The 57,671-nt window shown below is 62.7% G+C and carries 39 protein-coding genes and 13 pseudogenes; 30 read left to right on the top strand and 22 right to left on the bottom strand.

The features are described 5' to 3' along the window. Positions 1-60 precede the first annotated feature (60 nt). The 3 genes from ACO07W_RS06345 to ACO07W_RS06355 all read right to left on the bottom strand — a co-directional run bounded on the left by ACO07W_RS06345 (position 61) and on the right by ACO07W_RS06355 (position 2,378). Positions 61-444: a hypothetical protein gene (locus tag ACO07W_RS06345; RefSeq protein ID WP_421841728.1), complete on the bottom strand. Its 384-nt coding sequence runs from the start codon at positions 442-444 to the stop codon at positions 61-63. Positions 445-523: 79 nt separating this feature from the next. Beyond that, complete coding sequence (gene lat, locus ACO07W_RS06350) at positions 524-1,873, bottom strand: L-lysine 6-transaminase (RefSeq protein ID WP_421841730.1); 1,350 nt, start codon at positions 1,871-1,873, stop codon at positions 524-526. A 52-nt stretch (positions 1,874-1,925) separates the two neighbouring features. Then, positions 1,926-2,378: an Lrp/AsnC family transcriptional regulator gene (locus ACO07W_RS06355; protein ID WP_421841732.1), complete on the bottom strand. Its 453-nt coding sequence runs from the start codon at positions 2,376-2,378 to the stop codon at positions 1,926-1,928. A 30-nt stretch (positions 2,379-2,408) separates the two neighbouring features. On the opposite strand from ACO07W_RS06355, the gene ACO07W_RS06360 reads away from it, so the two are divergent. The 7 genes and pseudogenes from ACO07W_RS06360 (at position 2,409) to nei2 (ending at position 13,343) form a co-directional block, all read left to right on the top strand. After that, a complete protein-coding gene (locus ACO07W_RS06360) occupies positions 2,409-3,698 on the top strand; it encodes a 2-oxoadipate dioxygenase/decarboxylase family protein (RefSeq protein WP_421841734.1) in 1,290 nt (429 codons plus the stop codon). A gap of 59 nt (positions 3,699-3,757) precedes the next feature. Then, positions 3,758-5,260: an aldehyde dehydrogenase family protein gene (locus ACO07W_RS06365; protein ID WP_421845836.1), complete on the top strand. Its 1,503-nt coding sequence runs from the start codon at positions 3,758-3,760 to the stop codon at positions 5,258-5,260. 148 nt (positions 5,261-5,408) lie between these two features. Next, a pseudogene (locus tag ACO07W_RS06370) lies at positions 5,409-6,152 on the top strand (DEAD/DEAH box helicase); the annotation flags it as partial. A 95-nt stretch (positions 6,153-6,247) separates the two neighbouring features. Continuing rightward, complete coding sequence (locus ACO07W_RS06375) at positions 6,248-7,585, top strand: IS256 family transposase (RefSeq protein WP_421840121.1); 1,338 nt, start codon at positions 6,248-6,250, stop codon at positions 7,583-7,585. Positions 7,586-7,634: 49 nt separating this feature from the next. After that, positions 7,635-8,441, top strand: a complete 807-nt coding sequence (locus ACO07W_RS06380; RefSeq protein WP_421839996.1) for an SDR family NAD(P)-dependent oxidoreductase — start codon at positions 7,635-7,637, stop codon at positions 8,439-8,441. Between the two features lie 147 nt (positions 8,442-8,588). After that, positions 8,589-12,584, top strand: a pseudogene (locus tag ACO07W_RS06385) (Lhr family ATP-dependent helicase); the annotation flags it as partial. Between the two features lie 3 nt (positions 12,585-12,587). After that, on the top strand, positions 12,588-13,343 hold the full coding sequence (gene nei2 / locus ACO07W_RS06390) for an endonuclease VIII Nei2 (protein WP_421841736.1): 756 nt from the start codon (positions 12,588-12,590) through the stop codon (positions 13,341-13,343). Between the two features lie 66 nt (positions 13,344-13,409). Here the strand turns inward: nei2 and ACO07W_RS06395 are convergent, their stop codons facing one another. Continuing rightward, on the bottom strand, positions 13,410-14,537 hold the full coding sequence (locus tag ACO07W_RS06395) for a PPE family protein (protein ID WP_421841738.1): 1,128 nt from the start codon (positions 14,535-14,537) through the stop codon (positions 13,410-13,412). An 889-nt stretch (positions 14,538-15,426) separates the two neighbouring features. On the opposite strand from ACO07W_RS06395, the gene ACO07W_RS06400 reads away from it, so the two are divergent. Then, positions 15,427-15,777, top strand: a complete 351-nt coding sequence (locus ACO07W_RS06400; protein ID WP_421841740.1) for a DUF732 domain-containing protein — start codon at positions 15,427-15,429, stop codon at positions 15,775-15,777. A 92-nt stretch (positions 15,778-15,869) separates the two neighbouring features. Here ACO07W_RS06400 and pstS read toward each other — a convergent pair whose 3' ends face one another. Then, positions 15,870-16,976: a phosphate ABC transporter substrate-binding protein PstS gene (gene pstS / locus ACO07W_RS06405; RefSeq protein ID WP_421845837.1), complete on the bottom strand. Its 1,107-nt coding sequence runs from the start codon at positions 16,974-16,976 to the stop codon at positions 15,870-15,872. 406 nt (positions 16,977-17,382) lie between these two features. Between pstS and ACO07W_RS06410 the strand changes: the two are divergent. After that, positions 17,383-17,784 (top strand): annotated as a pseudogene (locus ACO07W_RS06410) (DUF732 domain-containing protein); the annotation flags it as partial. Positions 17,785-17,933: 149 nt separating this feature from the next. On the opposite strand, the gene ACO07W_RS06415 reads toward ACO07W_RS06410, so the two are convergent. The 3 genes from ACO07W_RS06415 to ACO07W_RS06425 all read right to left on the bottom strand — a co-directional run bounded on the left by ACO07W_RS06415 (position 17,934) and on the right by ACO07W_RS06425 (position 22,081). Beyond that, positions 17,934-18,797 (bottom strand): pseudouridine synthase, encoded by an 864-nt coding sequence (locus tag ACO07W_RS06415; RefSeq protein ID WP_421841742.1) that lies wholly within the window; start codon positions 18,795-18,797, stop codon positions 17,934-17,936. 8 nt (positions 18,798-18,805) lie between these two features. Next, on the bottom strand, positions 18,806-20,563 hold the full coding sequence (locus ACO07W_RS06420) for a glycerol-3-phosphate dehydrogenase/oxidase (protein ID WP_421841744.1): 1,758 nt from the start codon (positions 20,561-20,563) through the stop codon (positions 18,806-18,808). Positions 20,564-20,668: 105 nt separating this feature from the next. Beyond that, positions 20,669-22,081 carry an NAD(P)H-quinone dehydrogenase gene (locus ACO07W_RS06425; RefSeq protein WP_421841746.1) on the bottom strand — a complete coding sequence of 471 codons (1,413 nt, stop codon included), beginning with the start codon at positions 22,079-22,081 and terminating at the stop codon, positions 20,669-20,671. A gap of 345 nt (positions 22,082-22,426) precedes the next feature. Here ACO07W_RS06425 and ACO07W_RS06430 point away from each other — a divergent pair, with 345 nt between their 5' ends. Further along, positions 22,427-22,906: a gamma-glutamylcyclotransferase gene (locus tag ACO07W_RS06430; protein ID WP_421841748.1), complete on the top strand. Its 480-nt coding sequence runs from the start codon at positions 22,427-22,429 to the stop codon at positions 22,904-22,906. A gap of 45 nt (positions 22,907-22,951) precedes the next feature. Here ACO07W_RS06430 and ACO07W_RS06435 read toward each other — a convergent pair whose 3' ends face one another. Then, positions 22,952-24,121: a M20 family metallopeptidase gene (locus ACO07W_RS06435; RefSeq protein WP_421841750.1), complete on the bottom strand. Its 1,170-nt coding sequence runs from the start codon at positions 24,119-24,121 to the stop codon at positions 22,952-22,954. Next, positions 24,118-25,311: an amidohydrolase gene (locus ACO07W_RS06440; RefSeq protein WP_421841752.1), complete on the bottom strand. Its 1,194-nt coding sequence runs from the start codon at positions 25,309-25,311 to the stop codon at positions 24,118-24,120. Before ACO07W_RS06440 ends, ACO07W_RS06435 begins: the two co-directional genes overlap by 4 nt. Before the next feature lie 173 nt (positions 25,312-25,484). Here ACO07W_RS06440 and ACO07W_RS06445 point away from each other — a divergent pair, with 173 nt between their 5' ends. Beyond that, complete coding sequence (locus tag ACO07W_RS06445; protein WP_421841754.1) at positions 25,485-26,303, top strand: purine-nucleoside phosphorylase; 819 nt, start codon at positions 25,485-25,487, stop codon at positions 26,301-26,303. Positions 26,304-26,313: 10 nt separating this feature from the next. Beyond that, complete coding sequence (locus ACO07W_RS06450; protein ID WP_421841756.1) at positions 26,314-27,924, top strand: phospho-sugar mutase; 1,611 nt, start codon at positions 26,314-26,316, stop codon at positions 27,922-27,924. A gap of 6 nt (positions 27,925-27,930) precedes the next feature. Here ACO07W_RS06450 and upp read toward each other — a convergent pair. Beyond that, positions 27,931-28,548: pseudogene (upp, locus tag ACO07W_RS06455) on the bottom strand (uracil phosphoribosyltransferase); the annotation flags it as partial. 93 nt (positions 28,549-28,641) lie between these two features. Here upp and ACO07W_RS06460 point away from each other — a divergent pair. Beyond that, on the top strand, positions 28,642-29,571 hold the full coding sequence (locus ACO07W_RS06460; protein ID WP_421841758.1) for an alkaline phosphatase family protein: 930 nt from the start codon (positions 28,642-28,644) through the stop codon (positions 29,569-29,571). A 60-nt stretch (positions 29,572-29,631) separates the two neighbouring features. Continuing rightward, positions 29,632-30,939, top strand: a complete 1,308-nt coding sequence (locus ACO07W_RS06465; RefSeq protein WP_421841760.1) for a primosomal protein — start codon at positions 29,632-29,634, stop codon at positions 30,937-30,939. A gap of 64 nt (positions 30,940-31,003) precedes the next feature. On the opposite strand, the pseudogene ACO07W_RS06470 reads toward ACO07W_RS06465, so the two are convergent. From ACO07W_RS06470 to ACO07W_RS06495, 6 genes and pseudogenes are all read right to left on the bottom strand, one after another. Next, positions 31,004-31,237: pseudogene (locus ACO07W_RS06470) on the bottom strand (alpha/beta fold hydrolase); the annotation flags it as partial. A 21-nt stretch (positions 31,238-31,258) separates the two neighbouring features. Further along, positions 31,259-32,485 (bottom strand): IS110 family transposase, encoded by a 1,227-nt coding sequence (locus ACO07W_RS06475; protein WP_421845748.1) that lies wholly within the window; start codon positions 32,483-32,485, stop codon positions 31,259-31,261. Between the two features lie 367 nt (positions 32,486-32,852). Then, positions 32,853-33,533 (bottom strand): annotated as a pseudogene (locus ACO07W_RS06480) (alpha/beta fold hydrolase); the annotation flags it as partial. 172 nt (positions 33,534-33,705) lie between these two features. Further along, a complete protein-coding gene (locus tag ACO07W_RS06485; protein WP_421841762.1) occupies positions 33,706-34,788 on the bottom strand; it encodes an adenosine deaminase in 1,083 nt (360 codons plus the stop codon). A 19-nt stretch (positions 34,789-34,807) separates the two neighbouring features. Beyond that, the gene (locus ACO07W_RS06490; protein WP_421845838.1) at positions 34,808-36,109 is read right to left on the bottom strand and encodes a thymidine phosphorylase; all 1,302 of its coding nucleotides are present in this window, start codon (positions 36,107-36,109) and stop codon (positions 34,808-34,810) included. A 76-nt stretch (positions 36,110-36,185) separates the two neighbouring features. After that, a complete protein-coding gene (locus ACO07W_RS06495; RefSeq protein WP_421841764.1) occupies positions 36,186-36,620 on the bottom strand; it encodes a cytidine deaminase in 435 nt (144 codons plus the stop codon). Positions 36,621-36,890: 270 nt separating this feature from the next. Here ACO07W_RS06495 and sdhC point away from each other — a divergent pair, with 270 nt between their 5' ends. The 15 genes and pseudogenes from sdhC (at position 36,891) to nagA (ending at position 51,930) form a co-directional block, all read left to right on the top strand. Then, the gene (sdhC, locus tag ACO07W_RS06500; RefSeq protein ID WP_421841766.1) at positions 36,891-37,229 is read left to right on the top strand and encodes a succinate dehydrogenase, cytochrome b556 subunit; all 339 of its coding nucleotides are present in this window, start codon (positions 36,891-36,893) and stop codon (positions 37,227-37,229) included. Beyond that, a complete protein-coding gene (locus ACO07W_RS06505) occupies positions 37,226-37,717 on the top strand; it encodes a succinate dehydrogenase hydrophobic membrane anchor subunit (protein ID WP_421841768.1) in 492 nt (163 codons plus the stop codon). Before sdhC ends, ACO07W_RS06505 begins: the two co-directional genes overlap by 4 nt. 86 nt (positions 37,718-37,803) lie before the next feature. After that, entirely contained in the window at positions 37,804-39,558 is a 1,755-nt protein-coding gene (gene sdhA, locus ACO07W_RS06510; protein ID WP_421841770.1) for a succinate dehydrogenase flavoprotein subunit, read from the top strand. Between the two features lie 40 nt (positions 39,559-39,598). Continuing rightward, entirely contained in the window at positions 39,599-40,351 is a 753-nt protein-coding gene (locus tag ACO07W_RS06515; protein ID WP_421845839.1) for a succinate dehydrogenase iron-sulfur subunit, read from the top strand. Positions 40,352-40,641: 290 nt separating this feature from the next. Next, positions 40,642-40,807: pseudogene (locus ACO07W_RS06520) on the top strand (integrase core domain-containing protein); the annotation flags it as partial. A 95-nt stretch (positions 40,808-40,902) separates the two neighbouring features. Continuing rightward, positions 40,903-41,853: an NAD-dependent epimerase/dehydratase family protein gene (locus tag ACO07W_RS06525; protein WP_421841772.1), complete on the top strand. Its 951-nt coding sequence runs from the start codon at positions 40,903-40,905 to the stop codon at positions 41,851-41,853. A 177-nt stretch (positions 41,854-42,030) separates the two neighbouring features. Beyond that, positions 42,031-43,028: pseudogene (locus tag ACO07W_RS06530) on the top strand (IS1634 family transposase); the annotation flags it as partial. Between the two features lie 125 nt (positions 43,029-43,153). Continuing rightward, positions 43,154-44,428, top strand: a pseudogene (locus tag ACO07W_RS06535) (IS256 family transposase). Between the two features lie 97 nt (positions 44,429-44,525). After that, positions 44,526-45,128, top strand: a pseudogene (locus ACO07W_RS06540) (IS1634 family transposase); the annotation flags it as partial. A 40-nt stretch (positions 45,129-45,168) separates the two neighbouring features. Next, positions 45,169-45,300 (top strand): annotated as a pseudogene (locus ACO07W_RS06545) (LLM class flavin-dependent oxidoreductase); the annotation flags it as partial. Positions 45,301-45,718: 418 nt separating this feature from the next. Further along, the gene (locus ACO07W_RS06550; RefSeq protein ID WP_421845840.1) at positions 45,719-46,360 is read left to right on the top strand and encodes an O-methyltransferase; all 642 of its coding nucleotides are present in this window, start codon (positions 45,719-45,721) and stop codon (positions 46,358-46,360) included. A gap of 242 nt (positions 46,361-46,602) precedes the next feature. Beyond that, positions 46,603-47,991, top strand: a complete 1,389-nt coding sequence (locus ACO07W_RS06555) for an aspartate aminotransferase family protein (RefSeq protein WP_421841774.1) — start codon at positions 46,603-46,605, stop codon at positions 47,989-47,991. A gap of 75 nt (positions 47,992-48,066) precedes the next feature. Next, entirely contained in the window at positions 48,067-49,326 is a 1,260-nt protein-coding gene (locus ACO07W_RS06560) for a D-alanyl-D-alanine carboxypeptidase family protein (protein ID WP_421841775.1), read from the top strand. A 25-nt stretch (positions 49,327-49,351) separates the two neighbouring features. Then, positions 49,352-50,764 carry a sugar porter family MFS transporter gene (locus ACO07W_RS06565; protein WP_421841777.1) on the top strand — a complete coding sequence of 471 codons (1,413 nt, stop codon included), beginning with the start codon at positions 49,352-49,354 and terminating at the stop codon, positions 50,762-50,764. Further along, the gene (gene nagA / locus ACO07W_RS06570; protein ID WP_421841779.1) at positions 50,755-51,930 is read left to right on the top strand and encodes an N-acetylglucosamine-6-phosphate deacetylase; all 1,176 of its coding nucleotides are present in this window, start codon (positions 50,755-50,757) and stop codon (positions 51,928-51,930) included. The genes ACO07W_RS06565 and nagA overlap by 10 nt, the downstream gene beginning before the upstream one ends. Here the strand turns inward: nagA and ACO07W_RS06575 are convergent. The 4 genes and pseudogenes from ACO07W_RS06575 to trpS all read right to left on the bottom strand — a co-directional run. Then, a pseudogene (locus ACO07W_RS06575) lies at positions 51,927-52,460 on the bottom strand (YhjD/YihY/BrkB family envelope integrity protein); the annotation flags it as partial. The gene nagA and the pseudogene ACO07W_RS06575 overlap by 4 nt on opposite strands. Before the next feature lie 37 nt (positions 52,461-52,497). Next, a protein-coding gene (locus ACO07W_RS06580) for an IS3 family transposase (protein WP_421840068.1) occupies positions 52,498-53,726 on the bottom strand; the annotation gives its coding sequence in 2 pieces (ribosomal slippage) (positions 52,498-53,411 and positions 53,411-53,726; 1,230 coding nt in all). A gap of 66 nt (positions 53,727-53,792) precedes the next feature. After that, a pseudogene (locus ACO07W_RS06585) lies at positions 53,793-54,305 on the bottom strand (YhjD/YihY/BrkB family envelope integrity protein); the annotation flags it as partial. A gap of 27 nt (positions 54,306-54,332) precedes the next feature. Further along, positions 54,333-55,352 (bottom strand): tryptophan--tRNA ligase, encoded by a 1,020-nt coding sequence (trpS, locus tag ACO07W_RS06590; protein ID WP_421841780.1) that lies wholly within the window; start codon positions 55,350-55,352, stop codon positions 54,333-54,335. Between the two features lie 241 nt (positions 55,353-55,593). On the opposite strand from trpS, the gene ACO07W_RS06595 reads away from it, so the two are divergent. Next, complete coding sequence (locus ACO07W_RS06595; RefSeq protein ID WP_421841782.1) at positions 55,594-56,388, top strand: alpha/beta fold hydrolase; 795 nt, start codon at positions 55,594-55,596, stop codon at positions 56,386-56,388. Positions 56,389-56,410: 22 nt separating this feature from the next. On the opposite strand, the gene ACO07W_RS06600 is transcribed toward ACO07W_RS06595, so the two are convergent. After that, the gene (locus ACO07W_RS06600) at positions 56,411-57,637 is read right to left on the bottom strand and encodes an NADP-dependent isocitrate dehydrogenase (protein WP_421841784.1); all 1,227 of its coding nucleotides are present in this window, start codon (positions 57,635-57,637) and stop codon (positions 56,411-56,413) included. Between the last annotated feature and the right edge of the window lie 34 nt (positions 57,638-57,671).

Genomic DNA, 57,671 nt, shown 5'->3' on the forward strand with positions numbered 1-57,671 from the left:
AGACGCGATTATCTGCCACCACACCGTGGCCCGGACAACTTAATGACTGTTGAAACCAATTCAACCGGCCAACACCGGACCCAGAATCGGGGGGAACCCCATCGCGAGCGTCAGCATCATCACCGTGAACAAAAACCAACCGGCGCCATGCCAAGCCCACCAGATCCCCTGGTCCCGCCACACGCGGTACGTGCGCACGAAGGCCCAGAGCCCGGCGACAAACAAGATAAGTGGCGCCCCGATCGCCAGCAGGGTCCGTTCGGGTGGGCCGCAAGCGGCCGTGTCGAGGTCTGTTCCGCTGCATGTGCTCACCCACAATGCCGCCATGACGAGGTAACCGACACCACATACCGCAGCCACAACGGCAAACCGAACGGCGGCGCGAACTTCGCGGCCATCCTGACCCAGTCGATCACTATGTGATCGCTCACGCGAGTCGTGCATTGTGCACCTCGTGTCCGGTTTTCGCCCGCTGCTCACTCCATTCTGGGCCAACTAACGCGCATCGGCCACTACGTGCGCCTTACTTCACAGCGCTCAACGCGCTTCGAATGCCGGCCATGGCCGCGTCGATTTCGGCGCGCGAAACCGTCAGCGCGGGGCGAAACCGCACGCCGTCTTCGCCCGTGGGTAACACGATTATCGCCTGTTGCCACAGCTGGTGGATTAACTTGTCACGGTCAGCGGCCGACTGCATGCTGAACGCACACATCAGGCCACGACCACGTGGGTCGAGAACAACGGCTGGAAAGTCACCGGCAAGCTCGTCGAGCTGGGCACGCAGATAGCGGCCTTGCGCAGCGGCACGTTCGAAGAGGCCTTCGGCTTCGATTATCTCTAGGATTCTGCGAGCGCGGACCATGTCGACAAGACTGCCGCCCCATGTCGAGTTGAGCCGCGACTTGACCGCGAACACATTGTCACCGATCTCGTCGACCCGGCGACCTGCCATCACTCCGCAGACCTGCGTCTTCTTACCGAATGCCACGGCATCAGGTTCAGCGCCCAACTGCTGGTAAGCCCAAGGGGTTCCGGTCAGCCCGCAGCCAGTCTGCACCTCATCAAAAATCAGCAGCACGTCGTATTCATCGCACAACCGTCGCATCGCGGCGAAAAACTGTGGCCTGAAGTGACGGTCGCCGCCTTCGCCTTGGATCGGTTCGGCGAGAAAACACGCGATATCGTGCGGGAAAGCCTCGAATGCAGCGCGGGCCTGACGCAACGACTCGGTTTCTAGCTCTTCCATAGCCAACTCGGGCAGATTGGCCCGAATGTGCGGCGCGTCAATACGCGGCCAGTCGAATCGCGGGAAGCGGGCCACATGGACCGGCTTTGTGTTAGTCAGCGACAGGGCGTAGCCGCTGCGGCCATGAAACGCTCCCCGCAGATGCAGGACCCGAGTGCCAAGCGCCGGGTCGATGCCATGCGCCTCGTTGTGGCGGCTCTTCCAGTCGAAGGCAACTTTGAGCGCGTTCTCCACCGCCAATGCGCCGCCTTCGACGAAGAACAAATGCGGCAGCGCAGGATCACCCAGGACGCGGACGAACGTCTCGACGAAACGGGCCATCGCTACCGAGTAGACATCGGAGTTGCTGGGCTTGTTGAGTGCAGCCTCGGTGAGCTCAGCACGAAATTGGTGATCGTCGGCCAGCGCCGGGTGATTCATGCCCAGCGCCGACGAGGCGACGAACGTGAACATGTCAAGGTAGCGACGACCAGTGCGAGCGTCGACGAGATACGAACCGCTCGACCGGGTTAGGTCAAGCACCAAGTCGAATCCGTCAACCAGAATGTTGCGTCCCAGCACCTCGGCGACCTGTTCAGGTGCTGTCTTCGCGCCGGTTTGCCCTACGGATTTCAGTGCAGCCGTCATACCGTCATGCTAGCCCGCTTTTTCCGGTTCCACGTTAGATAGGCCGTAACAATTATGGTATGGACTGCCTATCGCTGTAAAAAGTGCTCAGAATGATCGTGCTGCGCGTCTGGACGTTCGCGGTGGTCCGGATCCGACGCAGCAGATCCTCAAGCGCTGGTGCCGACTCGACACGCACCAGCAGGACATAACTCTCTTCGCCGGCGACGGAGTGACACGACTCGATCTGCTCAATGTGTTCCAGTCGGGCAGGTGCATCATCGGGTTGGGACGGATCAAGAGGGGTGATCGCAACGAACGCCGACAGTAGGTGCCCGACAGCCGCCGGGTTGATCCGCGCCGAATACCCGTCCACAACTCCACGCGACTCCAGCCGGCGCACCCGCGACTGGACTGCCGACACCGATAAGCCCGCGCTTGCGGCCAGCTCGGACAACGTTGCGCGTCCGTTGGCAATCAGCTCGCGCACCAGAATCCGGTCGATATCGTCGAGAGCGTCACCCATGGGCGGAGACTATCGTAGCTACGGCACACCATGAGTTCTTCGAAGAAGCTACAGACCTGGCAGCTGCGCGCGAACTTCGCCGCAGGACTGTCGGCCATGTATGCCAGGGAGGTGCCCGCGTATCACACGCTCGTCGAAGTGACCGAGCGGGTCAACCAGGACTACGTGAAAACACATCCAGATGCCCAGCATCTCGGCTCGCTGCAGCGCGTCACCGCGGAACGGCATGGCGCCATCCGAGTCGGCGACCCAGCCGAACTCGCCGCTGTCGCAGACCTGTTCGCCGCTTTCGGCATGTTGCCGGTCGGATTCTACGACTTGCGTTCAGCCGCGTCGCCTATTCCAGTGGTCTCCACCGCATTCCGACCGATCGAAGTAAGTGAACTCGCACACAATCCATTTCGAGTCTTCACGTCAATGCTGGCGACCGAGGACCCCTGCTATTTCGATCGAGACCTGCGCACGCGCGTCCATGCTTTCCTCGCACGCCGCCAGTTATTCGACCCCGCATTGCTCACGCAGGCGCGAACGATCGCCGTCGACGGCGGCTGCGACGCCGACGAAGCACCAGCGTTCATCGCAAAGGCGGTGGCTGCCTTCACGCTGTCGCGCAAACCCATCGAGAAATCCTGGTACGACGAGCTGTCCAAAGTGTCCGCAGTGGCCGCCGATATCGCTGGGGTCAATTCGACCCACATCAACCACCTGACGCCTCGTGTGCTCGACATTGATGAGCTCTACCGCCGGATGACCGAGCGCGGCATTGCCATGATCGACACCATTCAGGGCCCTCCTCGCACCGATGGACCCGACGTTCTGTTGCGCCAGACCTCTTTTCGCGCCCTCGCCGAACCGTGCCGATTCCGAGTCGACAGGGCGGGGCGCAGCGCTATCATCCGCGGCAGCCTTCGAGTTCGATTCGGCGAAGTGGAGGCACGCGGGGTCGCGCTGACCCCCAAAGGCCGACGACGCTACGACGCAGCCATGGCCCAGCAGGCCCAAGCATCCGATCCTGCCTCGACGTGGGACCGTTTCTTCCCGTCGACCAATGCGCAAATGGCCGCCGAAGGCCTGGCGTACTACCGGCGCAACGATCCAACGGCACCTATCGTCTACGAAGACTTCCTGCCCGCCTCAGCGGCGGGCATCTTTGCCTCCAACCTGGACCACGATTCACCAGCCACCGACAAAGCTGGCACTCAGGTTCGGATCGGCGAGGATTCTGGATACACCGCCGGGCGGTTGGCCGGCGCGATCGGCCGCCACATTTACGATCCTTACGCCCTCTACCAGGCCCACTCCCAGGAGGCACCTACGTGAGCACCAACCCTTTACCCACGTCCGACGAACTACGTACCCGGGTGCGCTCAGCCGTAGAGATGATCACTGGAAAGAGCGCGGCCAGCGCCGGCCTGGGCGCGCCGGGCGGTGCCGGCCTGGCTGCGAGCACGCCTATCACCGGGGAGGTCTTGTTCACCATTGCCGAAACCACACCAGAGCAAGCAGACCGCACGATCGCCGACGCGTGCAAGGCATTCTCCCAGTGGCGCATTGCGCCGGCACCGGTCCGCGGGGAGCTGGTCAACCGGCTCGGCGAGTTGCTCACCACGTACAAGAATGAACTCGCGACACTGGTAAGTGTCGAAGTAGGCAAGATCACCTCCGAAGCGCTCGGCGAAGTACAAGAGATGATCGACGTTTGTCAATTCGCCGTCGGCTTGTCGCGCCAGCTCTACGGTCGCACAATCGCATCGGAGCGCCCTGAGCATCGGCTTCTAGAGACCTGGCACCCCTTGGGGGTGGCGGGCGTCATCACCGCGTTCAACTTCCCCGTGGCCGTCTGGGCGTGGAATACCGCAATAGCGCTGGTTTGTGGCGACACAGTGGTGTGGAAGCCCTCAGAGCTCACCCCGCTGACCGGCCTAGCCTGCCAGGCATTGCTCGCCCGAGCTGCTGTCGAGGTGGGTGCACCGCCCGCAGTGGGCGCCCTGTTGCTGGGCGGCCGCGGCCTGGGCGAGCAGCTCGTCGACGACCCGCGAATCGCGTTGGTGTCGGCAACCGGTTCGGTGCGGATGGGCGAGCAGGTCGGCCCGCGCGTGGCCAAACGCTTTGGGCGCTCGCTGCTGGAGTTGGGTGGCAACAATGCGGCGATCGTGACGCCGTCGGCTGACCTGGAGTTGGCGGTGCGCGCCATCGTGTTCGCCACCGCGGGCACCGCCGGCCAGCGCTGCACCAGCTTGCGGCGTCTGATCGTGCACCGCTCGGTGGTCGACGATGTGCTGGAGCGTGTCGTGGCCGCCTGCCGACAGCTACCTATTGGTGACCCATCGGCGCCCGGCACACTGGTCGGACCACTGATTCACGAGACCGCCTACCGCGAGATGATCGGAGCGCTGGAACAGGCAGCCGGCGACGGCGGCGAGGTCGTCGGCGGTGAGCGTCAGCAAAGTGACCACCCAAACGCGTACTACGTCGCACCAGCTGTGGTCCGGATGCCGTCGCAGACCGCCATCGTGGCGACCGAAACGTTCGCCCCAGTCCTCTATGCGCAATCCTACGACAGCTTAGACACCGCAATTGAGCTAAATAATGCTGTGCCACAAGGCCTTTCGTCGTCTATTTTCACAACAGACCTACGCGAAGCGCAACGTTTCCTGGACGGATCCGACTGCGGTATAGCCAATGTCAACATCGGCACCTCAGGCGCTGAGATCGGTGGCGCTTTCGGCGGCGAGAAACAAACCGGCGGCGGCCGCGAATCCGGTTCAGACGCGTGGAAAGCCTATATGCGCCGCGCGACCAACACCATCAACTACTCCAACGAGCTGCCGCTAGCCCAAGGCGTCCAATTCGGTGTAAACAGGATCGTGTCCGAGGCATAGGCCTGCGTGCCCAATATCCAGCCAGATCCGTTCCTACCCCGGTCGGACACGAGATACGGGACGGGCAATCTGGATACAAAAGCGCGTGGTTGCACCCCTGGCGAGGATTAGTCTCGGATTTGTCACAGCTAATTGGCACGATGGTTGGATGAGCACGCCCGGCCCTGACCACATCTCCCCTGATGGCCCGGCCGCTGAATCTCTGGGCCGATTCAGCGCGACCACGCGCGACTGGTTTTCCAGCACCTTCGCGGCGCCAACCACAGCCCAGGCTCTCGCCTGGGCCGCCATCGCCAATGGCGACGACACCTTGGTCATCGCGCCGACGGGTTCGGGTAAGACGCTAGCCGCGTTCCTCTGGGCCCTGGACAGCCTCGCTAACCTGGCCGACCACCCCAGCCCCCCGATTTTGCCGGATAGCAAGACGGGCACTCGGGTACTCTACGTGTCCCCGCTCAAAGCCCTGGCAGTCGACATCGAGCGCAACCTGCGCACCCCGCTGGCCGGGCTGACCCGCATCGCCGAAAGCCGGGGGCAGCCCGCGCCGGGCATCACCGTGGGAGTCCGATCGGGTGACACTCCACCTGCGGTGCGCCGCCAACTCATCGCGGCACCCCCCGACGTGCTGATCACCACCCCGGAGTCGCTGTTCTTGATGCTGACTTCGGCCGCACGCCAGACCCTGGCCGGTGTGCGGACGATCATCGTCGACGAAATTCACGCCATCGCCGCTACCAAACGCGGCGCACACCTGGCGCTGTCGTTGGAACGGCTCGACGACCTGTCGCGCGGGCTGAGGGCACAGCGCATCGGGTTGTCGGCGACTGTACGTCCACCCGAGGAACTAGCCCGGTTCTTGTCCGGACAGTCCCCGACGACAATTGTGGCGCCCGCACCGCGGTCGTGTCCGGGATCCGGTGTAAATAGGGAGCACGCGCGTAGGTTCCGCTTCACGACCTGCAAGTCTGCGAAGAAGGAGTCACGCCCGTGCCTGTCCGCGTATCAGCGACCGACCGTATCCGCACCAAAATCGACGCCCTGTTCGCCGAGGATCGGGAACTGCCTGAAATCCTTGAAGAAATCGCCCGCCTCGGCGCCCAGCTACTGATGCAGGCGGCCCTGGAGGCTGAGGTCACCGAGTTCCTCGGTCGTGAACGCTACCAACGTACCGCCGCCTGTGCCGACGCTAACGGCGGTTCGCGCAACGGATATCGGCCGGTGACCATCAAGACCACCACAGGTGCGGTCACCTTGGAGCGGCCGAAACTGCGTGGCACCATGCAAGCGTTCGCCTCTCGGCTGTTCGGTAAGCATGTGACGAAAACCAACGCCCTGGAAACGCTGGTGATCGCCTCGTTCATCCGCGGCCTGTCCGTCCGGGATGTCAAGGCCACCCTCGCTGAAGCGCTCGGCGATCAGGCGGCGATCTCCAAGTCCGCGGTTTCGGAAGTCTGTAAGGCGATCCGGGCCGAATACCAGGCGTGGGCTCGTCGCCCACTCGGTGAGATCGCTCTGGACTACCTGTTTTTGGACGCCAGTTTCTTTCGGATGCATCCCGGGTCGCCGGCCGAGCCTGTGCTCGCCGCCTGGGGCGTCACCACCGAGGGCAAACCCGTGTTCGTCGGATTGTCACCCGGGACCGGAGAGTCCACCGACGCGTGGTCCGACTTCCTGACCGACCTGCGCGAACGCGGTCTTGCCACTCCGCTGCTGATCGTCTCTGACGGCGCCAAGGGACTGATCGCAGCCATCGAACAAATCTACCCAAAAGCGTTGCGCCAGAGATGTCTTATTCATCGCCTTCGCAACGTGCTTGCGAAGATCCCCACCGGGATGCAAGTCGAGGTCCGTGACGGATACTGGGCGATTTTTGATACCACCGGCCTGGGTATCGAGCCGGGACCGCAGCTGGTTGAGATCGTCGACAAGCGGATCGAGGCGTTCGCCGCTAAATACTCCGACCTCTACCCGGCGGCTATGCGGATCCTGCTCACCGACAAAGCAGGGCTGACCGCCTATCTGCGGTTTCCGGTTGAACACCATGGCCGCGTTCGGCACTCAAATTTCATTGAGCGCTCCTTTGGAGAAACTAAGCGACGGACCAAGGTCATTGGCCGATTCCCCGGCGAGACCAGCGCCATCAGCCTGGTGTGGGCCGTGCTCGACCGCGCCTCGGCCGGTTGGCGCGGCCTCACCATGACACCGGTCGGCACCCGACTGCTGCAAGACCTACGCCGATCCCTGCTCGACTCACCCCGCCAACTGCGACCGCCTCAAAGTCAAGCACCTACCGGCCAGGCAGATCCCGTCTCCGCCACGGCGTAGCGAGGCGCACGCACGCGTGACGACGCCCACCCGGTCCCAGTAAGGGGAGGTGAGGGAAACCGTTTGCCACGGCGGCGTGGCCGTGGTCGATAGCCTGCACAATGTGGATCTGAATGGGATGACAGCGGTGGTGACCGGCGCAGCTAGTGGCATCGGGCGCGCGTTGGCGCATGCACTGGCCGACCGTGGAGCCAACCTCGTGCTCGCCGACATCGACACCGTCACATTGAGCGAAGTTTCGCAGTCACTGGGGGCACAAGCGGTTCCCACTGACGTTGCCATGCCGGATGCGGTCGAATCGCTCGCTGAAGCCGCCGGCGACGCCCGGGTCGTGTGCCTGAACGCCGGAATCACCGGTAGGAGCTTTGGTGCTCCGTGGGAAGTGGCCGCTCCTGACTGGAACAGGGTGTTCGCGGTCAACGTCGGTGGCGTTGTCAACGGCTTGCGTGCGTTCGTACCCAGACTGCTGGCCGCGAACCAGCCCGCGCACATCCTGATCACCGGCTCATTGGCTGGGGTGCTGACCTTTCCCAGCGGCGGCGCTTACGGACCCTCCAAGCACGCCGTCGTGGCCGTGGCCGAACACACCGCGCTGGCACTGGCCGACACGCCGATCGGCGTGAGCATGATCTGCCCCGCCCTGGTCTCGACAGGCATGTCCACCGACGGCATCGACCCCGCCGAGGTCGCTGCACAGGCGCTGGCCACTATCGACCGCGGAATCTTCGCTGCGGTCCCACCCGACTGGCAGCGCACCCTCATCACCGCGGCATCGCGTCGCGCCACTGGTCAGCGTCCCGAATCGCCTGCGGTCGCCACCTCGACCACGCAGAAACAACCACCAGCGCCCTCATAGCCCAAACATCGCCGGCGCACGAACCACGACCGGCCCGTACAACCCCCAACCCGCGAATCGACCTGCCGCCGAACCAGACGCCCGTATGCTAACAGCGGAGCGAAACTGGCCCTGCCTTTTACACCGGCATCTGGACGCAGCCCCGCACCGCGCAAAACGCTGGAGCTCAGCGTGCAGGTGCCTGTGCCCGACATGGCGAACTTGACGAACAACACCATCTGGCCCGACGTTGAGTCTCGGCTCGTCGACCTGATTGAATCACACAATTCGACCATCGTATTCGCCAATTCACGACGGCTGGCCGAACGACTTACCGCACGGATTAACGAAATCCACGCCGAGCGGTCCAACGTCGCACTGTCAGAGCCTTCCATGAGCCCTAATCCGCACGTCGCCGGTGGCGCTCCAGCACATGTCATGGCCAGCGGTCAGACTTTCGGCGCACCAACGATATTGGCGCGTGCTCATCATGGCTCTGTCAGCAAGGAACAGCGCGCTCTCGTCGAAGACGATCTCAAACGCGGGCAACTCAAGGCGGTAGTGGCCACCTCCAGCCTTGAGCTTGGCATCGACATGGGGGCGGTCGATCTGGTAATCCAGGTCGAGGCGCCACCATCGGTGGCTAGCGGCATGCAGCGTATCGGTCGAGCCGGCCATCACGTCGGTGAGATTTCGCGGGGGGTGTTGTTTCCCAAGCATCGCACTGATCTCATTGGCTGCGCGGTCGGTGTGCAACGCATGCTCGCCGGTGAAATCGAGACAATGCGCGTGCCAGCCAATCCGCTTGACATCCTGGCCCAGCACACGGTGGCAGCCGCAGCCCTGGAGCCGCTGGACGCCGACCGGTGGTTCGACACCGTTCGCCGCAGCGCTCCCTTTGCGACGCTGCCGCGCAGCGCATTTGAGGCCACCCTGGACCTGTTGTCGGGCAAGTACCCGTCCACCGAGTTTGCCGAGCTGCGGCCGCGACTCGTCTACGACCGCAACGCTGACCTCGGGGGAACGCTGACCGCGCGGCCCGGCGCACAACGGCTGGCCGTCACGTCCGGAGGCGCTATCCCCGACCGCGGTCTGTTCACTGTCTATCTGGCTTCTAGTCTTGACTCTGATAAACCTTCGCGGGTAGGCGAACTCGACGAGGAGATGGTCTATGAATCCCGACCCGGCGATGTCATCTCGCTGGGGGCGACCAGCTGGCGAATAACCGACATCACCCACGACCGGGTGTTGGTTATTCCAGCCCCAGGCCAGCCAGCCCGATTGCCATTCTGGCGCGGCGACGATGTCGGCCGGCCCGCCGAACTCGGAGCCGCAATGGGCGCGTTCACCAGCGAGCTAGCCCGTCTCCACCGCGATGAATTCGGAAAACGTTGCACCACGCTAGGTTTCAACGACTACGCGACTGACAATTTGTGGACGCTGCTGCAGGACCAGCGGGAAGCCACCGGCGTCGTGCCCACCGACACCACCTTGCTCGTCGAGCGGTTTCGCGACGAGCTCGGTGATTGGCGGGTAATTCTCCATTCGCCGTACGGGCTGCGGGTGCACGGCCCACTTGCGCTTGCTGTCGGCCGACGTCTACGCGAACGCTACGGAATCGACGAGAAGCCAACCGCGTCCGACGACGGCATTGTGGTGCGCTTCCCGGACACCTGCTCGGACATGGGATCGGATACTGCAGCGGACACGCCGCCTGGCGCCGAGTTGTTCGTCTTCGACGCCGAAGAAATCGACTCAATTGTCACCGCCGAAGTTGGCGAATCGGCACTCTTCGCATCGCGATTCCGTGAATCAGCGGCGCGCGCTCTGCTGCTGCCACGCCGATACCCCGGCCGCCGCTCGCCGTTGTGGCAACAGCGACAACGCGCCGCCCAGTTACTGGAGGTAGCACGCAAATACTCGGATTTCCCGATCGTGCTGGAAACCATCCGTGAGTGCTTGCAGGACGTCTACGACGTCCCCACCCTGGTCGCGTTGATGAGTAAAATCGCGCAGCGCCGAGTACGGGTGGCCGAAACCGAGACCGCGAAGCCGTCGCCCTTTGCCGCGTCACTGTTGTTCGGTTACGTTGGCGCGTTCATCTATGAGGGCGATATTCCGCTGGCCGAGCGCCGTGCGGCTGCGCTTTCGTTGGACAGCACGCTGCTGGCCGAGCTACTCGGTCGTATCGAGCTTCGCGAGCTGCTCGATCCAGACGTCGTCGCCACGACGGGCCTCCAGCTGCAACACTTGTCAGCCGACCGGGCCGCCCGCGACGCTGAGGCGGTCGCGGATCTGCTTCGATTGCTGGGCCCGCTCGCTGAAGACGAGGTCGCTGCACGGGCTGGTCGGCCCGATGTCGGCGGCTGGCTGGAAGGTTTGCGCGCCGCCAGGCGCGCACTTACGGTGTCGTTTGCCGGACGAACATGGTGGGTCGCCGTCGAGGACATCGGCCGGCTGCGAGACGGCGTCGGCGCGGCGGTTCCCGTTGGCCTGCCCACCAGCTTCACCCAAGCGGTCGCCGACCCCCTGGCCGACCTGCTCGGCCGCTACGCGCGCACTCATACACCGTTCACCACCGCCGCCGCGGCCGCCAGGTTCGGCCTGGGCCTGCGAGTGACTGCTGACGTACTGGGCCGACTGGCCAGTGGCGGCCGACTGATGCGCGGCGACTTCGTGACCGCCGATCCGGCTGACATATCCCAGATCACCGCCGGAGCCGGAGCCGGAGCCGGAGCCGAACAATGGTGCGACACAGATGTATTGCGCATTCTGCGGCGCCGTTCCCTGGCGGCTCTGCGGGCGCAGGTCGAGCCGGTCAGCACCGCCGCCTATGGGCGGTTTCTACCGGCTTGGCACCAGGTAAGTACTGCCAACGATTCAGGTTCGTCAGGCTACACCGGTAATTGGGGACATTCAGGTCTCGACGGACTTGTGTCCGTCGTCGAACAACTCGCGGGTGCGCGGATACCGGCCTCGGCGCTAGAACCGCTCGTCCTCGCCGCGCGAGTGCGTGACTACGCTCCGACGATGCTCGACGAGCTGTTGGCGACGGGTGAGGTCACCTGGTCGGGTGTCGGGTCAATCTCGGGTCGTGACGGCTGGATAGCGCTACACCCGGCCGATTCCGCACCCCTAACTCTGACCGCACCGGCCGAGATCGAATTCTCTGATAGTCACCGCGTCATCCTAGAGACGCTCGCCGGCGGCGGGGCGTACTTCTTCCGCCAGATGGTGCAGCAACTGCCCGCCCAGGCGGAGCTGAAAGCCGCTCTGTGGGAGCTGGTCTGGGCCGGCTGGATCACCGGTGACACGTTCGCGCCGGTCCGAGCAATGCTCGGCAGTGGCCCGGGCTCGCGCAAGCGTTCCACACCTGCACGCCGCTCTAGACAGCCGACCGCGCGTGGACGCCCAGGGCGCTTGAGCCACTACAGCATTTCGCACGCCGCATCACTCGCGACCGAGCCCACCGTGGCCGGCCGCTGGTCTGCACTGCCGCTTCCTGAGCCGGACTCCACGTTACGAGCCCACTACCAAGCCGAGTTACTGTTGAACCGCCACGGCGTACTTACGCGAGGCGCAGTTGCCGCCGAGGGGGTCGCGGGCGGGTTCGGCACGCTCTACAAGGTGTTGAGGGCGTTCGAAGACGCCGGCCGATGCCAGCGCGGCTATTTTGTGGAGTCGTTGGGCGGAGCTCAATTCGCCGTGGCGTCAACGGTAGACCGGCTGCGCAGCTACTTGGATGGCCCAGGCTCTTTTACCGATCCGGAAGACACAGCACCCCGGTCGCTAGTACTGGCCGCGGCGGACCCGGCCAACCCCTATGGTGCGGCCCTGCCGTGGCCTGCATCCGCGGGCGAGGGCGCGGCCCGGCCAGGTCGCAAAGCCGGGGCGCTAGTCGTGCTGGTGGACGGCGAGTTGGCGTGGTTCCTCGAACGTGGTGGACGCTCGCTGCTGACCTTTACCGACGATCCCAGGGCCAACCACACGGCGGCGGTCGGGCTGGCCCACTTGGTCGGCGCCCGGCGTGTCTCCGCGATACTGGTCGAACGGGTAGACGGGGTGCCAGTTCTACAGCCGCGGACAGACGGGCCGGGCTTGGTATCAGAAGCGCTTGTGGAAGCCGGATTCGTCCGCACACCACGCGGACTGCGGCTGCGGTAGAACATGCCCGAGGGCGACACCGTTTGGCGCACCGCAGCGACGCTGCGCCAAAATCTGGTCGGCCGTACATTGACGCGCTGCGACATCCGAACGCCACGGTTCGCCACCGTCGACTTGACCGGGCAGGTAGTCGACGAAGTGCTCAGTCGAGGTAAACATCTGTTCATCAGGATCGGGGCGGCCAGCATCCACTCACACCTGAGAATGGACGGCAGCTGGCGAGTGGGCAAGCACCCGATGCGGGTGGATTACCGAACTCGAATCATTTTGGAAGCCGGTCCCATTCAAGCCGTGGGCGTCAACTTGCGCGTGCTGGAGATCCTCGAGCGACGCCACGACAGCTTCGTCGTCGCCCACCTTGGACCGGACCTTCTGGCTGACGATTGGGATCCGCGGATTGCCACCGCCAATCTGACAGCCGATCCAGATCGGCCCATCACGCAGGCGCTCCTGGATCAGCGAGTGATGGCCGGCGTAGGCAACGTCTATTGCAACGAAATCTGTTTCGTCAGCGGGCACCTGCCCACCACACCGGTGGGCGCCATTGCCGATCCGCAGCGCCTGATTAGCAGGGCCAGAGACATGTTGTGGTCCAACCGAAACCGGCGGAACCGCTGCACAACGGGCGATACCCGCACTGGCCGGCGGCTGTGGGTCTATGGACGAGCCGGCCACGGCTGCTACCGCTGCGGAGCCCTCATCGAGTACGACAGCGCCGACGAACGGATCAGGTACTGGTGTCCGGGCTGCCAACGCTGAAACAGGTGCCCCGGATGATCACCGGCGAAGAACCGGGCGTCCCAAGCGCCAGCGTCGACCATCCGATCACCCCGCTGACGGCGACCGGGGCATGACCGTGCCGTTGACCTCCAAACCGTACGCAAGGTCCTCGTACTTCTGCTGTTTTCGTTTGCGCCAACCGCTGCCTGCCGAGATTGGCATTGGCATCATCGGCGGCATGGGCAACCCGGCTTCCCCCGCAGGCAGCGGAGATGCCGCCGACGCAAGTTGCACCGGCGTCTGCGAAGTCGCCACGAGTTTCACCACAGCAGGTGGCGCGGTGAGGTTCCCCATGGGCACCCCAGCACCCAAGGCTGCGGTAGGGGCTTGAAGCCCGCCAAGGGCTCTGGTTGCGCTAGACAAATTGGCCACCGACTCGCCCAGGGCCGATTCCCCCTCAAACAAGCCCTCGCCGATTTCGGGGGCCACAGTCTGCAACGCTTGCGCTGAGGTGTTTTGCGCTGCATAACTGAGCAGATTGATCGGAAATCCGGACGAGATGAACTGGTTCGCGTAGGTATTGGCCAACCCGAACCAACCGGCATTAGGGTCGAAGGCGGCAAGCGCAGCCAGTATCGCCGCCCATGTCGTGGGCTTCGAAGGGGTGAGCGGGGTTGGAACGACGTTGGCTTGAGCAGCCGATCCGGTGGAACTGGTTATCGACGGCGGCGAAGAAAACTGGGGCAGCGCGAGAGCTTGTGCCGACGCCGCCTGGTAGCGATACATCGCCGCCGAATTGTTCACCCACATGGTCTCGTACTGCGATTCGGTTTCGGCAATTGCCGCAAGGTTTCCGCCCAAGCGGTTCGTCGCATACAAACGTGCCAGCTCGATCCTGTTGTCGGTGACCACCGAGGGAGGAACCACCGCCGACAGAGTGGAGCCGAATGCCGCTACAGCTTGCCGCGCCGCGGAACTCAGCTGCTCGCACTGCTGCGCGGCGGCGCGCAGCCAAGCCATGTAGGGCCCGACCGCCTCCATCATCGCCGCTGACGACGGTCCATGCCAGGCCTCAGTCAGAGAAGCCAACACTGGGGCATAGGAGCGAACCGTGTCTTCCAAGTCAGCGCCCAGCCGCTGCCACGCGCTGGCGGCGGCGACGAGTGATTCGGCACCAGGCCCCGAATGGAGCAGTGCCGACGTGACTTCAGGCGGCGAGGTTAGGAACTCCATGACATCTCACATTGACGACCCGGGGAAACTTCCTGGAACTCTGAGCTGACCAACGCGCGAAAAACCATAGAACATTGCACGTCGCCCTCGTGTGAGTTGTCCCATACTGTCTCGACGCTCGAACGGATCCCGACGTCACAATGAATCACGATTGTCCGCTTTCGCGCTATCGCGCCCCCGATGAAAGACCAATACCTCCTCACGCTCAAGCGTCGATCAGTACCTGCGCCGCCAAAATTTGTATTTTTGTTCACTGATTCGCAAAACTCAGGACTTGAGCCAATGAAGGTATCGGTGGATGTCCGACTCGATCGGAATCGTGAAGATTTTCCAAGCAATCGGGCGTCCGCGTTTGCGCGGGCTGCCGACTCATTAGCCGTGAGCGGAAACATGTCAGCAAAGCTCGCGTCAGCTGATAACGTGCTGGTAGTTGCGATTCCGCCGGACTGCTGGCACTGCCCTATGCCGACAACGTCCCAGCACCACTGCTTAGAATGCGCGGCACGGCGCCAAATCGGTTTTCTCAATTCAATTCCTTGAATGATGCCTATGGGACGGTGGTCTCGGCGCAACCATAGCCCACCAAACTGCAGAACGCCTGGCGGGATGGTAGCGAGATCGGTCTTCGGCGGTCAGCTCCGCCTATCGCGGAAAATAACAGGCTCGACGATTTCAGCCAAAGTTCCGACCGGTATAGGCGAACGAAAGGCCGTGATCACCCGGGGCTGGCGCAACAAAAATCCAGGAACGTACGCAAAGCGCCAATGTTGTAGGCCACAGGGAGGGTCTGGCGCATCGAGGCGCATCGCCCGCCCGATCGTTACGTGCAATGATCGCAATGCCAGCGGCTCGGATGGCCGTGAGCACCGCTCAGCGGGAGGTTTCAGCAATGGCGACCAGCCAAGTGCGCTCGCTCCGACACAGGCGAGCGCTATTCACCAGTCTTGCCCTGGTAGCCGCGCTGCTTAGCCTCACGGCACTAGCAACCTCGACCGCGCATGCCGACGGAGTCGATGATGCGTTCTTGAAGGCGGTGAAGTCCAAGGGCATCAACTTCGCCTCTCCGCAAGCCGCAATCATTGCTGGCCACGAGGTATGCGATGAACTTGATCTCGGTAGGCACAAATCCGAGATCGCGAATGACGTAATGAGCCGCAGTCGCCTGGACGGCTATCACGCTGGCTATTTCGTCGGCACCAGCATCGCCGCGTACTGCCCGCGGCATCACCTACACACCTGAGGACATCTGCCCGGGGATAGGCAGCTTCACGATTCGCACAGCTGGGATTGACGTTGGGCAGCACCACCGGCGATGCCCCGATTCACAGTCGATTACGAGATAGCGTCGACCGCACTCGATAACCTCGACTTGAATGTATCCGGAATGGGGATGTATCCGTGGTCGGCCAGACCAATCTGCCCAGGACCTATCGTGCTTTGCAAGAACGCCTTTACAGCCGTTCCTACCTGCGCATCAGGATACTTCGAGCACACGATCTCGTAGGTCGCCAACACGATCGGATAGGAGCCAGGCAGTTTCGGCCGATAGAACGAGATGGTGTCGAGAACCAGGTCGTTGCCCTCGCCGATGATCCAGGCGGAGGCAATCGTCTTGCCCACCGACTCCGCGCTGATCGCCACTGGTGCCGGACCGGCCGACGTGATGATCTGGGCTATGTCCAGGCCTTCTGCTTGGGCGAACGACCATTCGTTGTAGGTGATCGCCCCTTCTGTCCGCCTGACGGCTGCAGCTGTGCCGTCGTTGCCCATAGCTCCCATACCGACACCGCCGTTGAAATTCTTGCCGGCACCTTTACCCCACGCGTCATTGGAAGCGGTATCGAGATACCTCTGGAAGTTATCCGTGGTGCCGGACTCGCCGCTACGGAACACCACATGAATTGGCTCAGCGGGCAAGCTGGCATCTGAGTTCAACGCTTCGATAGCGGGATCGTCCCAGGCGGTAATGGCGCCGTTGAAAATCTTGGCCGCAGTCGGACCGTCGAGAATCAACGAATTCAAACCGTCGACGTGGTAGGTGATCGCGATGGGGCCAAACACCACCGGCAGGTTCCACACTGGCGAGCCACACCGCTGCTGGCCGGCGGCGTACTCCTTGGGGATCAAAGGCGAGTCAGAACCGCCGAAGTCAGTTTTGCCGCCGATAAATTCGCGAATCCCCGCGCCCGACCCAACGGCCGCATAGTTCAGCGTCTGATCCGAACAGGCCCGCTCGAACGTTTCGACGAATCGGGTCATGGCATTGGCTTGAGCTGTTGACCCGCTGGCTTTAAGCGCATTCTTTCCGCCGCAACTGACGTTCGCCGACGTCGCGCCCGCTGCCGCACTTGGCACACTCGCCTTATTGTCACTGCCACACCCAGAAAGCACCAGCGTCAGGACAACCGGAACACACAGTAAGGCACTAAATCGTTTGATTCTCAACTTAGTTCCTTTGATCTAGTTCTATTGATGAAAAGCCGAACCACGATCACCGCGCCCCCAGCAGCGCGACGTTGGTCAAATAATCAAGCGGCTGTCGCCTGGTGAGACGGTCTTTTCGAGGTCGCCGTCGCAGGTTGAAACATTACGGCAACTGTGGTCCACCGAACATTAATGACCGGTTACAGCACAACAACCTTATAACCAACTCGACTAGTTGCGCATCGGCACCGCCGACGATGCCAGAGCACCAAATTAGCTGTTGTTCGACCCACTGTTTCAACCACCGGCAAGACCACCACAGCACCCAACTCGAGTCTTATCGCCACACTCGGTTGCGGCGATCGCTATCGCATTGGACAGGCGATCCACCCGGATCACGTTGTCGACGCCGATAATCCATGTGTCCCCGAGGCTCATCCGACACCGAAACCGACCATCACCGAGGTGGCATCGCCGAGCCTCACTAGCCGGCGCGACGCCCCGCCGAATACCGGTCGCCGATGCTCTGGCACACCCCCTCGGACCGAGCTACCGGAAGGCGAACAAGGCATGTATACCCAACCAACGGACTGTCGCCCCAGCCGTCACATCCGCGGGAATTACAGCGAGAAGCCGAACCCTCACTGTCGCGGCTCGACTTGACGGCGCAAGACATCTCACCGACACAACCGATAACAACTTCCCAGCGGAGTTGCAATCTGAGGGCATCACCGACCACGTATCGTCGGCTCACGCAATCGCAGCCGGCCATTTTGTCTGCGTAAAACTCGACACCAGAGTCGCGCCTGCCGACGTGGTCAATGAAGTGTTTTTAGCAGCAACATGCCTGCCTACCATTACGGCTTTTTCGTCGGCGCGAGCATCGACGCATATTGCTCACGTCACAAGTCGGACTTGCCCCGGGCATAGCCGTCAGTCTCGCTCACTGCGGACCTGCACTCGCAACGAGCCTCAGCGCAATTCTCTTTGGCTGACAAACCTGCGCCACGATCCGGTAAGCGGATCCTCGAACTCGATGTGTTGCGCCAGCAGCTGCAGCGGCGTATTGAAGTCGTCGTCAGCGACAGGTATTACGTTGGGGTATAACGGGTCACCAATAATCGGCAGCCCCAGCGACGACATGTGAACGCGCAATTGATGGGTACGCCCCGTGCGCGGTGTCAGCCGGTACAGACCATTCGGTGATATCAGCTCCACCAGTGTCTCGGCATTGGGAGCACCCGGGACGCAGAACGCCTGCAACTGACCCCTGCGCTTGACGATACGACTACGGACTAGCCGCGGTAGCGCCACGGCTGGCTCGACTACCGCGCGAGCCAGATAAGTCTTTCGCACCAGCCCGCGGGCAAACAACGTCTGGTACTTACCACGCACCTCGCGCCGAGCGGTAAACAGCATCACGCCGGCGGTTAACCGATCCAGCCGGTGGGCCGGGCTCAGCTCAGGCAAATCCAGTTCCCGCCGCAGCCGTACCAGCGCAGTCTGTGCGACGTGCCGCCCCCTGGGCATGGTGGCCAAAAAATGTGGTTTGTCGGCGACCACGATGTCAGCGTCTTGATAGAGCACCGGGATATCGAAGGGCACCGCCACTTCGTCAGGTAGGTCGCGATAGAAATAGACGGCGGAGCCGCTAGCCAGGTCGGTATCGGCATCGACGACCGCACCGCCGCCGTCGACGACCTCACCAGCCAAGACCTTCGCCCGGGCCGCCGCACCGAACCGAGCAGTCAGCTCGGCGAGCACCGGTCCCCCGTGCAGCCGCACCCGCGCCGGCCCTAATCCGTCCCGAACCGGTAGCGGACGGGAATTTTTCATTGCGCCTTTCACTCCAGGGGCACCGGCTCGAGGATCTCTTCGCGCACCTCTGGCGCACTAGCCCGCAACATATCCGCCGACACGTCGTCAGGCTGGGCTTGGGACAGCACCTCCGCCTCCACCCGCGCCGTGTAGTTCGCGACCTCGCGGTCGACGTCTTTGACGGTCCATCCCAGCACCGGCGCAACTACCTCGGCCACTTCACGCGCACAGTTCACGCCGCGGTGCGGATATTCAATAGAGATCCGCATTCGCCGGGCGAGTATGTCCTCAAGGTGTAAGGCGCCCTCGGCGGCGGCCGCGTACGCCGCCTCCACTTTGAGGTAAACCGGTGCCTCAGTAATCGGGTCCAGCAGATCGGGACGATCGGCCGCCAACGCCAACACCTCATCGATCAGCGCGCCGTAACGGTCCAACAGGTGCCGCACTCGGTAGGGGGGCAAGCCCTGCAGGGCACCAACATGTTCTGCCTGATTGATCAACGCGAAATACCCATCGGCCCCGAGTAACCGCACCTTCTCCGTGATCGACGGCGCCACCCGAGCTGGAATGAATTCTGCCGCAGCGTCGATCGCGTCAGCGGCCATTACGCGGTAGGTGGTGTATTTGCCGCCAGCGATGGCCGTCAGGCCTGGCGCCGGCACCGCCACGGCGTGCTCCCGGGACAGCTTGGACGTTTCGTCGCTCTCCCCGGCCAGCAGTGGGCGCAACCCCGCATACACCCCGTCGATATCGTTGTGCGTCAACGGAGTAGCCAGCACAGTGTTGACGGTCTCAAGAATGTAGTCGATGTCGGCCTTGGTAGCCGCGGGATGGGCCAAGTCTAGGTTCCATTCCGTATCGGTGGTTCCGATAATCCAGTGGCTGCCCCACGGGATGAGAAACATCACCGACTTCTCGGTGCGCAGGATGATCGCGACGTCACTCACGATGCGGTCACGGGGCACCACCACGTGAACGCCCTTAGATGCACGCACCTGGAATCGTCCCCGCTGTCTGGACAGCGCCTGGATTTCGTCTGTCCAGACACCGGTCGCGTTGACCACGACGCGGGCGCGGACTTCGGTGACCGCACCGTTCTCCGAGTCGCGCACGCGAACACCGACCACTCGATCGCCGTCTCGCAGCAACGAGACCACCTGAGTTGAACACCGCACAACCGCGCCGTAGTGGGCTGCGGTGCGCGCGACGGTCAGCGTGTGGCGCGCGTCATCGACGACGGTGTCGTAATAGCGAATACCACCGACCAACGAACTGCGCTTCAGGCCAGGACACAACCGCAAGGCGCCGGCCCGGGTGAAATGCTTTTGCGCCGGAACCGATTTCGCACCGCCCAGCCGATCGTAGAGGAAGATGCCCGCAGCCATGTACGGGCGTTCCCACCAACGCTTGGTCACCGGAAACAAGAAGGGCAACGGCTTAACCAGATGCGGCGCTAACGTGGTCATTGACAGCTCGCGCTCGAATAGTGCCTCACGGACCAAGCCGAATTCCAGCTGCTCAAGGTAACGCAGCCCACCGTGGAACATCTTCGAAGACCGGCTCGAGGTGCCGGAGGCGAGGTCGCGGGCCTCGACTAGCGCCACCTGTAGCCCCCGGGTGGCCGCGTCCAGCGCACACCCAGAGCCCACCACGCCGCCTCCGATGACAACCACGTCGAATTGCTCAGCTCCGAGTCGCTCCCAAGCCAACGCACGTTGTTTAGGCCCGAGCGAAGAAGCCCGCCAAGTCTGTCCGGTCTCCGGAGCGTGAGTCGGGTGGCTCACGGCGAAGGACTCCTCATCCGGGGAACTCCTGTCGGTTACTCGTCGTAAGGCGGGTGCTCAACTAAGGCTAGTGTTGTCGATCTTCGGTCGTCCTTAAATCACCGCTCAGTCCAGGTCGTCGTGCGCCATCAGTCTGCGAGCGGCCTCGGTGATCGAACCGGACAACGATGGGTATACAGCTAGCGTTTGCGCCAACTCGTTGACGGTGATGCGGTTCTGCACGGCCACCGCAATCGGCAGGATGAGTTCTGACGCGATCGGCGCCACCACTACACCGCCAATCACCACACCGGTCGACTGTCGGCAGAATATCTTGACGAAGCCGTGACGTACTTCGGACATCTTCGCTCGCGCGTTGGTGCCTAACGGCAGCATTATGATGCGAGCCGTTACCGAGCCATTGTCGATCGCGGATTGCGGCACACCGACCGCGGCAATCTCAGGTCGGGTGAAGACCGTTGCCGCGACCGTGCGGAGCCGGATCGGACTTACTTCTTCGCCCAACGCGTGATACATCGCGATCCGCCCCTGCATCGCAGCCACCGACGCCAAAGGCAGCAGCCCGGTGCAGTCACCCGCGGCGTAGATGCCACTCACCGATGTCCGCGACACCCGGTCCACCGTCAAAAAGTTGCCGCGACCCAGCTCAATGCCGACTCGTTCTAGGCCAAGCCCGCCGGTATTGGGAACTGAACCGATAGTCATCAGGGCATGACTGCCCTCCACTGTCCGGCCGTCGGTCATCGTGACCAGAACTCCCGTGGCGGTGCGAGTCACCGCTGCCGCGCGGGCATTCTTGAACAGACGCACACCACGTTCGGCGAATGACTCTTCCAGGACCGCCGCGGCGTCGACATCCTCGTATGGCAACACCCGATCCTGACTAGCCACCACCGTCACCCGCACACCCAATTCGGTGTAAGCATCCACGAACTCGGCACCGGTGACACCCGAGCCCACCACAATAAGGTGCTCAGGCAACATGTCGAGGTCGTAGAGCTGCCGCCAGGTCAAGATGCGCTCACCGTCGGGTTCAGCGGCCGGCAAAATCCGCGGACGAGCGCCGGTGGCAATCAGCACGACATCGGCGTCAAGCTCGGTGGAGGCACCGCCCGCAACGGTAGCTTTGATCCGGTGCCGGGCCAGACCCGGCGCCGAGTCGACCAGCTCGCCGCGGCCGGCGATCACCTGGACACCCACGCCGAGCAGCTGAGCCGTGATGTCCGCGGACTGCGCCGCGGCGAGCGCTCGGACCCGGGCGTGGATTTGGGTAAGTGAGATCTTGGCGTCGTCAAAGTCAATATCGAAGCCAAGCTGGGGCGCCCGACGCAGTTCGGTGCGCAGTCCAGCGGAAGCGATGAATGTTTTCGATGGAACGCAGTCGTCCAGAACGGCCGCGCCGCCGATGCCGTCGGAGTCGATCACGGTGACTTGCGCTGATTCGGCGCGTGCTGCGGCAACTAGTGCGGCCTCATAACCAGCTGGGCCTCCACCGATGATCACGATGCGAGTCGCCACAGCCATAACCTAGCTTGGCGACGATGCACGCCGCAGCGCGGCGTGAGAAGGAGCCGAGCAGTCAAACCCAGCTTGGCGACGATGCACGCCGCAGCGCGGCGTGAGAAGGAGCCGAGCAGTCAAACCCAGCTTGGCGACGATGCACGCCGCAGCGCGGCGTGAGAAGGAGCCGAGCAGTCAAACCCAGCTTGGCGACGATGCACGCCGCAGCGCGGCGTGAGAAGGAACTGGCGCGCAGCTGCGCGGCAAGCAGCGACCGGCGGGAAGACCCGACAATCAGACTCCGTTTGGCGACGATGAACACACAAGCAGCCAACACAAGCAGGTCCCGTTTAAGCTTTCCCCGTGCCGCTCTACGCCGCGTACGGATCAAACATGCATCCCGAGCAGATGCAGCAGCGGGCACCCCACTCCCCGATGGCCGGAACCGGCTGGTTGCCGGGGTGGCGACTGACGTTTGGCGGCGAGGACATCGGGTGGGAAGGTGCACTGGCCACCATCGTCGAGGATCCCCATTCGATGGTTTTCGTCGTGCTCTACGACATGACGCCGGCAGACGAAATGAACCTTGACCGTTGGGAAGGCTCGGAGTTCGGCGTCCACAAGAAGATCCGTTGCAGGGTGGAGCGGATCTCGTCTGACACAACGATTGATCCCGTCCTGGCGTGGCTATACGTCCTCGACGCCTGGGAAGGCGGGCTTCCGTCGGCACGCTACCTGGGCGTGATGGCCGATGCCGCAGAAATCGCCGGCGCACCCAACGACTACGTGCACGACCTGCGAACGCGACCGGCCCGCAACATCGGCCCAGGGACCACCGCTTAGCGAGCGCCCAGGCGGCGAGGTTGCGATCGGGCCAGCCCCGGAGAACTAAAACCCAGCTGACTGCTCAATGATGCTGGCCATGACCCGCTGCCCGATCCCCAAGGCTCGCTCATCGAGGTCAAAGGTCGGCTGATGCAGGTCCAACTGCGGTCCGCTTCCTGACCAGACACCGAGTCGCGCCATGGCGCCGGGGACCTCCTCTAAGTACCAGGAGAAGTCCTCACCGCCACCGGATTGTCGGGTATCGGCAAGGACATCGGGGCCCACGGCTTCGATGGCGTGGGTGAGGATCCGGGTCGAGGCGTCCTCATTGACCACCGGCGGCACCCCGCGGTGGTAGTGCAACGTGTGTTCGATAGACAGCGGCGACAGCAGGCCCGTGACGGCCTCGCGGATTATTTGCTCAAGGTCCACCCAGGTCTGCCGGCTGGCGGTGCGGACGGTGCCGGCCAGCGTCCCAGTTAACGGAATGGCGTTTGGGGCTACACCCGCGTTTACTGCCCCCCACACCAGGACGGTGCTGTTACGCGGATCGATGCGACGCGAAAGCACACCCGGCAGGCCAGTGATCAGTGTGCCCAGCCCATACACCAGGTCAGCGGTCAGATGCGGACGAGACGTGTGCCCACCGGGGGAATACAGGACGATCTCTATCTGGTCGGCTGCGGACGTGATCGGGCCGTGCCGGACCGCGACTTTTCCAACCTCTAGCCGCGGGTCGCAATGCAGGGCGAAGATCCGCGACACCCCAATCAACGCTCCGGCCGCGATCGCATCGATGGCGCCACCAGGCATCAGCTCTTCGGCAGCTTGGAAGATTAGCCGCACTCCGACGGGTAGCTCCGGCACCGGCGCCAGCGCCTGCGCGGTGCCCAGCAAGATCGCGCAGTGCGCGTCGTGGCCACAAGCGTGTGCGACGTTGGGCATTGTCGAGGCGTATGCGGCACCAGTGCGCTCGGCCATCGGCAGCGCATCCATATCGGCTCGCAGCGCAATCCTCGGCCGATCCTCGGGCCCGAAGTCGCAAGTAAGCCCGGTCCCACCCGGCAACACTTTCGGGTTAAGCCCCGCGTCCGCCAATCGCTCAGCGACGAACTGCGTGGTCGCGTACTCTTGGCGGCCCAGCTCCGGATATCGATGGATGTGCCGGCGCCAGGCGACCAGATCGTCGTAGTGCGCGGCCAGCCACGACTCGGCAATGTCGACAAGGCTCATACTTCTGCCCGGCTTTGTCTGCGCTGCTGCGCGGCCAACACTCGGTCACGCTCACCCGTGGTCTCAGCGAGGTGGACGATCGCCCGCGCCAACATCACCGCACTGTCAACGACCGCGCAGTCGGCACTGGGACCGGCGGCCGCAGCGGCGAAGGCACGCTGGTGAACCGTGGCTCCCCCGGCGTCGACACCAATCACTGGATGAATCCCTGGCATCACCTGCGTCACATTGCCCATATCGGTGCTGCCCAAGGACAGCCCGGCTTCCGCCGAGGGGTCGACGGGCTCGCGCCCAAGCCGGCGCATCTCCTCTCGACAAACATCGGTCAGCCACCGGTCCGGTTTCAACTCCGCGTATGACGGCGAGGTATTCTCGATCTCGTGCTCACAGCCTGCCGCGAGTGCACCAGCAGCAAAGCACGCATATATTCTCGCCTCGAGTTCTCTTAGCGAATCAGATTCAAGCGCCCGCATCGCATAGTGCATGGTCGCCTGCCCGGGGATGACGTTGGCCGCAAGCCCACCGTCGGTGACGATGCCGTGCACCAGCTGCCCGGGCGCCAGTTGCTGCCGCAATACCCCAATAGCGACTTGGGCTACGGTCACAGCGTCAGCAGCATTGACTCCAAGATGGGGCGCCACAGCGGCGTGGGATTCCTTACCGCGGTAGTGCACGGCGGCCTCCGACAACGCCGATGATCGCGTAGCAGCGATGTCGACCGGGCCGGGATGAGCCATAACCGCCACCGCAACATCGTCAAAAGTCCCAGCCTGCAGCATCAGCGCCTTACCACCCCCGGCCTCCTCCGCAGGCGTGCCCAGCAAAGCAACCGTAAGCCCTAAATCGTCGGCTACTTCAGCAAGCGCCAGAGCCGTGCCCACCGCCGAAGCCGCGATGATGTTGTGACCGCAGGCGTGTCCGATCCCGGGCAAGGCGTCATACTCGGCGCACACCCCGACGACCAGCGGTCCACTACCGAAGTCAGCGCGAAACGCCGTGTCCAGCCCGGCAACAGCCGGGGTGATCTCGAAACCGCGTTCAGCCGCCAACACCTGCGTCTTGGCGCAGCTACGGTATTCAGCGAAGGCAAGCTCCGGCTCGGCGTGAATCGAGTGGGATAACTCAACTAGGTCGCCGCCGCGGCGCCGCACCACTTGCTCGACGTTGTCCAGTGCGCTCAATCCGGGCATATTCGCAGTATCTCACCGCGGGGTACCCGCAATACATTCCACCGGCCCGGCACATCCGCGCATCTCTGAATGTCGGCTGGTATGTCTGACAACTTGGCCGCTGAGGACAGCACTGACCAGCTCCCCGCTGACGCTGTCCCGCGCTCGCCATCGTCCGGCTAGGCTCGCCTAGTGTGACCGAGCCACCGCTAAATCCCGTCGAACTGGCGCAGCGGGCGGCGCAGGTCATCGGCGACCGAACCGGCATCGATGCGCACGACGTCGCTGTAGTTCTCGGATCCGGCTGGTCGCCGGCCATTGCCGCGCTGGGTTCGCCGAACGCCGTGCTCGCTCAGGCCGATCTGCCCGGGTTCAGCCCGCCAAGCGCGGTCGGACATGCCGGTGAGTTGTTGTCGCTTCGCATCGGCGAGCACCGGGTACTAGTGCTGGCCGGTCGCATACACCCTTACGAAGGACATGACCTGCGCCACGTCGTGCATCCCATTCGAGCGGTCTGTGCGGCCGGGGTAAAGATCATCGTGCTCACAAATGCGGCAGGCGGTCTCCGCGCTAACCTGCAGGTCGGCCAACCGGTACTGATCAGCGACCATCTGAACCTGACGGCACGTTCGCCGCTGCTGGGCGCACAATTCGTCGACCTGACCGACGCGTACGCGCCCCGGCTGCGCGAGCTTGCCCGACAAACCGACCCGAAGTTGACCGAAGGTGTGTACGCGGGCGTGCCCGGACCGCACTACGAGACGCCCGCCGAGGTCCGAATGCTGCGGACATTGGGCGCCGACCTAGTAGGCATGTCGACAGTGCATGAGACCATCGCGGCGCGCGCGGAGGGCGCCGAGGTATTGGGTATCTCCCTGGTGACCAATCTCGCCGCCGGAATCACCGGCGAGCCGCTAAGCCACGCCGAGGTGCTTGCCGCAGGGGCCGCGTCTGCGGCGAAGATGGGCTCACTGCTAGCCGGTGTCATCGCCCGGTTCGAGGCCTCAGGCTGAGCAGAGCCACATGACGCCCGAGGAATGGATAGCACACGATCCCGATCCGCAGACGGCTGCCGAACTTGCCGCCTGCGGCGCTGACGAGCTTGCGGCGCGGTTTGCCCGACCGCTCACGTTCGGTACCGCGGGCCTGCGTGGACCCGTGCGTGGCGGTCCCGACGCGATGAACATCGCAGTGGTGTTGCGTGCAACATGGGCGCTGGCGCAGGTGCTCAGAGGGCCAGCCGGCCCGCGGTCCGAAGTGGTGGTTGTTGGGCGCGATACTCGCCACGGCTCGTCAACGTTTGCCGCGGCAGCAGCGGAAGTGCTTTCTGCAGAGGGCTTTTCGGTGCTCCGGCTACCGGATCCGGCGCCTACACCGGTGGTGGCGTTCGCGGTACGCGCCATTGGCGCGGCTGCCGGGGTACAAATCACCGCGTCGCACAACCCGGCGACCGACAACGGCTACAAGGTGTTTCTCGACGGCGGCATCCAGCTTGTTTCCCCCACTGACCGGCAGATCGAGGCGGCGATGGCCGCCGCTCCTCCGGCTGACCGCATCACCAGGAAGGCCGTCGGCCCCGGTGCTGTAGATCTCGTCGAGCGCTACGTACAGCGCGCGGCCAGCGTTCGGCGCAACACCGGTTCGGTCCGAATAGCTCTGACGCCACTTCACGGTGTTGGGGGGACGTTCGCGCTCCGCGCCTTTCATCGCGCGGGTTTCGACGACATACACGTCGTCACAACACAGTTCACGCCGGACCCAGACTTCCCTACCGTCAAGTTCCCGAACCCCGAGGAACCCGGCGCCACCGATGCACTACTCACCCTGGCCTCCGAGGTTGGCGCCGACGTTGCCATCGCGCTGGATCCCGATGCTGACCGTTGCGCTGTTGGGATACCGACTGAGTCGGGATGGCGGATGCTGTCCGGGGACGAAACTGGTTGGCTACTAGGCGACTACATCTTGTCGCACATCCAAACCGAGCGCGTGGGTGAACATAGGCCTGAGACCAGCGCGGTGGCCAGCACCGTGGTGTCGTCGCGGATGCTGGCGGCGATCGCCAAGTACCACGGTGCCGTTCACGTCGAGACGCTAACCGGCTTCAAGTGGCTCGCACGCGCCGATGCGAATTTGCCACTCGGCACAACCCTGGTATACGCGTACGAGGAAGCGATCGGGCATTGCGTCGACCCCGCCGCCGTGCGTGACAAAGACGGTATTAGCGCGGCTGTATTGGTATGCGATCTGGTTGCTGCGCTCAAAGAGCGAGGCGATTCCGTGCCCGGCATGCTCGACGCACTTGCGCGACGCCACGGCGTGCACGAGGTCACGGCGGCTCCGCGTCGTGTCGCCGACTCCGAGGAGGCTGCCGCCCTGGTAAGACTGCTACGAAAGACACCTCCAAAGCGACTGGCCGGGTTTGCCGTCACCGCCGCAGATATCGGCGATGCACTGATCTTCAACGGCAGCGACGACGACACCTCAATCAGGGTTGTGGTGCGGCCCTCTGGGACGGAACCCAAGGTGAAGTGCTATTTGGAAGTTCGATGCGCGGCGACCGATGACTTACCCGCTGCCCGGCAGCGGGCCGGTGCGCTGCGTAATGAGCTCGTCTCCGCGGTACACGCCTGGTGATGGGTTGGGGCCGAATTGTCGGTCACCAGCGTCGCCGAGACCCGGCACGATATAAGCCGTGTCGTCGAGCCGGTCGTCGACGGCTGCGGTGAACAACCGCACATTCGGAGCTGCTTTCTCAAGCGCAGCAAGACCTTCCGGTGCGGCCACCACACAGAGCACGGTGATTTCTGTTGCGCCGCGACGTTGCAGTAGTTCAACGGTATGTGTAATTGACCCGCCGGTGGCGAGCATGGTGTCGAGGACCATTGTCGGTCGACCCGTCAGATCGTCGGGTACGGCCTCCAGATACGGGACCGGCTGGTGCGTTTCCTCGTCACGAGCGATACCCACGAACCCTGCCTGGGCATCCGGTATCGCAGCAAGCGCTTTGTCCAACATGACCAGCCCCGCTCGTAACACCGGAACCAGCAGCGGTGGGTCGGCCAGCCGTGACCCGGCAGTCACAGCCAGTGGCGTGCGAACCGGAACCGGTTCGCACGGCGCGTCCCTGGTGGCCTCGTAAACCAACATCAGCGTCAGCTCCCCCAACGCATCCCGAAAAGCCGCGCTACCGGTGCGTTCGTCGCGCAGCACAGTCAGGCGAGCCGCGGCCAACGGGTGGTCGACAACACGCACTTCCATGGTTTCGAGGGTACGTAACAATCAGAACTAGCCCGGCTAACGGCCTCGCGTTTCTATCGGCGAACACAGCAAATCCACCCATATACTCCCGTCATGATTCCCGGGACCAAGGACCCGACCCGATATCCGGGCAGGGCATGCCGAGCCTTGGCGCTGCTCGGCGCGCTAGCGGTCGCCGCGACGGCACCCACCACATTTCCGCTGCCCCCCTCCGCGCACGTCGGCAACACTTCATCGCACATCAGGCTGGCAGCGGCAGCTCTTCCAACGTTTGCCCACGTAGTAGTCGTGGTCGAGGAAAACCGTTCTCAATCCTCCATCATCGGCAACAAGTCGGCTCCCTTCATCAACGCCCTGGCGGCTAACGGCGCAATGATGGCCCGATCGTTCGCCGAAACACACCCAAGCGAACCGAACTACTTGGCACTGTTCGCCGGCAGCACATTCGGTTTGAAGGCAAACACTTGTCCAGTCAACGCAGGGGCGCGTCCCAATCTGGGCTCTGAACTGCTGGCCGCTGGGCACACGTTCGTCGGATATGCCGAAAGTCTGCCCGCGGTTGGCTCTACTGTCTGCAGCGCAGGTGCATACGCACGCAAACACGCACCGTGGGTCAACTTCAGTAATGTGCCACCATCAAGGTCAGTTCCGTTTTCGGCGTTTCCGGCGCCAGGCAGCTACGCCAGGCTGCCGACGGTGTCGTTCGTCATTCCCAACGGCAACAACGATATGCACGACGGTTCGATCGCCGCGGGTGACGCCTGGCTAAAACGTCAGCTGACCCCGTACGCCAACTGGGCCAAAGCCAACAACAGCCTGCTCATCGTGACATGGGACGAGGACGATAACACCAGTCGCAACCAAATCCCGACGGTGTTCTACGGCGACCACGTACGTCCTGGAACGTACAACCAGACCATCAGCCACTACAACGTACTCTCCACACTGGAGCAGATGTATGGGTTACCCAAGACTGGCTTGGCCACGCGCGCTCCGATAGTCGCGGATATTTGGACCGAGTAGCCGCCCGGAGGCCGGCTGCCCGTGGATCCGGCCAGAGGCGTCGTCGCTATTCTGTGCCGCATGGTTGCTGACGTCGTGCCCATCCGCTTGAGCCTGTCTGTTGGTGATCGCTACACGCTGTGGGCTCCACGTTGGCGCGATGCCGGCGACGAGTGGGAGGCGTTCCTGGGTAAAGGCGACGACTTGTACGCCTTCGAGACCGTCTCTGACCTGATCGCGTTTGTACGCACCAACGATGACCACGACTTGGCTGATCACCCCGCGTGGAAAGGCCTAACCGAGGCACACGCACACACCTTCCAGCCAGCCGAGGACAAGCAATTCGATCTGGTTATTGTCGAGGAGCTGGTGGCGGAGAAGCCGACCGAGGACTCGGTGACTTCGCTGGCCGCCGCCCTGTCGGTCATCTCATCCATCGGATCGGTCTGTGAGTTGGTTGCAGTATCGAAGTTTTTCAACGGCAACCCCAGTTTGGGCACAGTTTCCGGTGGCATCGACCACTTCACCGGCAAAGCCGGGCGCAAGCGTTGGAATTCGCTCGCCGAAATTATTGGTCGCGGCTGGGACAATGTAATCGAAGCAATCGACGAGATCGTCAGCACGCCCGATATCGATGCCGAGCTTTCGGCACAGATCGCAGATGAACTAGCCGAAGAACCCGCCGAGCCTGACGAGCTCGACGAGGAGTCAGGTTCCGAGGATGCCTCTGACGAGCCCGACGGGCACGAAGATGACGGCGTCGGAGACGACGAGGACGGCGCGGATTCCGACGCCGAACAGGAAACCCGAGCTGCCGCCGACGATGTGGTGCTAGGCAGTGACGAGGACTTCTGGCTGAAAGTGGGCATCGACCCAATCCAGATCATGACAAGCGCAGGCACCTTCTTCACCCTGCGTTGCTACTTAGACGACCACCCGATATTCCTAGGCCGCAACGGGCGGATAAGTGTGTTCAACTCAGAACGAGCCCTAGCGCGCTACCTTGCCGACGAGCACGACCACGACTTGTCGGATCTAAGCACATACGACGACATCCGCACCGCTGCAACTGACGGCTCCCTGGAAGTGGACGTCACCGAAGACAACATCTACGTCCTGAGCGGGCTAGCCGACGATTTCGCCGACGGGCCGGACGCAGTAGACCGTGAACAGCTGGATCTGACCGTTGAGCTACTCCGCGACCTCGGCGAGTACTCCGAAGAAAGCACGGTCGACAAGGCGCTCGAGACAAGCCAGCCGCTGGGCAAGCTGGTGGCTTACGTGCTGGATCCCGGTTCAGTCGGCAAGCCCGCTGCGCCGTACGCGGCAGCGGTGCGAGAGTGGGAGAAATTGGAGGGATTCGTCGAGTCACGGCTAAGGCGCGAATAGCGCCGCAGACCGGCGACAACATCCAACATGTGCGTCACGGCTAAGGCGCGAACAGCGGCGACAACTAGCGGCTGGGACGCTTGTCGATGTCGGCGGCACAGGCTGCCAAGATCGCGTCCCACTCTTCGACGCTAAAGTGCCCTTTGCCTTCAGCCCAGTGCAAATCGACGCGTGGAATAGCCTGCTCAAGATACTCACCCATGGCGCGCGGCACGAGAGTATCGCGTTCGCCCAGCCAGATATGGGTAGGAACGGCTACCTCGGCGACGTCGAACTCCCACGGCCGGTAGTTGAGAAAGACATCTCACGAAGTTAAAAGTCAAGCCACGAGCGAGGGAGGAGGTGGAAAGGCTAGATGTTCGGTGTAGTGCTGGCCGGTTTGCAGGCAGTGGTGGAGTTGGCCGAGGAATTTGTTGAACAGATGTCGTTGGGCTTGGTGGTTCCAGTCTCCTGCGGCGCGGCGGGTGTCGTAGTGGCGACGGGCGCCCGGCGAGGCGCGCAGCGATGCCAAAGCCCAGATGGGACCCACGGCGGCCAGGCGCCGGTTCTTGATATGGCGGTGCAACACGAGGGTTTTCTTGCCGCTGGCGCGGGTGATCGGCGCGGCTCCGGCGAATGCTTTCAGTCCGCGGGCGTCGGTGAAGCGGGCGCGGTCATCACCGATCTCGGCGAGTACCCGGGCACCGGCCAGGTTCCCCAGTCCGGGGAAGCTGGTGATGATCGTGGAGTCCGGGTGCTGCTCAAAATGGGCGGTTGCCGCCTCGGCGAGATCAGCAGCAGTGGTGCAGGCAGCCTCGAACTGACCCAGCAGCCCTGCCAATTGGATACCCATCGCGTTCTCCACGACCGGTGGTTGGTGCAGGTAGGTGTCGGTGAACACCTCCCGCAACCGTTCGATGTCACGGTCGAGATGGCGGCGGCGGCCGGCCTTGGCCAGCAGTCGGCGCAGTCGGGCCGGGGTCAGCTTGGTCGCCTGGGTGGGGGTTGGTGCAGCAGCCAAGATGGTGCGCGCATCTCGACGAGCCAGCCCGCCCTCGGGCAGGTCGGCGAACGCGGTGATGGCCGCCGGGTAGAAATCTTTGAGCACATCGCGAATCTGGTTGCCGATGTGTTGACGTGCCCATACCGCGTCTTGCTGAGCGCGGGCCAGCACCCGGATCGCCTGGGCCAACTCGGTGTCGGCGGGCAATGGGCGGTGCGCGCCGGGGTCGGTGCGCACAATATTGGCCAGCAGCACCGCGTCGGCACCATCGGATTTGGCCCCCGACACCGCATACCGTGCCCGATACCGCGAAGCCGCCAACGGGTTGATCGGATAAATCACCCGGCCAGTTTCTCGCAGCGCCGCCACCCACAGGCCACGATCAGTTTCCATCCCCACTGGTATCGGATCAGCGGCACTGTCACCGGCCTCAGCCAGCAACGTCAACAGCTGCGCGAACCCGGCCGCATCATTGCCCAGCCGTGCACGGGCTACCACCCTCCCGTCGTCATCAACCACAGCAACATCGTGATGCTCAGTAGCCCAGTCGATTCCACAAAACAAGCCCAAGACGTCCTCACTTTTTCGTCGGTGGATGGTTGCGCCGTTACCGGTGGACTCACGCGGCGCCCTAATCGCGGGACTCCAAGGTCCGTCATCTCACTAGCCGTCCGTGACTCCAGCACATCGCAGGACTTCGTTCTGTCGAAGAGCTCAAGGCTCGAGAACAACCATCAGGAAGTCACCCCTGCGACGGGCTCGGGCAACGGAATCTCACCACCAACCCGACAAGACCTGCCGCCAGACGCGCCGCTCTTTCTCAAGTCGTCGAACGACGGGAACACCAGACGTCACCTGACGGCAGATCCCGCAAGAAACAGGCCCCGGTCACCAACACCCGGACCGGTAACCAATCCCTACTAAACGATTAGGATTCATAGGCCCCGCCACGGCCGCCCTGCCGAAAAGCTTCGAGCACCATAGCGCCATAGTGGCGCCGGACGGATTCGTCGCGCATGCGGTACCTGTCAACCGAGGGCACTGACGCCGTTACCAACGTGGCGAACACCCCTGGAGTACGCTTCGCGCACCAGCCGAGCGGCGCGAACGAGGCACCGAAAAATCGTTGTCCATGTTGCGCGGATCGCACGCATAGCCGGTCGACTGCGTTGAGGCTCCTCATGATCTCTGGCGTGGCCAGCGGGCCCCACGGTCCGAGCGCCCCGATAAATCTAAGCCGCTCCCGCGGAATCAAGGCGCCACAGGCGAACAGGTGCGGTCCTGCGCCTGAATGCCCGACGACGCCAAATTCGTCGACTCCGAGCGAATCAGCCAGGGCACAAACGTCCGACGGCCAATCAAGAAATCGTCTTCCTGCCTGAAACGTTGATCGCCCGAATCCGGGACGATCCACCGCGATCAGTCGGAACCCTTGACGTTTTGCGGCGCGATCGGCGAAAGCACCCTCGAGCCGCGAACTTGGCGTGCCGTGAAAATAGAACGCGGGATAGCCGACGGTGTCGCCCCACTCTACGTAAGCCAGCTCACGCCCACCGGGCAGGGCGAACAGGCTGGCTTCTCGGTCGCGAACACGCTCCGGCAGTAACGGCATTAGCGGACGGCTTCCCAGCGCCACAGCGCCAGCCTGAACCCACGACTCGCAATGCCTTCGGCAGTGGCACCGTGGAACAGCACGGGGACGATGGTATGCCGGTACGCGCAGCGATGCGCAGCAACTCCGCAAAACGCATCCGTATTTGCCACCAGCGCTGATCGCCGCCCGGCTATCCGATCAGCACCGCGAATCGCGGTTTGATCACCTCGTCGATGATCGCCAAGCGCTGATCGAAGGGGATGAACGCGGATTTCATCGCATTGATGGTGAAACGCGCCAAGTCGCTCCACCCATAGCCGAATGCCTCCACCAGACGGTGCATCTCAAGACTCATCGACGTGTCGCTCATCAGTCGGTTGTCGGTGTTGACAGTGACCCGGAAGCGCGACCGGGCCAGCAGATCGAAGGGATGTTCGGCGATGTTCGCCACGGCGCCGGTCTGCACGTTCGAACTAGGGCAAAGCTCCAGCGGAATCCGTTTGTCGCGCAGGATCGATGCGAGCCGACCCAATCGGATACTCCCGTCCGGCTCGACGTCGATGTCGTCGGCAATCCGCACCCCATGACCCAGCCGGTCAGCTCCGCAGAATGCAAGCGCCGCGTGGATGGACGGCAGCCCGAATGCCTCGCCGGCATGAATGGTGAAGCGCGCGTTGCGTTCACGCATGTATTCGAATGCATCGAGGTGCCGGGTCGGCGGATAGCCCGCTTCCGCGCCGGCAATGTCGAATCCGACGACCCCCTTGTCCCGAAATCGAATTGCCAGATCGGCGATCTCTCGAGACAATGCAGCATGGCGCATGGCGGTGACCAAGCAGCGCACGACAATGGGACGACCCGCTGCCGCACAAGCCTTCTCGCCGGCGACGAAACCTGCCAGCACCACATCGACGACGTCGTCGAACGACAACCCGCGGTCGATGTGCAATTCGGGCGCGAACCGCACCTCGGCATAGACCACCGAATCGGCGGCTAAATCTTCCACGCACTCGTAGGCAACGCGGTACAACGCTTCGGGAGTCTGCATCACCGCCACGGTGTGCGAAAACGGCTCTAGGTAACGCTCCAGCGAGCCACTATGCGAAGCGGTGCGGAACCAGGTCGCCAGCGCGTCGACATCGGTGGCGGGCAGCCGGTCATAACCAACCCGTCCGGCGATATCTAACACGGTCGCCGGACGCAACCCACCGTCGAGATGGTCGTGCAGCAACGCCTTTGGCACCCGCCTGATCGCCTCTAGATCCGGTGTCATGGTCGACTCGTAGAGGTGATCATTGAGTTATCCGATCCACGACCAACGGCCGCGGCGCAGGCGGGGTGTCGTCGACGCTCCAAGCGCCGTCCAGCTCGGCCATTGCCGCACCGAAACGTTCCCGATTCTCGGTGTAGAGCGTGAACACCGGCTCGCCGGGCGCGACGGGCTCCCCAGGCCGGCGGTGGATCTTGACACCGGCACCGAACTGCACACGCTCACCCGGGCACGACCTCCCCGCTCCAAGCCGCCATGACGCTAGGCCCACTGCCATCGCGTCGATGTCACCCATTGTCCCGCCCCGACTGGTCGTCAGCGTCTCGGAGTAAGTACCTGCCGGCAACGCTACCGATAGGTCTCCGCCCTGCGCGGAAATCAGCCGTCGAAATCGGTCCATCGCGGTGCCGTCACGCAGTGTCTGAGCGGGATCGCAGCCATCTATCCCGGCGAGTTCAAGCATCTCCGTGGCCAGACGCAACGTCAGCTCCACCACATCGGGAGGCCCGCCACCAGCCAGCACCTCCAACGACTCGGTAACTTCGAGCGCATTGCCGACTGACGTACCCAGCGGGCGGTTCATATCCGTCAATAGCGCACGGGTAGCTACCCCATGCGCCGCACCCAGCTCGATCATGATCTGCGCCAACTCCCGGCCCTGCTCCGCCGACTTCACGAATGCCCCGGAGCCAACCTTCACGTCGAGCACCAGCGCGCCGGTTCCCTCGGCTAGCTTCTTACTCATCACCGAACTGGCGATCAACGCTAGCGACTCAACCGTGCCAGTGATGTCACGCAGTGCATACAGCTTCTTGTCAGCGGTGGCGAGTCTGCCGGCCGCGAAAATTGCCGCGCCGACATCTGGGAGTTGTTCACGCACTTGCTGATGGGAAAGATCGGCGGTGAATCCTGCTATGGACTCCAGTTTGTCCAAGGTGCCGCCGGTGTGCCCTAGCCCGCGACCGGAGGCTTGTGGAACCGCCCCGCCGCAGGCGGCGACCACGGCAACCAACGGCAGTGTGATCTTGTCCCCTACGCCGCCAGTGGAATGCTTGTCTACCGTCACCAAAGGCCTACCCCGGTAACACAACCCGGTGAAATCCATCTGCTCACCGGAGGCCACCATCGCCGCGGTCCATCGGGCGATCTCACCACGGTCCATGCCTCGAAAGAAAATTGCCATCAACAGGGCCGACATCTGTTCGTCGGCAATCTGGCCATCCGTGTAGGCATTGATGACCCAATCGATCGCCGCATCGGATAGCCGGCCGCCATCTCGCTTGGTCCGGATTACCGTCGGCGCGTCCAACGCAAACCCGGTCAACAGGCTTCCCACACCACGTGCATTTTGCCCGCCTCCTCCTGCGGCCCTGCCGGCCCGCATCGTCGCCGCGCTAGGTTCAATTGCCCGCCTCCTCCTCAGGCCCTCCCGGCCCGCATCGTCGCCGCGCTAGGTCGTCAGCATCGAAAGCATCGGGCAGCAGGTCACCAAGCTGGCGCGGACCCGCTCGATGGTCAATCAAGAGCCCGGGGCCTCCATGCTCCAGCAGCACCTGGCGGCACCGCCCACACGGCATCAGAACCGACCCATGCGCGTCAACGCATGCCAACGCAAGCAGTCGGCCGCCGCCTGTCGCATGCAGAGCGCAAACCACTCCGCATTCAGCGCACAGGCCCAGGCCATAGGAAACGTTCTCCACGTTGCATCCAGTCACCAGCCGACCATCGTCGACGAGCGCAGCCGCACCCACTCTGAACCGCGAATACGGCGCATAAGCTCCGGCCGCAGCCTGGACTGCATTGTCGCGCAGCGTATTCCAATCAACATCGGGCATTACGCAAACCCCGCTCATCAATGGGCCGACTCGAGAAGCCACCTTAGCTCCGCAAGAACACACCTGCTGGATCGGACTGCTGATACCACCCATGACCTGGCCAAGTTAAGCTCAATTTCCCGGCCACGGCAGTTAAACGGTGGTTTTGAAGGCGGTGAAGACTCGGTGCGGTCACAAGAGACAACCGCGGCTCCGGCAACGCCCAGAACGGCGCCGGAGCCGTCCCAGAAGCGGCGAACACCTCGTACCCTCGACCGGGGAGATCCGGGCATGTGGGCGTGGGTGCTGCACCGTATCACTGGCGCCACGATCTTTTTCTTTCTGTTCGTCCACGTCTTAGACGCCGCACTGCTGCGCGTAAGCCCGCAAACTTACAACGCGGTGGTGGAAACCTACAAGACTCCGATCGTCGGCCTGATGGAGTTCGGACTGGTCGCCGCGGTGCTGCTGCACGCATTGAACGGAATCCGGGTTATCTTGATCGACTTCTGGGCGCAGGGGCCTCGCTATCAGCGCCTGATGTTGTGGGTGATCGGCATCGTCTATGTGGTGCTGATGGTTCCGGTGGCGGTGGTGCTGGGTATCCACATGATGGAGCGTTTCGGATGAGTAACCGAGAGTCCCAACTCGACCTTAGATCCGAGTTCGATTCCAGCCACGACCGGATCGCACCGATCAAACAGCGCAGCTACGACCGTCCCGCCAGCCTGGACAACCCGCGGTCGCCGCGGCAGCGCGCCGGCATCCCCAACTTCGAGAAATTCGCGTGGCTGTTCATGCGGTTTTCCGGCGTGGTCTTGGTGTTCCTGGTAGTCGGACATTTGTTCGTGATGCTGATGTGGGAGAACGGCGTCTACCGCATCGACTTCAACTATGTGGCGCAACGCTGGGCGTCACCGTTCTGGCAGATCTGGGACCTTCTGCTGTTGTGGCTGGCCCAGTTGCATGGCGGCAACGGAATGCGCACGATCATCGACGATTACAGCCGTAAGAACGTCACCCGATTCTGGTTGAACACGCTGTTGGCCATATCGATGGTGTTCACGTTGGTGCTGGGCAGCTATGTCTTGATGACATTCGACGCGAACATCTCGTGAAAGGCGCACATGTTTTCGCCAGCTCTTTCCCGCAAACGCGAGGTACCCCCACCTCGTCGTCACGCTCTGCGTCGTCGACAGCAACCGTGATCTCCCAACACAGATACGACGTAGTGATCGTCGGGGCGGGTGGCGCCGGGATGCGCGCCGCCGTCGAGGCGGGTCCACGCGTTCGCACGGCCGTGCTGACCAAGCTGTACCCCACCCGTAGCCATACCGGCGCCGCACAGGGAGGCATGTGCGCTGCGTTGGCCAACGTGGAGGACGACAACTGGGAATGGCACACGTTCGACACCGTCAAAGGCGGCGATTATCTGGCGGATCAGGACGCGGTCGAGATCATGTGCAGGGAAGCCATCGACGCGGTGCTCGACCTGGAGAAAATGGGGATGCCTTTCAACCGCACCCCTGAGGGACGCATCGACCAGCGCCGCTTTGGCGGCCACACCCGCGACCACGGCAAAGCTCCGGTGCGTCGCGCGTGCTACGCGGCCGACCGCACCGGCCACATGATCCTGCAAACGCTCTACCAGAACTGCGTCAAGCATGATGTCGAGTTCTACAACGAGTTCTACGCGCTCGATCTGGTCATTACCCACACACCGAGCGGCCCGGTAGCCACCGGCGTGGTCGCGTATGACCTAGCAACGGGTGAAATTCATGTGTTCCACTGCAAGGCCGTCGTAATCGCAACCGGCGGTTCGGGACGAATGTACAAAACCACCTCCAATGCGCACACTCTCACCGGCGACGGCATCGGCATTGTCTTCCGGAAGGGGCTCCCGTTGGAGGACATGGAGTTCCATCAGTTCCACCCGACCGGCCTAGCTGGGTTGGGCATCTTGATCTCCGAAGCCGTGCGCGGCGAGGGCGGCCGATTGCTCAACGGCGAAGGCGAGCGCTTCATGGAGCGCTACGCTCCGACGATCGTCGACTTGGCTCCCCGTGACATCGTGGCGCGCTCGATGGTGCTGGAAGTGCTGGAGGGTCGTGGCGCCGGCCCGAACAAGGACCACGTCTACATCGATGTCCGCCACCTCGGCGCGGAGGTTCTCGAGGCCAAACTGCCCGATATCACCGAATTTGCCCGCACCTACCTCGGCGTGAATCCGGTCGACGAGCTGGTCCCGGTATATCCAACCTGCCACTACTTGATGGGCGGCATCCCGACCACTGTCACTGGTCAGGCGTTACGGAACAACACCGCCACCGTCCCCGGCCTTTATGCGGCCGGCGAATGCGCTTGTGTGTCGGTGCACGGAGCCAACCGGCTGGGCACCAACTCCCTCCTCGACATCAACGTGTTCGGTCGCCGGGCCGGCATTGCCGCAGCCAGATACGCGCGGAGCCACGACTTCGTCAATATGCCGCCAAACCCGGCGGCCATGGTCGTCAACTGGGTAAGCGACATCTTGTCCGAACACGGCAACGAACGAGTCGCCGACATTCGCAGCGCGCTGCAACAGTCCATGGACAACAACGCCGCCGTCTTCCGCACCGAAGAGACGCTGCTGCGAGCGCTCACCGATATTCATGCACTGAAAGAACGCTACTCCCGAATTACAGTGCACGATAAAGGGAAACGCTTCAATAGCGACTTGCTGGAAGCCATTGAGCTGGGCTTCTTACTAGAGCTGGCCGAAGTCACGGTAGTCGGCGCACTCAACCGCAAAGAGTCCCGCGGCGGCCACGCCCGAGCCGACTATCCCAACCGGGACGACACTAACTACATGCGCCACACCATGGCGTACAAGCAAGGCACCGATCTCCTCAGCGACATCAAGCTTGACTTCAAACCCGTCGTGCAAACCCGCTACGAACCCAAGGAACGGAAGTACTGATGCCTGTAGGCGAGACTGTCGAGCCGGGGCTGACCCTCCTCTGCCTCCTGCACCAGACGGTGCGGTGATGGTGACCGTCAAGATCGCCCGGTTCAACCCCGAAGACCCCGACGCGTACGCGGCAACCGGCGGCTGGCAAAGTTTTCGAGTCCCCTGCCTGCCCCGCGACCGGCTGCTCAACCTGCTGACCTACATCAAGGGTTACCTCGACGGAACACTCACCTTCCGGCGATCCTGCGCCCACGGAGTGTGCGGCTCCGATGCTATGCGGATCAACGGCGTCAACCGGCTGGCCTGCAAGGTCCTGATGCGGGACCTGCTGGCGAAGAAACCTGGGAAAACACCGACTATCACCGTTGAGCCGATTCGCGGACTGCCGGTGCAAAAAGACCTTGTAGTAGATATGGAGCCGTTCTTCGACGCGTATCGGGCGGTCAAGCCTTACTTGATCACCAGCGGAAATACGCCGACCCGCGAGCGGATTCAGAGCCCGACCGACCGAGCCCGCTATGACGACACAACCAAATGCATCCTGTGCGCATGCTGCACCACCAGCTGCCCAGTCTTTTGGAACGACGGCAGCTACTTCGGCCCGGCGGCGATCGTCACCGCACACCGCTTCATCTTCGACAGCCGCGACGAAGCCGCCGCCGAGCGCCTCGACATCCTCAACGAGGTCGATGGGGTGTGGCGCTGCCGGACCACGTTCAACTGCACCGAGGCATGCCCGCGGGGTATCGAGGTAACCAAGGCGGTGCAAGAAGTCAAGCGAGCATTGATGTTTTCACGCTGAAGCCACCCAATCCAGAATTTCTATCCGGTTCAGGAGTCGGGTGGTGAGGCTAGGTGGCGAGGCTGGCACACTTTCTCGAAAGGCGATGACATGATCGATTTTTTGAGGCGCTGGCGCACATCGTGCTGGGCTATCATGGTTGCTGACTGGCTAATCGAGCCGGCAGAATTCCCATTTGAGAGTTCTCTGACGGAGCAGTTCAGGCTGGAGCCGATCAGTTCTGTGCGTCCGATGGTCGGATCTGGTCAGCGGTTACCGCGCCATAGCGTGCGCGCTAGCACACCGGAGGCGACGAACTCCTCAGCGCCTGGCACTTCGACTCGCTACCGCGAAGTACGTGCGATCATCGGTGACTGGCGCTACGACTACAACGCCAACAGGCCCCATTCCCACCACGCCGAACTCACCCCAACCAAGTTCGGCCTACAGAGGACCACGACCCACCAACCTCAAGCGACCGTGATTACCGGAGCAGGGAAAACAGGGACAAATTCGACCCTACAGGAACCTTTGTTCAGTGGCGTGGGGCACGACGACTAGCCAGGGGCCTTATGAATACCGTGATTTTTGGTGCAACCGGATTTATCGGCAGCCACGTCGCCGAGCAACTAATACAAGCGGGACACGTGGTCACCGCGGTCATCCGCCAGGGCAGCCGTACCGAATTCTTACATCAGATTGGCGCCAACGTTACAGCCGTCGACTTCACTGACGATACGGCCATCCAGGCAGCCATCACGGAGCATGACATCGTCTACTGCTGCCTAGGCAGCCCGAAAATGCATCAGTCACTGCAGGCCCACCGAGCCATTGATGTCGTCTTGACCCGGCGTGTCATGGAAGCGGCCGCACGAGCTGGTGCAAAACGCTTTATTCAACTCAGCACCGTGCAGATCTATGGCTTTAGCCGCCCGCCGACACCAATTGACGAAAATCATCCCAGCGATCCCAAGTATTCCTTTACCCAGGTCGCGCTGGAGCGCGAAGGCGCAGTACAGGAAGTCGCCAACAAAACTGGCATTGATCTGGTCGTACTGCGGCCAGCCAACACCATGGGCAAGCGCGACAGTTCCATGGGTGCGATCTTCGATGGACACAAAAAGGGCATCGTCGCTGTGTTCGGCACTGGCGAAAACCGATGGTCCTGCATCGATACACGCGACGTCGGCCGCGCTATGGCCTGGTTGGGGGAACTGCCGGAAGCGGCGGGCAATACCTACCTGGTCAGCGGTTACGAGACCACCTGGGCTGCGATCAAAAACGCTCTCGATCAAGCCCGCGGCAGAAAATCCACACTTATACGCATCCCAGTAGGTATCGGAAAGTTGATCGCCAGAGCACTGGAAATACTGCTGCCTTACAGCGTGGATTTACCGCTAGTTCCTTTCGCCATCGAAGTAATGTCTAGGCAAACGCTGTTTGACGACAGAAAAATTAGGTCCACTGGTTTCAGAACAAAATACACATTGCAGGAAACCATTGCGGAATGCGTCAACCATTAAATTAACGTCGCTTAGCGCCGCTCCACCGGATACAACCGCTGCGTGATCGCCAACGTTCGCCATGAAACCTGAGTTGGTTCATTGCTGCGGTTTCTTGAGAGTGGCAGGGCGTTGAGCTGGGATGATGTTCGGTTGGTTGTACTTTTTAGGCACTAATCTGTGTCGTAGGCTCGCTGGGTGGTCTGGGTTCGGCGGGTGCGGACGGCCTCGGGGGCGACTGCGGTCCAGATCGGGGAGTCCGTCGATGACCGCCGCCGGATTGTTCGCCATGTGGGCTCTGCTCGCGATGAGGCCGAGCTGAGTCTGCTTGTGGAGGAAGCCCGGCGGCTGTTGGTTGATGACGTCCAGGGCGAGCTGGATCTCGGGCTCACCCCGAAGGTCGCGAAGGCAGAGATGGTGCCCCCGCCGGCGGGAACGCTGTTCGCTGAGGTTGCCGGTCAACCAGGACCGCAGCAGCTGGTGGCTCGCCCGCGGGTGCTCAAGACCTGCTGTGGGTTGCTCTACGGCGCGCTCGCGCAGGTGTATGAAAGCCTGGGTTTCGACGTGATCGATGATGAGGTCTTCCCTGACCTGGTGATCGCCAGGGTCGTGGAGCCGACCAGCCTGCTCGATGTCGATCGGGTCCTTGCTGAGCTGGGTCGCACGTCGGCGTCGCTGTCGACGCGCAAACGCACCCTGCGCCGCGCGCATGCCGGCACCAGATCGCCGCCGCCTGCTTTGATCATGCCCGGACTACAGGCGATGTGAGCCTGGTGGTTTACGACGTCACAACCCTCTACTTCGAGGCAGATAAAGAAGACGAGTTCCGCAAGGTTGGCTACTCCAAGGAACGCCGCGTCGACCCGCAGATCGTGGTGGGCTTGCTCGTCGACCGGCACGGGTTTCCCCTAGAGATTGGCTGCTTTGAAGGCAACAAGGCCGAGACACTGACGATCGTGCCGATCGTGAAGGCGTTCCAACAACGCCATGGCATCACCGACATGGTCGTCGTGGCCGCTGCCGGCATGCTTTCAGGCGCCAATCTGCGTGACCTTGATCAGGCCGAGCTGCGGTTCATCGTTGGGTCCCGGGTCACTAAAGCGCCTAACGACCTGCAGTCGCACTTCCGTTGGCACGGAACCGCGTTCACCGACGGTCAAGTCATCGACACGATCACTCCACGCGATCAGCGCGGGGTCGCGTCTCATCGCTGGTGTAAATGGTCACGGGCGTAGGTTCCGTCGCAACCGACGAAAGCTATGAAGGAGGGGCTACGCCCGTGACCAAGCGAGTATCGCCGATTGAGCGTGTGCGTGTTGAGATGGATCAGTTGTTCGCCGCGACCGAGCGGCCGTTGACCGAGATTTTGGAGGAGGTCGGGCGGTTATCGGTGCGTCTGGTGTTTCAGGTCGCCGTGGAGGCCGAGGTAGAAGCAGTGTTGGGCCGAGCCCGTCACCAGCGTCGGGTTCAGGACGGCCCGGGCGGGTACCGCAATGGGTATCAACCGCCGGCGACGGTGAAGACCACGATGGGCTCGGTCGAATTATGCCGCCCGAAACTACGCGACACCGACGAGCGGTTCTGTTCGCGGCTATTCGGTGCCGGGGTGACGCGCACCCACGCTCTGGAGGCGTTGGTGATTTCGGGATGGGTGCGCGGTTTGTCGGATCGCGACATCGAGGCCGCGTTGGCCGAGGTGCTGGGCTCGTAGGCGGCGTTGTCGCGCTCGACGGTGAGCCGGATTTGTGCGGCCATCAAAGACGAGTTCGCTGCGTGGTCGTCTCGACGCCTTGATGAGCTGGTGTTGGACTACCTGTTCTTGGATGCCTCGAACTTTCGGATGCATCCCAACGCCCCGGCCGAGCCGGTGCTGGCCGCCTGGGGCATCTGCACCGACGGCAAGCCCCTGTTTATTGGGCTGGCCCCAGCCGCAGCGGAGTCGGCTGATGCGTGGGCCGACTTCTTGGCTGACCTGAGGAACCGGGGACTACGCCCGCCGCTACTGGGCATCTCCGACGGGGCGCCGGGCCTGATCGCCGCATGGGAGACCACGTTTCCGGCAAGCCTGCGTCAGCGGTGTCTGATCCATCGCTGCCGTAACGTCATCGCCAAGACACCTGTCGCGGTCCAGGACGAGATCAAAGCCGCGTTCTGGTCGATCTTCGATGACATTGACCAGCCACCCGGCCAGCAGGCCGTGGATGAAGCCACCCGCCGCGCCGAGGAGTTCACCACCACATACCGCGGGCTCTACCCAGCCGCGGTCGCTTGCCTGGCCAACGACTTCGCCTCGCTGAGCGTGCATTTGCGCTTCCCCCGCCAACACTGGACACGCATCCGCCATTCCAACCTCATCGAACGCACCTTCGGAGAATCCCGTCGCCGGGTCAAGGTCATCGGCCGCCTACCCGGCGAAACCAGCTGTCTGTCGCTGGTATGGGCCGTCCTCGACCGCGCCAGCCGCGGCTGGCGCGGAGTCACCCAAACATCAGCGACCAGCCGCCACCTCCAAGAACTACGCCACCAACTGCTCGAGCCACCCCGCCCACTGCATCCCCCCACCACAACAACCACGACCGACACCACCGCCGCGTAACATGACCACCAGGAACATGCGCCCAGCGTTTTTACACCAGTCCTAAGACGCCACCCAGCGCGGCACCGCTGCCAAGACCAGCGACCCGATGGTCAAGACCGAGCCCGTCTGGAACCCGGCCACCCATACGAAGTCGTGGCGAGCGGTGTGGTCGTATTCGGCCAAGCGCGCAGTGCGCGACAACAAGACGCTGAACCTGCAGGAGCACAAGGCCCGTGCCGTCGTTGCAGGAGACAAAGCCACCCGCACCCCGCGGTTTGTCAAGATCTGCAACGGCGCTCAAGAACTCGACGAGGCATCACTGCAACGGGCACGTCGTCTGGTCGGGTTGAAGGGCTACGTCACCAATATCGAAGCCGCAATCATGCCCGCAGCCGAAGTGATCACCAACTACCACGACCTATGGCACGTCGAGCAGTCCTTCCGAATATCCAAATCCGACCTGGCCGCCCGACCCTTGTTCGCGCGAACCCGCGATGCCATCGAGGCCCACCTCACCATCGTGTTCACCGCGCTGGCAGTCAGTCGCGAGGTCCAGACCCGAACCGGACTCTCGCTACGGCGTTTCCTGCGTACCCTCAAGCCGCTACGGTCGGCCACCATCGAAATCAACGGCGCGATCACCACATTCCCGCCCGCACTAGAGCCCGAGACCCAAACCACCCTCAACGCTGTGAAAACACCAAACTCAAGGCACTAAGCCGAATGACCCAACTCGGGTGAAAGAATGGAGTCTACCGATGGGTTTGATGACCGCGCTTCGCCTCAACATGACGAATGTCAACGACCCCACCGCTGACCACACAGAGCGCTACCAAACCGCGCTCGACATGGCGGAGTACGCCGACAAACACGGTTTCACCGGAGTCAGCTGCCTGGGTAGGTCCAGCCGTCTTCAACTCCTATAACCACACCCGCTTGCATCCCCATGCGGCCGACGGTCACCGGCCGTGTCTGTACAAGGCGTTTTGGCCCACTGGCTGCCCCGCATCGGAGCGATATTCCCCCACCTTTACGAGTTCGTTATAGGTCCACTAGCCTGGGTTTTCCCCACGCCGCGTGGCTGGTATGCCGGATTGGATGCCCACATCCCGGACGTCTTCGGTAGCCCTAATCTGATTGATCCTGTGCAGAGCCGCCGAGGCGTTGCTGAGACCGCGAGGTCGGACGCACGTCGCGCCGAAAGCACGTGTCCGCGATCTGTCGGGTAGCCTGCCGACGGTGAGTGAGTCACAGGATCAGGGACGACATCCACCCGCCACCCAAAACGCACCGACAGCCAATCCAGCAGTGCTCGACGAGTTGTTCAACCAACTTCTACACGTTGAGGACGATGCGCTCCGAGCCGCCAGAGAGGCCGGCTCGACCGCCGGAATGCCGCCGATAGACGTCTCCGCACAACATGGAAAATTGCTACAACTGTTAGCGATTATCAGCCGTGCGCGCCGAATTCTGGAGATAGGCACGCTGGCTGGATACAGCACCATCAACTTGGCCCGCGGCGTGGCCCCAGGCGGTCACGTCGTCACATTGGAGTACGAACCCAAGCACGCCGCCGTTGCACGGGCAAACCTGGCGCAGGCGGGTCTCGACGACCGCGTCGAAGTGATCGTGGGCCCGGCTCTGGACGCCTTACCGAAGCTGTTGGAACGCGGCGAAAGATTCGACTTGGTCTTCATCGACGCCGACAAGGAGAACAACCCCGCCTACATCGAGTGGGGCATCAAGCTCAGCTCACCGGGCACAGTCATCGTGATCGACAATGTGGCACGCAATGGGCTGGTTCTAGAGCCCCCGGCCGACGACCCTAATGCCCGCGGCACTCGTGACGCGCTCGAAATGATGGGGAAGAACCCTCGGCTGGATACCGCCGCGATTCAGACGGTCGGCGCCAAAGGCTGGGACGGTTTCGCACTCGCCGTGGTGAAATGACCGAGCGCAGCCTTCATAACACTGGACAGCAATTCGACACCCGCTCGTTTCGGGTTTATGCCCGTAGCTGCAGGTAGCCAACGGCTGTCCGGCGAGATTAACGAAGATGCCCTGCCGTAGAACGGGTCATGTCGCCATGGACTCGACTGACGGGCGAGCCTAGAGAATCCGCTTGCCCGGCAACCTCGCGGCTCGATACCGACTGCGCGACTGTCCAGGGCATACGCGGAGGATAACGCCAGGTGGCGTCCAGCGCCCTACCGGAAACTAGCGCTACCCTCGCGAACACGATGACTAGAAATCTTTGGTTGCACTTTTCCCGGCATGGCTCATCTGTCACGCCGCCGATCATCACTCGCGGCGACGGCGTCACGATCTTCGACGACCGTGGCAAGAGCTACCTCGACGCCCTTTCGGGGCTGTTCGTGGTGCAGGTCGGTCACGGTCGAGCCGAACTCGCCGAAGCCGCCGCCCGGCAATCCGGCACTCTGGCGTTCTTTCCTCTGTGGGGGTACGCGACCCCAACAGCCATCGAACTCGCCGAGCGTCTGGCACACTACGCGCCGGGCGACCTGAACCGGGTCTTTTTCACTACCGGCGGCACCGAAGCCGTCGAAAGCGCCTGGAAACTTGCCAAGCAGTACTTCAAACTGACCGGCAAGCCCGGAAAACACAAGGTGATTTCCAGGTCGATCGCCTACCACGGCACCACCCAGGGCGCGTTGGCTATCACTGGCCTGCCGGCCTTCAAAGCGCCGTTCGAGCCGGTAACACCGGGCGGTTTTCGAGTGCCCAACACAAATTTCTACCGCGCACCTGAACCGTTTCGCACCGACGTCAAAGCCTTCGGCCAGTGGGCTGCCAACCGGATCGCCGAGGCGATCGAGTTCGAAGGGCCCGATACGGTAGCCGCGGTGTTCCTGGAACCGGTGCAGAACTCGGGCGGTTGCCTCCCACCGCCCCCGGGCTATTTCGAACGGGTCCGCGAAATCTGTGACGAATACGACGTGCTGCTCGTCTCCGACGAGGTGATCTGCGCATTCGGCCGGATCGGATCGATGTTCGCCTGCGGTGACATTGGGGACTGCGGCTACTTGCCCGACATGATCACGTGCGCCAAAGGGCTGACGTCGGGCTACTCACCGATCGGCGCGATGGTCGCCAGCGACAAGGTATTCGAGCCGTTCAACGACGGCAAGACGATGTTTGCACACGGCTACACCTTCGGCGGCCATCCGGTGTCTGCGGCCGTCGCGCTGGCCAACCTGGATATCTTTGAGCGCGAGGGCCTCAATGACCGCGTCAAACGGCACTCCCCCGACTTCCGGTCAACCTTGGAGAAGTTGTATGACCTGCCCATCGTCGGCGATGTCCGCGGCGAAGGCTACTTCTTCGGCATCGAACTGGTCAAAGATCAAGCGACCAGGCAAACCTTCACCGGCGCAGAACGAGAAAGACTCTTGAACCATGTGTCCCAGGCACTATTCGAAGCTGGTCTCTACTGCCGAATTGACAACCGCGCCGACCCCGTTGTCCAGCTGGCCCCACCGCTGATCAGTGGTCAGGCCGAGTTCGACACCATCGAATCCATCCTTCGCAGCGTGCTCGCCGACGCCGGTGCCAACATTTAGCCGCGGACTTCGGACTCACTAGTCACAGCGCGGCTCCCCGTGATCGGACAGTTGATCACCTAATCTGCACACACGATGGTCTTCTTACGGTCCTATTTGCGCACCGCATCATGTCTGGCCGCGGTGGCTTTTGCGTTGGCTGCTCCCACTGCGCTCGGTCTGCCAGCCACCGTGCCACTTGTCCATGCGGAGCCCAATCCCGAGACCAACGGCGGGGCAACAGATTGCCCATACAAAGTGTCAACCCCACCCGCGGTGGACTCCTCTGAGGTCCCCGACGCAGGTGAACCGCCGCTGCCGCTGGCGGTGCCACCGACGCCGCTCGGCGGCACCGCGTTGGGTGGCTGCGGCATCATCACCGCACCAGGTACCCCGCCAGTGCCGGGCGACATATCCGCCGAGGCGTGGCTGGTGGCGGATTTAGACAGCGGAGCCGTGGTCGCAGCCCGAGATCCACATGGCCGTCACCGCCCCGCAAGCTTGATCAAAGTACTGGTAGCGATGGCTTCCATCAATGAGCTGAACCTCAACACGCCGGTGGCCGGCACCCGCGACGACGCTGCGGCCGAAGGCACCAAGGTCGGCGTCGCCGAAGGCGGAACCTACACCGTCAACCAGTTGCTGCATGGCCTGCTGATGCATTCGGGCAATGACGCCGCCTACGCGCTGGCCATGCAGCTAGGAGGAATGGAGAGTGCGCTACAGAAGATCAACCTGCTAGCCGCCAAGCTGGGGGGCCGGGACACACGCGCCGCGACACCATCGGGTCTGGACGGACCTGGAATGAGCACTTCGGCTTACGACCTCGGCCTCTTCTACCGATATGCGTGGCAAAACCCCACCTTCAGCGCCATTGTCGCAACCCGTACCTTCGGCTTCCCCGGCCACGGCGACCGGCCCGGCTATGAGCTGGAAAACGACAATCGGCTGCTTCATAAATACCCCGGTGCGCTCGGCGGCAAGACCGGATACACCGACGACGCCGGCCAGACCTTCGTGGGCGCGGCCAGCCGCGGCGGGCGACGGCTGGTGGCGGTGCTACTGCATGGCACCCGACGGCCAATCCCGCCGTGGCAACAGGCGGCTCACCTACTCGACTACGGGTTCAACACCGCCGAGGGCACCCAGATCGGAACACTCACCGAGCCCGACCCCACGCTGAAGGTGGATAAGCAAGAAGACACCGCCGACCGGCCCACCCCCGCCCAAGCGAGAGAGACCATGTCGTCGGCCGACACGTTGCCGGTGCGAGTAGGCGTGGCCGTGATCGGCGCTATCATCGTGTTCGGGTTAATCATGGCCGCGCGCTCGATGAACGGCCGGCCGCAACACTAAACGGGGCAGCCACTATAAACGCGATATGAGCCGCGCACGCACGCCGCTATTGATCGGGCTCACCGCGGCCAGCCTCGGAGTCATCTTCGGATACGACCTTTCCAGCATCGCGGGCGCGCTGCTATTCATCAGCAAAGAATTTGGCCTCACCACCGGCGAGCAGGAGCTGCTGACGGCAACAGCGGTGATTGGGCAGATCGCCGGTGCACTCGGCGGCGGCGTGCTCGCCAACGTGATCGGCCGGAAGAAGTCGATGGTGCTGATAAGCGCCAGCTACGTGCTGTTCGCATTGTTGGGAGCGTTTGCCGCCTCAATACCGGTGCTTCTGTTAGCACGTCTACTGCTCGGTGTGGCCATCGGAGTGTCGGTGGTCGTGGTCCCGGTGTACGTAGCCGAGTCTGCCCCAGCCGCGGTGCGCGGTTCACTGCTGACCGCTTACCAGGTGGCCACCGTCAGCGGTATCATCCTCGGCTACGTTTCTGGCTACCTGCTGGCTGGATCCCAGAGTTGGCGTTGGATGCTAGGGCTGGCCGCATTGCCAGCCGCGCTGCTGCTGCCGTTGCTGCTTCGCCTGCCCGACACCGCTCGGTGGTACCTGCTCAAGGACAGGGTCTCCGACGCGCGCCAGGCACTTCTGACGGTGGAACCGCAGACCGCCGTCGACGCCGAGTTGGCCGAAATCGCCAAGGCCATCAACGAAGACCGAGCCAGCGCAAGTAGCAGCTTTGCCGAGATGCTGCGGCAGCCGTATCTGCGGGCGACATTGTTCGCCGTCGCGCTCGGCTTTCTCATCCAGATCACCGGAATCAACGCGATCGTCTACTACAGCCCCAGACTTTTCGCAGCCTTGGGTTTCGAGGGTAACTTCGCATTGCTGGCGCTGCCAGCAATGGTGCAAGTCGCCGGGTTGGCAGCGGTGTTTTCCTCGCTTGTTCTTGTCGACAAGCTAGGCCGGCGCCCAATCCTGTTGTCAGGCATCGCCATGATGATCGTCGCCGATGCCATACTGATCGCCGCATTCGCTCACGACCGGGGTGGTGCGGCGGGCCACACTAGTACTCTCGCGCTAATTTTCGGGTTCGCCGGCGTGCTGTTGTTCATTGTCGGTTTCAACAGCGGGTTCGGCTCGTTGGTGTGGGTTTACGCCGGCGAGAGCTTCCCGTCGCGAATGCGGGCGATGGGGTCGAGCGTGATGCTCACCACCAACCTGATCGCCAACGCGATTGTTGCCGGTTTTTCCCTCACGCTGCTGCATTTGCTCGGTGGCGCAGGAATTTTCGCTGTGTTCGCGCTATTCGCGGTGGCCGCATTCGGCCTGGTATATCGGTACGCGCCGGAGACGAAAGGCCGCCAGCTCGAGGACATCCGACACTTCTGGGAAAACGCCGGCCAATGGCCCACAGCGCACACCACACTGCCGGAGGACCAATGCCCCTGATCCGCGCGGGCACCCTCGTTGCCGACGGACAGATTCGCCGGCCCGGCTGGGTGCAGACCACCGGCCGACAGATCCGCGGCTGCGGGGGTGCCCAGCTGCCGGGGCCTGCCGATGCAGATTTTCCCGATTCTGTTGTGGTGCCGGGTTTCGTCGACATGCATGTGCATGGCGGCGGCGGCGCATCCTTCACGGGCGGAAACATCAATGAAATCGGTGTGGCAACGGCATTCCATTTGCGGCACGGCACCACGACCATGTTGGCCAGTTTGGTCACCAGCGCGCCCGCGGAGCTGATCGACTCGGTATCGATACTCGCGGACGCGATCCGACGGGGCCAAGCGGGCACCGTCGCCGGAATCCACCTGGAAGGGCCATGGCTGAGCCCAGCGCGGTGCGGCGCACATGACCACACTCAGATACGAGTCCCAGAATCCGCCGAAATCGATGCTGCTCTCACCGCCGCCAACGGCACCATCCGGATGGTCACGCTCGCCCCCGAGCTACCCGGAAGTCACGAGGCCATCCGGCGCTTTCTCGGCGCGGAGACAGTTGTCGCCATAGGGCACACTGATGCGACCTACGAGCAGACCAAACAAGCCGTCGCGCTGGGCGCGACCGTCGGCACACACCTGTTCAACGCCATGCCGCCGCTAGGCCACCGCGAACCCGGCCCCGCACTTGCGTTGCTCCAAGATCCACGGGTAACCGTCGAACTCATCGCCGACGGTGTGCACCTTCATCCTGCCGTGGTGCACGCGGTAACCGCAGCCGTTGGTCCCCACCGGGTGGCGGCAGTCACCGACGCGATTGCCGCAGCAGGCTCGGGCGACGGACCGTACCGCCTGGGCGCGGTTCTCATCGAGGTTGAGTCCGGTGTGGCGCGGCTGCCCGAAACATCAACAATCGCCGGCGGAACTTCCAGCATGGATCAGCTCTTCCGGTCGCTGGCGCGCGATTACGAAAGCGCCGGCAAAGCTGGCGAGGACCTCGACACCAGGCTGACCAACGCGGTGCGTATGACCTCGACTACTCCAGCCCGCGCTCTCGGGCTCGGCCGGGTGGGAGCCATTCGGACCGGTTTTGATGCCAACCTTGTTGTACTCGACCATGATCTGCAGGTGACTGCGGTTATGCACAACGGCGAATGGGTGACGCGGGAAAACTAGCGCAGCCACCGGCTCAATCGCGAAAATGTCAGCGCAGCAATGGCTCCCACGGCCATCGCGGCCAGTAACTGACTGAGGCTGCGCTGATCGTTAACACTCTCCCCCACCTGAATTCGCGGTGCGGTGACCGCGGACCGGGGCGGTTCAACGCGCTCGTGTGCCAAAACATCCGATGCTGTGGCGGCCCATGCTGTCGCGAACAAGATGAGCGAAGCTGTAACGAACCCGAAAACCATCAAACCCAGCACCGGGCCGAACGCGGCGCCCGCAGGACTGCGCAGCACTATCTTCAGATAGATCGAACCCAGCTGCTTGAACAACTCAAACCCGACCGCCGCAAGCAACCCAGCCCGCATCGCGGTGGCCGCGCTAACCGGTTTTCGTGGCAGCCGACCGACCATCCACGTGAAAAGCAGCCAGGACACCAGCAGAGATATCAACGTCGATATTCCCCGAAAAATCCAATCGAATAACGGAAAATCGGGAATTTCGAGCCAGTTCAGTATCGCGGCCATCGGCGCCGCATGCCCGGGGCTTGACCCCTTGGGTTGGACACGGGATTTGTGGTTAGGCGGCTTGGGGCAGCGTAGCGGATAGGTGGGTCCTCTCGTAGGTGGCGGGGCTGAGCTGGTTGCAGTAGGAGTGGCGTCGTGTGGTGTTGTAGCGGGCCAGCCAGCGAAAGACCTCGCGTCGGCAGGTGGGGGCGTCGTCCCAGCTGTGTCGGTCTTGGAGGACCTCGCGTTTGAGGGCGGCGTTGACCGATTCAGCCAGGGCGTTGTCGGCGCTCGATCCGATAGCGCCCATGGACTGGGTGACCCCCAACCGGGTACACAGTTTCGCGAAATCCTGTGACGTGTACTGGCGTCCGTGGTCACTGTGGAATACCGCACCACCCAGACTGCCCCGTAGCGCCTCGGCGGCCTTGAGGGCATCTTCGACCAGTTCGGTGCGCATATGCTCTGCGATCGCCCACCCAGTAATCCGCCGAGACCAGCAGTCGATGACGGTGGCCAGATACAGGTTAGCGCCGCTAGCCAGCGGCAAGTACGTGATGTCCCCAACGTATCTCTTGTTGGATTCAGAAGCGGTGAAATCTCGTTTAAGCAGGTCAGGATATTTCTGTGTGGTTTTATCTGGTCTGGTTGTGCGGACACGGCGGCGGCACCGATACCCAGCGATCCCCGCTACGCGCATGACTCGGGCTACTCGCTTGTGGTTGACCCGCTCAGTATCAGCAACACCGTCGTTGAGTTCAGCGGTGATCCGCGGGCACCCATAGGTGTTGTCCTGATCATGTATTGCGCGAATACGCTCGGCCAACACCGCATCAGCAGCGGTTTGAGCTGCCCGCGTGGCTGCTGCCTGACACCAGGTGTAAAACGATGATCGAGCGATCTCGACGACCTGGCATAGCCGCTTCACCTCGAAGGCGTGTCGGTGATCGGCAACGAACTGAAAGCGACTCACCAGTTCGTCTCCCCAGCGAAATACTTGGCCGCCGACCGCAAAATGTCCCGCTCGGTGGCCAGCCGGGTCTTCTCGGCACGCAACGCCTGGTTCTCAGCATGGAGCCGTGCCACCGCTTGTTCGGGGGTCTCGCCACCCGGGGCCCCTACGGCAACCGAACCGGGTTTACGGTGCCGAATCGGCACACCGTGGGCCTTGCACCACGCCGATAACGTTGGGTCGCTCAAGCCAAGCTCAGCAGCGATCATGCTGATCGTCGCACCAGCGGTATCCCGATACAACGCAACCGCATCCCGCTTGAACTCATCAGGGTAACTTTTCCTTGCCATAGGGGTGGATCATCTCGCTTCCCCCAGGAACATCCTGGGATTCAGCGTGTCCAACCCAAGGGGTCAAGCCCCCCCTAACGCAGTGAGCGCGATAGTCGCAACGACCACCAGGAACATCCCCAACATCGCCACCAGATCGGACAACTTGGTACGCACGTAGCCGGCCGATTCGACAGGATTTGCCCACATCTCGCTCAACGCCTCTCGCAAGTGCCACATCCAGCCCAGACCTGCCCACGCGGCAGTGGCCAACCCAATCACACCGACAGATGCGCGCGCCTCGATGGCGGAATGAATGACATCGACCAATTGCCGCCCCAATTCGCTGGACACCGAGGACCGGATGCGGTCTTCGATTGCCGTCAGTAGCTCTGGGCGACGTGACAACATGAAGCCGCCCGCCGCGAAACCGACCATTAGCAGCGGAAATATCGCGAAGATTGTGTAGTAGGTGAGTCCCGCTGCGAAGAAGCTGCCATTGTGCTCACTAAAGCGCCGAGCAGCACGCAGGAGGTGGTCGAGCCACCCGAACCGGGCCCGCAACCGATCAAGGATGCCTGGCTTGACCGGTTCGCTCATAGTGCGACTCCAATGAGAGATAGGCAGCTATCTCCCTCCCGGAAGAAAGCCCAACCGATCGTAGACCCGATGAACCGTTTTCCCGGCCACATCCTGGGCTCGCTCTGCCCCCGCCGCGAGCACTGCCTCCAATTCGGCTGGTTCAGCAATCAATTCATCCACCCGGGCCTTGATCGGGGTGACGTACTCTAAGACGGCGTCGGCGGTCTCCTTCTTCAGATCGCCGTAGCCACGGCCTGCGTATTGCCCGACAAGCGCCGCACGATCGACGCCGGTGACCGCCGACTGGATGGTGAGCAGATTCGACACACCAGGTTTGGCATCAGGGTCATACCGGATCTCTCGATCGCTATCGGTCACCGCAGAACGAATCTTCTTGGCGGACTTAGCCGGATCGTCGAGCAGGTTGATCAGTCCGGCCTCGGTGCTGGCCGACTTGCTCATCTTCGACGTGGGTTCGCTCAGGTCATAGATTTTTGCGGTCATCTTGGGAATGAACACGTCAGGCACGACGAAAGTGCCGGGAAAGCGGCTGTTGAACCGTTGCGCGACATCGCGTGCGAGCTCGAGATGCTGACGCTGGTCCTCGCCCACAGGCACCAAATCGGTGTCATAGGCCAGCACATCAGCGGCCTGTAGCACCGGATACGTGAACAAACCGACCGTGGTGGAGTCGGCACCCTGACGGATCGACTTGTCCTTGAACTGAGTCATTCGAGAGGCCTGGCCGAAGCCAGTAAAGCAGCCCAACACCCATGCCAACTGGGTGTGGGCAGGAACGTGGCTTTGCACGAAGATGGTGCTGCGCCCCGGATCGATGCCCAGCGCCAGGTACTGCGCAGCGGTGACCAGGGTGCGTCGCCGCAGTGCGTCGGGATCTTGGCCGATGGTGATCGCGTGCAGGTCAACGACACAGAAGAATGCGTCGTGGTCATCCTGCAGCGCAACCCACTGGGCGACAGCTCCTAACGCGTTGCCGAGATGGAGCGAGTCAGACGTTGGCTGCACGCCGGAGAAAATTCGGCGGATTCCGGTAGCGGTGCTCATGATCCCCCGATCTTTTCACGCGCGGCCACCGGCCTTTCAACGCCGGCGGCCACTGACGCGAACAAGACGAAGGAGCTTGCGGTACCGGCGGTACCGCCTTAATGTCGGCAGCATGCGTCTGCGCGGCTTTCTACACCTGAGCTCCGCCCACCCGCCGTCACCTAGAAACCCGACTCGAGCACCGATCCACCTCGGGTTCGACAACACTGCGACGGGAACCGCCGGCTCACGCGAACCGATCGTGCTATTGCATCCGTTCCTGATGTCTCAGACGGTGTGGGAGACCGTGGCCCAACAGCTGGCCGCCACCGGTCGCTACGAAGTCTTCGCCCCGACTATGGCGGCCCACAACGGCGGACCATCTTCTGGTACCTGGTTCCTCAGCTCCGCGGTGCTGGCTGATCATGTGGAGCGCCAGATGGATGAGCTGGGCTGGGATACCGCGCACATCGTCGGCAACTCACTCGGCGGGTGGGTCGCCTTCGAACTCGAACGACGGGGACGAGCACGTAGTGTCACCGGCATCGCCCCGGCTGGCGGGTGGACACGCTGGAGCCCCGCCAAATTCGAGGTGATCGGCAAGTTCCTCTCCGGATTTCCGTTCTTGGCGCTGACTCACCTACTCCGCCAACGAGCACTACAGCTGCCGTTCAGCCGTCGCCTCGCCACGTTGCCGTTGAGCGGATCGCCCGACGGGGTCAGCGAGCGCGAGCTCAGCGGCATCGTCGACGACGCCGCACACTGCCCGGCCTATTTCCAGCTACTTCTCAAGGCCTTGCTATTGCCCGGTCTGGCGGAATTGGAACACACCGCCGCCCCCTCCCACTTGGTGCTGTGCGAGAAGGATCGGGTGGTGCCCCCAAGCAGGTTTAGCCGGCATTTCACCGATCTCCTACCGGCCGATCACCGGCTCACCGTGCTCAACGGCGTTGGGCACGTCCCGATGTTCGAGGCACCCGGGCGCATGACCGAGGTGATCAGCGACTTCATCGACCAGTTCAGCTCATCGGCCCGGGCCGTCAACCCGCCAGCCTAGGGCCACTATCGGTCTTCGGCGACTAACTCAGGGCCTTCTTCAGATTGTCGGAGATCACATCGAGAAATGCCTCGCTCTGCAGCCAATCCTGCTCGGGACCGATCAACATAGCCAGATCCTTGGTCATCTTGCCGTCCTCGACCGTTCTCACGACGACATCTTCGAGCTTCTGCGCGAAATCGACGACTTCTGGGGTTCCGTCCAATTTTCCGCGATGCTGAAGTCCCCGTGTCCATGCGTAGATCGATGCGATCGGGTTGGTTGACGTAGGCTGACCGGCCTGGTACTGCCGGAAATGTCGCGTGACGGTACCGTGCGCCGCTTCGGCCTCAACGGTCTTACCGTCTGCCGTCATCAGCACCGATGTCATGAGTCCCAGCGAGCCGTAGCCCTGCGCAACCGTATCCGACTGAACGTCGCCGTCGTAATTCTTGCACGCCCAGACGTAGCCGCCCTCCCACTTGAGGCAGGCGGCGACCATATCGTCGATGAGCCGATGCTCATAGGTCAGGCCGGCGGCTTCGAACTGCTCCTTGAACTCCTCCTGGTAGACGCGCTCAAACTCGTCTTTGAACATGCCGTCGTATGCCTTGAGAATGGTGTTCTTCGTAGACAAGTACACCGGCCATTTCGCATTCAGGCCGTAGGAGAACGACGCACGCGCGAAATCCCGAATGGACTTCTTGAAGTTGTACATCCCCATCACGACGCCCCCGTCCTCGGGGATGGAAACCATCTCGTGCACGATCGGATCGCTTCCGTCGGCGGGAGTGAACGTGAGCGTGACAGTCCCTGGCTGATCAACTTTGAAGTTTGTCGCCCGGTACTGGTCACCGAAAGCGTGGCGACCAATGACGATTGGTTTGGTCCAGCCCGGCACTAGCCGCGGAACATTCGAGATCACGATCGGCTCACGGAAAATAGTGCCACCCAGAATGTTTCGAATCGTGCCGTTGGGCGACAGCCACATTTTCTTGAGGTTGAACTCCTGGACTCGCGCTTCATCCGGCGTGATCGTTGCGCATTTGACGCCAACGCCATGCTTCTTAATCGCATAGGCGGCGTCGATGGTCACCTGGTCGTCGGTGCGGTCTCGATGCTCGACGCCCAGATCGTAGTAGTCCAGCTTGATGTCGAGATGCGGCAGAATGAGCATGTCCTTGATGAGCGACCAGATGACCCTGGTCATCTCGTCACCATCGAGCTCTACCACCGGGCCTTTGACTTTGATCCTGGGTTCGTTGGACATCTGCGCCCCAGTCCTCCAACCATGCGAGCCTAAG

The sequence above is a fragment of the Mycobacterium sp. genome (genome assembly GCF_965230835.1).
Lineage (GTDB): Bacteria > Actinomycetota > Actinomycetes > Mycobacteriales > Mycobacteriaceae > Mycobacterium.

What these genes read in the sequence shown, in the direction of transcription:
- ACO07W_RS06505 (WP_421841768.1), top strand. Translation starts at nt 37,226, where the DNA reads ATGAGTAACCGAGAGTCCCAACTCGACCTTAGATCCGAGTTCGATTCC.
- nagA (WP_421841779.1), top strand. Translation starts at nt 50,755, where the DNA reads ATGCCCCTGATCCGCGCGGGCACCCTCGTTGCCGACGGACAGATTCGC.
- ACO07W_RS06360 (WP_421841734.1), top strand. Translation starts at nt 2,409, where the DNA reads ATGAGTTCTTCGAAGAAGCTACAGACCTGGCAGCTGCGCGCGAACTTC.
- ACO07W_RS06355 (WP_421841732.1), bottom strand. Translation starts at nt 2,378, where the DNA reads ATGGGTGACGCTCTCGACGATATCGACCGGATTCTGGTGCGCGAGCTG.
- ACO07W_RS06400 (WP_421841740.1), top strand. Translation starts at nt 15,427, where the DNA reads ATGGCGACCAGCCAAGTGCGCTCGCTCCGACACAGGCGAGCGCTATTC.
- ACO07W_RS06485 (WP_421841762.1), bottom strand. Translation starts at nt 34,788, where the DNA reads ATGACACCGGATCTAGAGGCGATCAGGCGGGTGCCAAAGGCGTTGCTG.
- ACO07W_RS06365 (WP_421845836.1), top strand. Translation starts at nt 3,758, where the DNA reads ATGATCACTGGAAAGAGCGCGGCCAGCGCCGGCCTGGGCGCGCCGGGC.
- ACO07W_RS06525 (WP_421841772.1), top strand. Translation starts at nt 40,903, where the DNA reads ATGAATACCGTGATTTTTGGTGCAACCGGATTTATCGGCAGCCACGTC.
- trpS (WP_421841780.1), bottom strand. Translation starts at nt 55,352, where the DNA reads ATGAGCACCGCTACCGGAATCCGCCGAATTTTCTCCGGCGTGCAGCCA.
- ACO07W_RS06565 (WP_421841777.1), top strand. Translation starts at nt 49,352, where the DNA reads ATGAGCCGCGCACGCACGCCGCTATTGATCGGGCTCACCGCGGCCAGC.
- sdhC (WP_421841766.1), top strand. Translation starts at nt 36,891, where the DNA reads ATGTGGGCGTGGGTGCTGCACCGTATCACTGGCGCCACGATCTTTTTC.
- ACO07W_RS06465 (WP_421841760.1), top strand. Translation starts at nt 29,632, where the DNA reads ATGGTTGCTGACGTCGTGCCCATCCGCTTGAGCCTGTCTGTTGGTGAT.
- ACO07W_RS06560 (WP_421841775.1), top strand. Translation starts at nt 48,067, where the DNA reads ATGGTCTTCTTACGGTCCTATTTGCGCACCGCATCATGTCTGGCCGCG.
- ACO07W_RS06495 (WP_421841764.1), bottom strand. Translation starts at nt 36,620, where the DNA reads ATGCCCGATGTTGATTGGAATACGCTGCGCGACAATGCAGTCCAGGCT.
- ACO07W_RS06440 (WP_421841752.1), bottom strand. Translation starts at nt 25,311, where the DNA reads ATGCCCGGATTGAGCGCACTGGACAACGTCGAGCAAGTGGTGCGGCGC.
- ACO07W_RS06415 (WP_421841742.1), bottom strand. Translation starts at nt 18,797, where the DNA reads ATGAAAAATTCCCGTCCGCTACCGGTTCGGGACGGATTAGGGCCGGCG.
- ACO07W_RS06345 (WP_421841728.1), bottom strand. Translation starts at nt 444, where the DNA reads ATGCACGACTCGCGTGAGCGATCACATAGTGATCGACTGGGTCAGGAT.
- ACO07W_RS06435 (WP_421841750.1), bottom strand. Translation starts at nt 24,121, where the DNA reads ATGAGCCTTGTCGACATTGCCGAGTCGTGGCTGGCCGCGCACTACGAC.
- nei2 (WP_421841736.1), top strand. Translation starts at nt 12,588, where the DNA reads ATGCCCGAGGGCGACACCGTTTGGCGCACCGCAGCGACGCTGCGCCAA.
- ACO07W_RS06395 (WP_421841738.1), bottom strand. Translation starts at nt 14,537, where the DNA reads ATGGAGTTCCTAACCTCGCCGCCTGAAGTCACGTCGGCACTGCTCCAT.
- ACO07W_RS06450 (WP_421841756.1), top strand. Translation starts at nt 26,314, where the DNA reads ATGACGCCCGAGGAATGGATAGCACACGATCCCGATCCGCAGACGGCT.
- lat (WP_421841730.1), bottom strand. Translation starts at nt 1,873, where the DNA reads ATGACGGCTGCACTGAAATCCGTAGGGCAAACCGGCGCGAAGACAGCA.
- ACO07W_RS06460 (WP_421841758.1), top strand. Translation starts at nt 28,642, where the DNA reads ATGATTCCCGGGACCAAGGACCCGACCCGATATCCGGGCAGGGCATGC.
- ACO07W_RS06600 (WP_421841784.1), bottom strand. Translation starts at nt 57,637, where the DNA reads ATGTCCAACGAACCCAGGATCAAAGTCAAAGGCCCGGTGGTAGAGCTC.